Raw genomic sequence first — 57,671 nt, forward strand, 5'->3', positions numbered from 1 at the left:
TTCGTGCGGGACCCGGGACGCCGCGCTGTGCGCATGAGGAGCGCGGTGGCAAGTACAACAGCGACGGCGGCAGCGGAAAGGTAGGCCGTTGCGGAGTCGGCGCGAACAAATGCGTAGGTCGCGACGGTGAACCACAATGCCAGGGGCACTCGTCGGGTCGTTCGAGCGGCGAAGATGAGGGCGAAAACGATCATTGCCGTCAGCGCCACGCTCGCGAGGAGGTTCGCGTTTCCGAAGATTCCCTGGATGCGTCCGCCATCGAAGAGGTTGTTCCGTGACCAGTAGACGATCGGGTCCATTTTCGTTGTGGGAATCACGAAGCCGGGTAAAAGCGGGCCATCTATGAAGACCGAGACTGCCAATTCAAAGAGCAGCGACAGGGCGATGACCCACTTCAGTGCCGCAGCCATGGCTCGGATGAGTTCTTTCCACCCCAGCATGCTTGCGACCATGAGGCCCTGCAACGTGGTGATAGCAAGAAGAAGCCACGTGAACGCCGTCGTCGACTGCCACGACGACCAGAAGATCGACGTCAGTGCCCATGCGACATATCCGAGGGGGAACCACGGCAGACGCCGCCAGTTCACCGGTGGCCGGATGCTGATCCACAGCGCCGCGGAAACCATCCCGGACACGACGGCGATAGTTCCCGCCACAACATCGCCGAATGCGTTGACCCATGCGACTCCCGCGAATGCTTGGAGCAGCACGAAGGCACACCACGCCCGGAGCATGAGGTGCCGAGTCTTCTCTCTCGGGGGAGCCGCGGGCGGTGCTGCGATCGGGTGCTTCGTGTGGACGGCCATCGTGTATTCAGGGTACCGGGCGCACCGCTCTGCCCGTAGGTGCTCAGTAGGCTGGGCTCATGCTGGTGAGGATATCCAATGAGCCCCGTGATTACGCGTGGGGCTCGACTTCTCTGATTGCTCGGCTGCAAGGTCGCGTGCCCTCGGGTGCCGCTGAAGCGGAAGTCTGGTTCGGGGATCACCCCGGCTCGCCCGCGATCGTCGAGGATGGGACCGCCCGCACTGTCGACAGATGGCTAGCGGAAGAGACCGGCAGCGGTTCCAGGCTTCCCTTTCTGCTGAAGCTGCTTGCCGCGGGGTCGCCCCTCTCAATTCAGGTTCACCCTTCGAAGAACCAAGCTGAAGAAGGCTTCGAGCGCGAAGATGCCGCCGGAATTCCACGGGATGCTGCGCACCGCAATTACCGTGATGACAACCACAAACCCGAACTGATCGTGGCGCTGAGCGACGAGTTCGAAGCGCTCGCGGGCCTCCGCGCGCTTGCCGATACACGCCGCCTGGTCGCTGCACTCGGCGACAGCGCTGGTGTTCGAGCACTGTCAGAGCGCCTGCGCGTCGATGATGAGAGGGGGGCGCTCGCCGATGTCATCGGCTGGGTTCTTTCGGGTGAAGCCGGATCTTACGTTGACGACATCATCAACGCGGTTGTGGCGATGGAGCTTGACGCGAGCGACGAATTTGCGCGTGAAGTAAGGCTGATCGGTCGTCTTCAGGATGCGTATCCAGGAGACGCGGGGATCGTTGTCGCGATGCTCATGAACTACGTCACCCTTGCTCCCGGGGAGGCGATTTTTGTCGGCGCAGGTGTGCTCCACGCGTACGTCGCGGGTCTCGGGGTTGAACTGATGGCCGCCAGTGACAACGTGTTGCGTGGCGGGTTGACGCCGAAATACATCGACACCGAAGAGCTCTCGCGCATCCTCGACACCACACCCATCGCCCCGCCGCTGCTGCTTCCCACCTCGAAAGACGACTACGTCGACGTCTTCGATGCAGGAATTGAAGATTTTGCACTCACGCGTGTTCGAGTGGCGAACACACCGGTGGCGGTGCCCGTGTCGGCGCCCGCGATCGTTCTCGTGGTCGACGGTACCGTGGAAGTCTCAGGGGCCGACGAGGCACACGCGATTGCGCTTTCGCCCGGAACGGCGCTGATCGCGAGTGCCGATGAGCAGGTCTTGCGCTTCCGAACTGATCACGGCGGCGTTGCTTTCATCGCGACGCCAGGGCGTTGAGTCAAACGTTTTTGCATCGAAACACGCCGACGGCGCGTCGTAAAGATTCAATCCACACTTGAGGGTTTACGATCCGCGACTTGACCGCAGCGAATGACACCGGTGTAATTATGTGTAGGCACCATTCGGGTGTCGGGGTCTAAACGCTAGGAGAACGATATGGCGGCTGCGAATTACCGCTCGGGCGTTCCCGAAGATTGGTTTGTTGATCCGGTAAATCTCGGCGTGCCGGGAGTCCGGCGCACGGTCGAGGCCGAGGAAGAGAGTCTCCTCTCCTGGCAGACCGACGCCCTGTGCTCACAAACCGATCCCGAAGCATTCTTCCCAGAAAAAGGTGGATCGACTCGGGACGCCAAGCGCATCTGCACATCGTGCGATGTGCGGTCTCAATGCCTCGAATACGCGCTTCAAAATGATGAGCGTTTCGGCATTTGGGGCGGTCTCAGCGAGCGCGAGCGCCGCAAGCTGAAACGTCGCGCAAGCTGACTGAGATTGGCGCTCGCGGCGCGTTCGCGCGATTGCGACGCTGTTGCCGCCTAGGCTGACCTGGCCATGCCCGCTCGAGTACATGCCTTTCTCGTCGTGCGCCCTGAAGGGCGGACGGCCGCTGCCCTTCACCTGAAGCGCACGTTGGCCGCGCTCGACGCGCAGACCCGTCAGCCCGACACGCTCACGATCGTGATGTGCGGCGGAGATAAAGCCGTTGCCGATGTCGCTGGGTCCTCGCGGGCTGAAGGCGTCATTACCGCTGCTGCTTCCACGAGTTACGCACAGGCCCTCAGCCTCGCGACATCGCGGATGACGGGCGATGCGGTGTGGCTTCTCGCGCAAGACACCGCACCCGAACCCGAGGCGCTGGCAAGGCTCGCCGGGGCTCTTGAGCTGTCTCCGTCGATCTCAGTCGCGGCCCCAAAACTTGTTGACGGCGAAAATCGCGCGCAGATCGTCTCTCTCGGCGTGAGTATGACGCGCTTTGGGCGCACTGTTGAAATTGTCGAGGATGAGCTCGACCAGGGTCAACACGACGTCAAGGCAGATGCGCTGGCGGCGGACGTTCGCGGCCTGTTGGTGCGAGCTGACGCGTGGCGCCATCTCGGGGGGCTCGACACGGCTCTTGCGGGAGCCGATGAAGGGCTCGACCTGGGCGTGCGCGCGCGGCTTGCCGGAGGACGCGTGGAGCTGGTTCCGCGAGCAATCGTGGCGGTTAGTGGCGACGGTGTCGCTGCTCTTCCCCTGCCGCAGGGCGGAAAACGCATCCGTCGCAGGGTGTTTGCAACCCGCACAGCGCAGTTGCATCGGCGGATGGTTTATGCGCCAGCGCCGAGCGTGACTCTGCACTGGCTCTCGATTTTGCCGTTGGCTTTGTGGCGCACAATCCTGCAGCTTCTCGCGAAGGAGCCGGCAAGTGTTCTCCCGGAGTGGGCGGCAGCAGTCGTGGTCCTGGTGCGATGGGGATCGATTGCGCGTTCCCGGAGCGGAATTCGGCGCAGTCGGAGATCGTCTTGGGCGCTCATTGCCCCGCTGCGTGTCGGGCGAGACACACTGCGTGAACGGCTCGACATCGACCCCGACGAGACCGGTGAAGCTCCACGGCGCCCCGAGCTAGCCCTTTTCAGTGGCGGTGGCGCGTGGGTCGTTCTTGCAGCTCTTCTGCTCTCAGCAGCGGTATTTCCCGCTCTCCTAGCGTGGCGAGTGCTCGGTGGCGGCGCTATCGCGCCGATGCGTGACACCCTCATCGGCCTCTGGTCGGATGCTGGCTACGGCATCCGTTCGACTGGTTTGGACGTTGTCGGCCCGGCCGACCCGTTCGCGGCCGTCATCGCGGTGCTCGGGTCGTTGTGGCCGGGCGACCCGTCGCGCGCAGTCGTGCTGTTGTGGCTACTTGCGCTGCCGCTCGCGGTTCTCGGCGGCTGGTTTGCGGCAACCCGCATCACCGAGCGTTCGCTTCTGCGCATAACGGCGGGCGTCGCGTGGGCTCTGGCGCCGACATTCTGGACCGCTCTCATCGATGGGCGTCCGACGGGCGTGATTGTTCACCTCCTCCTGCCGTGGCTGTTTTATGCGGGTTCGGTCGTGCACCGATCCTGGACAGCGGCCGGAGCTGTGTCGCTACTCATGGCGGGGGTCATGGCGTCGGCACCGTCTCTCGCCCCGGCGCTCATCGTCGTCTGGCTCGGCGCGATTATCCTGACGATCATCATGCGTGCCGGTCGCGGCGCGGGGCGGATCGTGTGGACGATGGCACCTGCCGCGGTGCTCTCAGCGCCTCTCGTGTGGACGCAGTTACATCTCCAGAACCCCTGGGGATTGCTTGCAGATCCCGGCGTTGTGTGGGCAGGCCCCACCGCATCCGCTGATACCGCGGGCCGTGCGCTGCTCGCCGCTGGCTTTCCTTCCGGCGATCTCGGCGGTTGGGTCGCGATCCTGCAAAGCATCGCACCCGGTGTTCCGGTGTGGTCGGTTGTCTTCCTGGTTGTGCCGATAGTGGTTCTCGCGCTGTTGGCTCCAATGACTCCTCGTTGGCTCCCAGGCTTCGTTCTCGTCGTCGTCGCGGCGCTCGGCATCGGAACTGCGATTCTCCAGGTGGGCATCGCCGTATCGTTTGATAACGCGGAAGCGGTGTCAATCTGGCCTGGGACCGGACTCAGCTTTGCTTGGATGGGCATCGTCGGAGCGACCGTCGTAACACTTGAGGCGGGGCTTGTGCCGCGCCAGAACGTCGCGCGAGCGGTGGCCGCGACTGTCGTCATGACAACTCTTGGTCTGCTCGCGATTCCCTCCCTCACCGCTGTTAGTCGTGACGAGTCAGTGCTGGCGAATGGTCCGACTTCGACGTTGCCCGCGTACGTCGCGGCGCAAGGCCGAGATGACGCTTCGGTGGGCACTATCGTGCTCACCCCGCTGGATGACGGCGCGATAGTGGCTGAAATTATTTGGGGCGGCAGCGAGACGATCGGTGGGCAATCCACCTTTCTAAATACTCGTATCACGGCGACAGACGCCGACAACGAGACTGCAGCGCTCACAGCGGCTCTTGTGAGCGCGACATCGGCGGATGCGGTGACTCAGCTCGCAGACGAGGGCATCGGGTTCGTCCTCCTTGCACCTTCACCCGGTACCGAATCGGATGAGGCGCGCACAGTCCGTCTTTCCGCGCAGACAGCGCTCGATCAGCGCGAAAATCTCGATGCCGTGGGAGACACCGCAAAGGGGCTTCTTTGGCGAGTGACTGATGACGTTGCCCCGAGGGCCGAGGCATCCGTATTCGTTCGAGAAACGGGACGACTTATTGCAATCGTGCAGCTCATCGTGTTTGGTGCGGCCGTGTTGCTGGCTGTTCCTACCTCAGCGTCACGTCGCGCCGCGCGTCGCACGCCGAGAATCGTGGGCCCGCACGCGCAGGAGGTGCGATGAGTAACCGACGAATTCGCCGTTGGGCGCTGACAAGTGCGCGCGTTTTGGTGGGAGCAGCGATTGCCGCAGCCACCGTTCTCGGGATTGTTGTCGCAGCAGCGGCGCCTTGGCCGAGCTATACGGCCGCACCGGTCGAGGTGGAGGCGGCCCCGGCCCTCTCGAACTCCGTCCTCGCGTGCACCGGACCGCTCCTTGCCTCAGCGCGCGATTCATCACAGGCCAGCCTTCTGAGCGTTGCCGGTGAGCAGCAATTGACGACAGGTTCTGATGCCGCTGGAGCGTCTGTGGAAGTCGATGGCCTCGATGCAGTATCTGTCGCCGGGGGCGCGACCGTCGCGCGATTGACGGCCCCACCGCAGGATGGCGTGGCATCCGACATTTCTGGTGCCGGTTCCGCCCAAGTTGAAGCCGATGACCTTCGTGGGTTCGCGGCTTCTGCTTGCCAGCCCGCTTTGATGGATTCCTGGCTCGTTGCGGGAGCTGCAACGACCGGTGCTGCTGACTTGATCGTGTTGTCGAACCCGGGTGTTGTGCCCGCGACAGTTCAGCTGACGATTTACGGTGCGACCGGCGCCATCACGCCCGATGGTGGAACAGACGTGGTGATACCCGCCGGTAGCCAGCGGGTATTGCCGCTCGCGGGCCTCGCGCTGAACGAAGCGACACCAGTTATCCGTGTCACGGCTTCCGGCGCTCCGGTCGTGGCTTCTTTGCAGTCGAGCGTGACGAGAACCCTCGTACCGGGTGGCGTTGACCAGGTGGGAGCGATACCTCTGGCGACCGCGACCCAGGTCATCCCTGGCGTCACAATTGCGAAGGCCGCTCGCAGCGGAACTGTCACAACCGTGTTGCGAGTGCTTTCCGCAGGCGTCGACGCGACAGCATCCGTCACTGTCGAAGACGAAGACGGAGTCGTGCTCACTCAGGAAGTTCCCCTGGCGGCCGATATGCCAGTCGAGGTAGACCTGTCGGAAGTCGACCCGGGCGACTATACGGTTTTTGTCAGCGCTGATGCCGCCGTCGTCGGCGCTGTCTGGCACACCACGGGACTGGGTGAGGGATCAGACATCGCGTGGTTCAGTTCGGCACCTGAGGTGAGTCTGCCGAGCACGTTTTCAGTTGCTTCGGGCCCATCACCCACACTGACGCTGGCGAACACGAGCGAAGCAGACACCACGGTCACCCTTGAAGCGATCGGGTCACGCGGAAAAGACCTCGAGATTGATGTACCCGCGGGGGGAACCGTGACGACTCCCGTTGTCTCGCGCGCTGTGTATGCGATGAATCCCGAAGCTGCTGTGCACGCGTCGATCACGTATTCCGCAGACGGCCAGCTTTCTGGGTACCCGGTCTGGCCAGCGGATGCCGCGGCGTCAACCGTGACGGTCTTTCCCTAGCGGTTAAACCCGAATCGCCCCGCCCAAGAATTCGGACGTTAGAAGAAGCGGAAGCGGTCGGGTCCGAGATCCCAAGGGTCTCGCCCCAAAAAGTCGGCAGCCGCACGAAAGACGCAGCTTTCAATCATCATGCGCCGGTGCAGGTCATCGTTTCGGTGCAGGTGGCTGAGACGCTCAATCGGCAATCGGAACATCACGATGCGTTTGTCGTCAGGGAATGCTTGCCACCGAGGGATGCCGTTCTCATCGGTCTTCAGCGGCATATCGGCGATTTCGAATCGCACGTCGCGTAGCTCAGGCCATGATGATCGTAAGAACTCGGCGGCGGCGCCGACTGCCAGATCGAATCTCTCGATGCGGGTATCGATCGGGGGAAGCGGCGGCCGCACTACTGGGCTTCGACCCTCGCGCCCATGGCGTCCATGCCGGGTGGGTCGGCCCCGTTCGGGAGTCTGCTTTGCCCGACGCCGCATCATGGACCCATTCTAGATGCGGCGCGGCATCCTGGCGGCGTCGCTTCTCGCGACTATCGTCGGTTCAATGCGCGAGAGACAGTGCTCGAAAGTGGGTTGCACGAGAGAAGCCGTGACGACCTTGACCTACGATTACGGCGATCAGATGGCCGCCGTTGGTCCGCTGGGACGCGTGAATGACCCGCACGCGCATGATCTTTGCGCCATCCACACTGATCGTCTTTCGGTACCGAAGGGCTGGACTGTCATACGTCACGAGACGCTTCGCACCTGAAATTGATCCGCGTATAGCGCCTTTGGTCGGCGTGGAGCGCCGTTCTTACCGGCTGGGAAAGCCCGAAGGCGGCGCGGTGGCCCCAGATGCAAGCATCTCCACCCGTGAGCGCTGTGATTCGATTGCGCCACGCTCTCGCAGTCTTCGCACCGCGACGATTCCGTAGACGGCGCTCACCGCATCGCCCTCTGGCATCGGCGACACGTGCGTTGACAGCTCTTCGGCGAGAGCGGATGCCACGCGCACCCGAGAAGCCGGATCCAGAGTGCCAGAACCCGCGATGAACTGTGCACACCGGCGCGCTAGACGATCGGGTAGACGGGTTACATCGGCGGTCTGTGCCCATGGGATCAACTGTGGGGGGACGGAGAGCTCCGCCGAGGGCGGCATGGCGGCGCGGGTTCGTTCGCCATAGGTTCCGGCCACGAGGTCACCCAGTCGTTGTGCGCGGGGAGTGAATGCGCCGACGAGTGCTGCTATCGCCCCCAACGTAATCCAGATTTCAAGCACTCCGAGCAGTGCACGGATGAAGGCGTGGCGAAAACCCACGCTGCCACCATCGACTCTCACCACTCGACCACCGACAGCCAACTTGCCAAGGCTCCGGCCTCGCGTCACAGTTTCCACGACCGTGGGGAGAACGACGAGCGCTACGACGACCGACGCAATCATCAAAATGGGCGCTGCGCTTTCGGGCAGAGCTCCCGTCGAGGTCAACCAAAACGAAACCAGCACCATGACAACGACGAGCGCGATCCCGAGAATGGCGTCGATGAGAGCGCCGAGTCCACGGAGAAAGAAACCGACGGGTTGAACGTCGAGCGCGACGGCTTCGCCGGTGAGGATTTCATCGGGTGAGATGTCGATGGCAATGATTTCGACGTGAGCGGATGCGGGGTCGACCGGCATGGGTACAGTAAATCAAATGGATCTCCATGCTCTTGCCGCGGCTCGTCGAGACGAGTGGCAACGTTTGGACGAACTCAGCCGCGTTCGGCGTCTGTCTGGTGCTGAAACCGACGAGCTGGTCACGCGATATCGCGCTGCGTCGGCGGACCTTGCCGATTTGAAGACGTCGGCTGGGCGCTCCCCGCAGGGCGACTACCTTTCGTCTGTCCTTGCGAGAGCCAGACTTCACCTCACCGGTGCGCGCGAAAACGTGTTGGCTCAGATCCCACGTTTCTTCGCTCTTCAGTTGCCCGCCGCGTTGTATCGCGTGAGGTGGACGACGCTTGTAATCGCGGTCGGGTTTACCGTGATTGCCGCTCTCGTGACGCTGTGGATCTCCGCCGATCCGCGCGCCGTGGCTGCCCTTGGCGACCGCGCGGACCTGCAGCAATACGCCGAGGGCGACTTCACGGACTACTACAGCGAGAACCCCGCAGCAGTCTTTGCCGGGACTGTGTGGACAAACAACGCGTGGATCGCGGCACAGTGCGTACTTTTCGGAGTCACGGGTCTGTGGCCCGTCATGGTGGTCATCCAGAACGCAGTGGGCCTCGGGCAGTCAGCTGCCGTCATGGTCGAGTTCGACAGACTCGATGTCTTCTTCAGCTTCATCCTTCCGCACGGCCTCCTCGAACTCACCTCCGTGTTCGTGGCCGCCGCCGCCGGTCTTCATATTTTTTGGGCCTGGGTCGCTCCTGGGCGGCGCAGCCGCGCGGATGCGCTCGCCGCTGAGGGGCGCTCTCTCGCGACTGTCGCGATCGGCCTTGTGTTCGCTCTTGCGCTTTCCGGGGTCGTCGAGGGGTTTGTCACAGGGCAGCCATGGCCGGTATGGCTCAAAATCAGCCTGGGCGCCGCAGCGCTCGGGGTGTTCCTTTTTTACATGCTCTTCGTGGGTGCGCGAGCTGTGCGCACCGGTGAGAGCGGTGACCTCACCGAATACGAAGCGGGGACGCCTCGACTCGTCGCGGGCTAAGGGCGCCGGCAGCATCCGCTCAGCGTGACGTTCTTTTGAGTTAATCAAAAGAACGATAGACTTATTTGGATGTCAAAAACCGATCCCGACCCCGGTACTGATGGGGTCATCCGTGCCGCGGGTCTCCGCGCAACGGCGCCGCGTCGCGCGGTGTTCGATGCTCTTCAAGGGATGCCGCACTCGCGCGCTGACGAGATCTTCTCTCGAGTGCAGAGCGACACGGATGGCACGAGCTTGCAGTCCGTCTACAACGTGCTCGGCGACTTCGTCGACGCGGGTCTTGTGCGCCGTATCGAGCCCGCCGGAAGCCCCGGCCTTTTCGAGGTCCGCATCGACGACAACCACCACCATCTCGTATGCACCTCGTGCGGGCGTGTGGAAGACGTTGCGTGTTCGGTCGGTGCTGCGCCGTGCCTGCACCCCGTCGAGACGCACGGCTACCAAATTCATACCGCTGAGGTGACGTACTGGGGACTGTGCTCCTCGTGCGCCGCCGACGCGAACCCCTCGGCTTCACAGCGAACACTCTGAATCAATAGCGAAAGCCCTGAGATTCCCAGACGAAAGGAACGTCATGTCCGACATCAACGGATGCCCGATCCCTCACGATGGCGCGGATGAAACCCGCCTTCCCGTTGGCCCCTCTCCCACCAACGCCGAGCCAGAGGGCGTATTGCCGCACCCGACAAGCGGCTCGGCGAACCGGGTGTGGTGGCCCGAAAAGTTGAATCTCAAGATTCTTGCCAAGAACCCTGATGTCTCGAACCCGCTCGACGCCGATTTCGACTACGCGGCTGCGTTTGAAGCGCTCGACGTCGACAGTCTCAAGAAAGACATTCTTGAGACATTGACTGTCTCGCAGGACTGGTGGCCGGCCGACTTCGGCCACTACGGTCCGTTGATGATCCGTATGGCGTGGCACAGCGCTGGTACCTACCGAATCACAGATGGTCGTGGCGGCGGTGGCGCGGGTCAGCAGCGATTCGCACCTCTCAACAGCTGGCCCGACAACGTTAATCTCGACAAGGCGCGCCGGCTCCTCTGGCCTGTGAAGAAGAAGTACGGGCAGTCGATCTCCTGGGCTGACCTCATGATCCTCGCCGGAAACGTCGCGCTGGAGTCGATGGGATTCAAGACCTTCGGCTTTGCCGGTGGACGCAAGGACGTGTTCGAGCCTGACGACGACGTCTACTGGGGTCCGGAAACGACTTGGCTGGGTGACGAGCGCTACACGGGTGAGCGCGACTTGGAGAAGCCGCTGGCAGCCGTTCAGATGGGCCTCATCTACGTGAACCCCGAAGGCCCGAACGGTGAGCCCGACCCACTGAAGTCCGCTCACGACATTCGCGAGACGTTCGCGCGCATGGCGATGAACGACGAAGAGACTGTCGCCTTGATCGCCGGTGGCCACACCTTCGGTAAGACACACGGAGCGGCGCCAGACTCAAGCGTCGGAGACGACCCAGAAGCTGCCGATCTCGACGAGCAGGGTCTCGGGTGGAAGAACGCTCACGGTACTGGGCGGGGCGATGACACCATCACGAGCGGCCTCGAGGTCACGTGGACGTATCACCCGACCCGCTGGGACAATGAGTTCCTGCACATTCTGTACGCGTACGACTGGGAGGTCTTCGACAGCCCCGCCGGTGCTAAGCAGTGGCGTCCGAAGGGCGGCGCGGGTTCGGACATGGTGCCCCTCGCCCATGATTCCTCGACACGCCGCGAGCCCCGCATGCTCACGAGTGACCTCGCCCTCCGTTTCGACCCGGAGTACGCCAAGATCACGAAGCGGTTCCTTGAAGACCCCGATGCTTTCGCTGATGCGTTCGCTCGAGCGTGGTTCAAGCTCACTCACCGTGACATGGGCCCGAAGGCGCGCTACCTGGGTTCAAACGTCCCGTCCGAAGACCTCATCTGGCAGGACCCGCTTCCCGCGGTCGATCACGCGCTGATCGATTCCGCAGATGCTGCCTCACTGAAGCAGCAGATTCTCGATTCTGGTCTGACGGTCGGCGAACTCGTTCAGACCACGTGGGCTGCGGCATCCACATTCCGTGGCAGCGACAAGCGCGGTGGCGTCAATGGTGCACGCGTGCGGCTCGCGCCGCAGAAGGACTGGGAGGTCAACAACCCCGCCCAGCTGCAGAAGGTGCTCACGGTGCTCGAGGGCATCCAGGCATCATTCAATGACGCCACGGCTGACGGCAAGAAGGTATCGCTCGCTGACCTCATCGTGCTGGCGGGTAACGCCGGTGTCGAAAAAGCCGCAAAGGATGCCGGAGTCGACGCTGAGGTGACATTCCACCCGGGACGTACCGATGCGACCGCAGAGCAGACCGATGTCGAATCGTTCGCGCCTCTCGAACCTGCCGCCGACGGATTCCGCAACTACACGAAGGGTCGCCCGACCCTCCCGGCGGAGTATCTGCTCGTCGATAAGGCCAACCTCCTCACGCTGAGTGCACCGGAGATGACTGTGCTCGTTGGTGGGTTGCGTGTACTCGGTGCTAACTGGGATGCCTCGAACTACGGTGTGTTGACCGAGCGTACGGGCGTTCTCACGAACGACTTCTTCGTCAACCTGCTCGACCTCGGCACCACGTGGAAGCCCCTCGACCCGGGCAAGCACGCGTTCCAGGCAACCTCGGATGCCTCGGGTGAAACGCTGTGGACCGGAACCCGCGCCGACCTCGTGTTCGGCTCGAACTCGGAGCTTCGTGCTGTCGCTGAGGTCTATGCGAGCGACGACGCCACCGAAAAGTTCGTGCGCGACTTCGTTGCTGCGTGGGGCAAGGTCACGGAGCTTGACCGCTTCGACCTCGTCTAGCCAGCGCAGTCTCACCGAATCCGCATAACCGGCGGCCCGCTCCTCATCGAGTGGGCCGCCGGTTTCGGCTTTTCACCCATGCCGAGGGGTCGCAACACGCCGCATCATCCTCCGCCAGCCGGAGGCATAACGGCGTGTTGCGACCCCTCGGCGCGAGAAGCTCGAGAGTGTCGGACTAGAGGAGGCCAGCGGCTTTCATCGCGATGTAGCGATCAGCCACTCGAGGTGGCAAGCTTTCGGAGCTCGCGACCACTGTCTCGGCGCCGGCCCGCGAAACGGCAGCGCCGACGGCGGCAGCGTCGCGAAGCGAGCGCTCGGCGGCGGCCGCACGATAGACAGCAGCGGCATCTCCGCGTGCGCGCGTTGCGTCAGCGACCGAATCATCGGTTGCTGATGCAACGATCACTCGGGTGCGATAAGACAGCGCGGGGAGCGATCCTAAAAACCCACGGGATGCCTCAATCTCGTCCTGTGCTGTCAGTAACACCACGAGCGAAGGTCGATTCGTCAATCGCCGCGCCTGGGCGAACGCGGCGTCCCAGTCGGTATCGATCAGACGTGCCTCAACGGGGGCCATCGCTTCGACGAGAGTCGGGAGTAACGCAGACCCGTTCACGCCGCTGACTCGGGCTCGGGTGACCCGGTCGAACATCACGAGGTGCACGTGGTCGCCCGCGCGTACGGCGAGGGCCGACAAGAGCAGGGCCGTCTCCATCGCGGCATCAAGGCGCACTCCATCGCCGACGCGCGCGGCAGCTGTGCGGCCGGAGTCGATCACGATCACGATGTGCCGGTCTCGCTCGGGTCGCCACGTTCGGAGTATCGTGTTGCCTGCTCTCGCCGTCGCGCGCCAATCGATCGAGCGCACGTCGTCACCGCGCACATACTCGCGGAGGCTGTCGAACTCGGTGCCCTGCCCGCGTACCTGCACGCTCGTGTTGCCATCGAGCTCGCGCAAGCGCGCAATTCGAGACGGGAGATGACGCTGCGAATGAAAGGGCGGAAGCGCCACGACAGACACTTCCGAATCCAGTCGTCGCTGGCGGCCGGCGAAACCGAGGACGCCCGACGCGCGGACGACGATGAAATCAGACGCGATGCGCCCACGTCGCCGGGGGAGTAGCGGCACGATAACGGTGCGAGTGCTGTCGGGGGCAATATCGACACGGATACGTTCGAGGGCTACGCCGGCCGTTGGTTGCCAGGCGTCCCGGATGAGACCACGCAGAGTACGCCTGCCCGTGTTGGTGAGGATGAGCTCGGTCTCGACCTGAACGTCACGGCGTACACGCGCGGGCGCACTTCGTTGGACTCGCACAGCACGAACGTCGGCAGCGCTCAGAACGTCGCACACGACGACGAGAAAGCACAGCAAGAGCCAAATGCCCGTCGCGGCCCAGGCATTGATTCCCACGGCCGTCCCCACAACGACCACAGGAATGCCCGCGACGATGGCGACGACGATTCGTCCAGAAAGGTACACGGCGCCCTTAGATCGGAACTCGGGTTTGCTGCAAAATCGCGCTCAGCACAGCATCAACTGAAACGCCTTCCAGCTCCGCATCGGGTCGCAGCCTGATGCGATGGCGCCACGTCGGAACGAGCATTGTCTGTACGTGGTCCGGAGTGATGGCCGAGTACCCGCTCAGCCATGCCCATGCCTTGGCCGCTGAGAGGAGAGCTGTCGTGGCGCGTGGGCTCACCCCGAGTTGCACCGAAGGCGACTCGCGAGTGGCCCGCGCGAGATCAACGATGTAGCTGAGCACATCATCAGTGACGGCGACACCTTCGACAGCAGTTTGTGCCTGCCGAAGTTTATCCGGGCCGAGCACCGCTTCGACGCCCGCAGCCTCGAGGCTGCCGGCGCGGAAACCTTCGGCATGACGACGAAGAACATCGATTTCGGCATCACGGCCGGGAACTTCCACGATGAGTTTCAACAGGAAGCGGTCCAGCTGCGCTTCGGGGAGCCCGTAGGTGCCCTCGTGTTCGACCGGGTTCTGTGTCGCCGCGACGAGAAACGGGTCCGGCAGTGCGCGCGTAACGCCGTCAGCCGAAACCTGGCGTTCCTCCATAGCTTCGAGGAGTGCTGACTGTGTCTTTGGGGGTGTGCGGTTGATCTCATCTGCGAGCAAGATGTGCGTGAAGACGGGCCCCTCCCGAAATTCGAACTCCGCAGAGCGTGAATCGTAAATGAGAGAGCCAGAAACATCGCCCGGCATGAGATCTGGCGTGAACTGGATGCGTTTGGTACCGAGCCCCACTGTGCGACTGAACGTGCGCACGAGAAGTGTTTTCGCGACCCCCGGCACACCCTCGAGAAGAACGTGCCCACGCACGAGGAGCGCGATCAATAGTCCCGTAATCGCGCCATCTTGGCCCACGACGGCCTTGCCGATCTCCTGGCGCACACGATGCATTGCATCGCGAAGTTCGCTTTCGGAGAGAAGATTGGCAGTCATTGCGAGTTCCTTTCCGGGCGCGAGGCGGCCGCGACAGCGGCCTCCACGGCATCGAGCTGAGAAACGAGCTCAACGAGCTCGCGATCGGTATGAGGGACGGTTTCGAACAGGATGCCGCGAACGCTGTGAGCATTCATTCCCGCACGGGTGGCGGCAGCATCCGAAATCGCTTGCACTGTCGCGCCGGCGCCAAGGGAGAGTTGCCGACGAAGGCGGTCGAGGACGCCCAACCGAAGCTGATCCGCGGCGTGGCTCGCGTCGCCCGCCCGGGCATACAGATGAACACGCCCTTCTGTCGTCTCATTGGCCCGCACCGAGACCGGAAGACGCTCAGCTACGAGCGGGCCGAATCTTCTGCCGCGCCACACTGCGGCGGCAATCGTGGCGATGATCAAGAGAGTCATTGCGGGAGTAACCCAGGGCGGGGTGAGTTCCCCGAGTTCAGGCGCCGCGGTGCCACGCTGGTCGCTAGCCGACGGAACATACCAAACGACCGTTGCCCGCGAGCCGAGCAGTTGCAGCCCGAGAGATGCATTGCCGTTTTCGGCAAGGTGTGCGTTGGTAAAAAGCTCGGTGCCATCGACGGCTGATATGCCATCGGCGAGGATGAGACCAAATCCATCGTGCGAGGGATAGCAACCTTCGGCATCCGTCGGGAGCGAAAATTCAGCGCCGACGACCACGGGGCCAGCCCGCGTTGCGATCTCGCTCTCGCAGGAGGCGGCGACCGGTGCGAGGTCGCCGTAGCCCACGGACTCTGCGCCCGGAAAAAGTATGCGCAAACCACGCGAACCGATGTCTGGCACGACAACGCGATCAGCTCTAACCGCAAGCTCCAGGAGGTCTTCGTCCTCAAGCAGAGGACTATCTGGCAGCACGAGAGTCACCGGCTCGTCACTGACTGCCGCGAGCGCATCGTCATACGTGCGAACGACTTCGACGCGAACGCCCTGATCGCGCAAGATCTCGGCGATAGCGAGAGTGCCGTATGGGCCCGCCGACTCCGGGTCGAACGCGCCACGAGAGTTCCAGCCGGTGTTTGCTGTGAGTGCGGTGCCAACGAGAGCTGCGAGCACAAGCGCGACTGCGATCGCGCCCCATCCGAGAATCCGTCGTCGACGTGTCGGTGCAGCAGCGGGGCGGGCGGTGTCTGTCACGCGGTGACCTGCACGGCTGTGCTCGCCAAGGTGCTGGTGGCTGTGCCGAGCGACTCATCGATCTTGACGATCTGTGTGTATTGCGGCTCCTGGCCACTTCGACGTAAGTAGCGGATCTCATCGAAGACAGTCGCGGCGTGAAACAGGTCTTCTTCGTGCGATGGGATGGCTGCCGCCGCTTGCCGTGCGAAACCTTGCGCGGTCGTTCCCGGCGGAGTCTCAACGACTCCGCGCTCGGTCAGCGCGAGGGCGAGAGCTCGAAAACGCACGATGATCGCCTCGTCCCACTTCTGCTCCAGAGCCAGCTGCTCAGCAACAGTTCGAAGTTCTCCGGCTGAGCGTGTTTCACGGAGCCCGAAAAGATCGGCGGTCTGCGGCTGTGTGCGAACCCGTGATCGCGGTCGCCCCCACACGAGAAATCCGACGACAACCAAAGCGATGACGATAACAAGGGCGATGACGGCAAGGCTTCGACCCCATCCGCCCGAGACATCAGAGGTGAAGATTTCCTCGATAGCGCGCACGACGGCGCCTACAGCGCGGTCGAATGCGGTGGGAGTTGCGACCTCGTAGGTGTTTCGACTGAGTTCTTCTTCCGCCAAACGGCGAGCTTCGTCACCGTCGGGAATGACGGGAACTACCGCCAGTGACCCTGTCATGCCTCGGGAGGTCCGTCTTTTGGAGGGGAAGCTGCGCCCGGAGCTGTCCACGAGGACGGCGCGGGAGCGGATGGCGTCGGAGCGGATGGCGCCGGCGGAACATATGGCGGCGGAGGCATCGCGGGGGTGGCAAACGCGGCGGGTGCTGAAGCACGAGGAAGCTCACGCCCCACGTTCTGGCGGAATGGATCCGGGAGTCCAGTTTCGCCGTTGTCGCGTCGTTCGGTGTAAGCCAGCAGATCGAGATCTAACCCTTCACGGCGCATACGCACGTCGAGGTAGATCAAGGACGCGGCCGTCGACTGCACGACGAGAGCAACCGACTGAATCAGCAGCGCAACCACCTGCGCGAGCACCGATGAAATCACGATGGCGATGATCGCAGAGGGCTCCGGATCGCCCGTCGGCGTAAGGATTGTCGAAATCGCGAACTGCACAATCGAAAACGGCGCGCTAGCGACCTGCGCAAGCACTGAAAACATCAGTGAAATGAGCACTATGACGCCGAGTGCGGCCCAGAATCGCCCGCGAATGAGACGCCAGGACCGAGCGATTGCGCCGCGCACAGTGGCGTTCTCAAGGATGATCGCCGCTGGCACGATCACGAGTTTCGTGCTGAGCCATAACCACAGTGGAATTGAGGCCAGTACGAGAACGACGCCAAGTGCAATAGACAGCGGAAGCGCGAGGAAACCGAGTGCGACGATGCCTGCGGCGAGAACGACGAAGACCACGATCAACGCGGCGAGAACGAGCGCAGAATATCCGATCAGACGCCAGAAGACGGGCTTGATCTGAGCCCACAACACGCGCAAGGTGCGCTTTTCAGCGACCGCCGCGTACGCGACCTCAGCAACGACGACAGCCTGCACGATCACGCTGAGCGCACCCGCGGCCAAGCCCAGCACGATGCCCGCCGCAGCGGTAATGACGATGGAACCTAAAAACACCGCGTCGTAGTCCTCGCCGAACGGCATCGTGTCGAGGCGTGAGAAGGATGCGATAGCGATGGCACCAACGATGATTGTCACCACGACGTAGGCAGCGATTTGCACGCACAGCGCAAAGCCCAACAGCACTCGTGGGTTGTGCCGCAGAGCGACGAATGATTTGCCGAGAATCGTGCCGAAAGACAGGGGATGCAGTGGAACAATTCCTGGGCGTGAGGCCGGAGTCCATGCGGGGTATGCGTTCCCAGACGGAGATGTCACGGTGTCAGTTCCCCTCAAGCATTGCAACTGGATTCCTATCGTGTCATACGAATCCGGCTTGGTTCCCGCAGGTTTGCAGAGTCTCGACTACGCTAGCCGGAGCGCACGACCAGGTGGCATAGCGCTGCCGTCGAGCCCGACTCAAAGGACGAACGCGTTCTCATGACCTCACGCATCCTCGTCGTCGATGACGACACCGCGCTTGCCGAGATGATCGGCATTGTGCTGCGTACCGAAGGCTTCGACACAGCCTTCTGCGCAGACGGAGCGAAAGCCCTCGACACGTGGCGGGAGGAACGGCCCGATCTCATCCTGCTCGATCTCATGCTTCCGGGCATGGATGGCATCGAGATATGCACTGAAATTCGTGCTGAGTCGGGCGTTCCCATCATCATGTTGACCGCTCGCACCGACACAGCCGATGTCGTCAAAGGCCTGGAATCCGGAGCCGATGACTACATTGTTAAGCCGTTCAATCCGAAAGAGCTCGTCGCGCGAATCCGTACCAGGCTCCGCCCCGCATCGGAAGAGCCGGCCGAGACGCTTCGCATCGGAGATGTAACGGTTGACGTGGCCGCTCACGAAGTCCGTCGAGGATCTGACGCGATCGCACTCACTCCACTCGAGTTCGAGCTTCTTGTGGCTCTGGCATCGAAGCCTCAGCAGGTTTTTTCGAGAGAAATGCTGCTTGAGCAAGTGTGGGGCTATCACTACAAAGCAGACACGCGGCTCGTGAATGTGCACGTGCAGCGTCTGCGGGCGAAGGTTGAGCTCGACCCTGACAATCCCAAGATTGTAACGACGGTCCGTGGCGTGGGCTACCGCGCTGGCGCCGTGGTGTGAGTACGAAGTGAGCACCCAACGCGCCGGATCATCCCGAGCTCGGTGGGTGTTCGGACTACAAGATGCACGCACATGGCCTGAGACGCTATCGCGGGTGTGGCGGCGGTCGTTGCGATTTCGCACGCTCGTCATCACTATCGCCCTGACTGCCATTGCGATTCTCGTGGCGTGCGTGTGGATGGCGCTCGCCATTCAAGACGATCTTTTTGCTTCGCGTCGCGATCAGGCGCTCGAAGACGCGCAGCGTGCGACGCTGTCGGCACAGACGACGCTCAACGCCGTCGAAGCCGAGGGCGACAGCGCAAAGGTAAGCAACGTGATGAGCAACGTCCGGACGATCCTTGCGCGGCAAGCAGGAACCGGCATGATCGCTGTGCTGCGCACGGACACAGCGCCTTCCTCTCTCGCTCCGCAGTCGTTCACGTCTGGCGGACTGCTGGATACCGATATTTCGCCGGAGATGAGGGCGCGGGTCCAAAGCAACGCGGAGCTGCAGTGGTGGCAATCGATTCCTGTCTTGCAGAGCAATGGCGACGAGACTGCCGGTATCGTGGTCGGGCAACAGCTGGATCTGCCTGGAGTCGGTGCATACGAGCTTTACCTCGCATACGACTTCAGCGCAGCGGAGAATACCTTGGGTTTCGTTCAAGGCATCCTGTGGCTCGTTGGAACGGTTCTCGTTGTGCTTATCGCCGGGATTTCCTGGTTCGTCTTGCGCTCTGTGACGATCCCGATTGGTGAGGCGGCACAGACGAGCGCAAAACTTGCTGCTGGCGACCTTAAGGTGCGCATCGACGTTCACGGTGAAGACGAACTCGCAACTCTCGGTCGCTCATTCAACGCGATGGCCGACAGCATAGAATCGCAGATCAAAGAACTCGCCGAGCTTTCTCTCGTGCAGCAGCGCTTCGTTTCCGACGTCTCTCACGAATTGCGCACTCCGTTGACGACGATTCGTTTGGCGGCCGACATGCTCAACGATCGTCGTTCTGAGTTCGACGCAGCGACTTCGCGCGCCGCCGAGCTGATGCATGCGCAGGTTGAGCGCTTTGAAGTGCTTTTGACTGACCTGTTGGAGATCAGTCGATACGACGCGGGGTCTGTTCAGCTAGAGCTAGAGCCGACCGCGCTCGCGCACCTGGCGGAAGACGTGGTTGAGTCGATGCATCAACTCGCGGAGCAGCACGGGAGTGACATTCGAGTCGTCGCCCCCGGGGGATATTCTCCTGTCGACATGGATCCGCGTCGCGTGCGGAGGGTCGTGCGCAATCTGCTCGGAAATGCCATCGAACACGGCGAGGGTAGACCCATTGTGCTGACGATCGACAGCAACGCGGATGCCGTCGCTCTGAGTGTGCGTGACTACGGGCTCGGAATGTCGCCCGAGGAAGTCGAGCGAGTCTTCGACCGGTTTTGGCGCGCTGACCCGTCCCGCACCCGCACGATCGGAGGAACGGGGCTCGGGCTTTCGATTGCGCTCGGGGACGCGCATCTACACGGCGGCGCGCTCGCTGTCTGGTCCCAACTCGGGCGCGGTGCCAACTTTGTGCTCACACTGCCCCGCCATGGCCACCATGTGGGGGGTACGTCCCCAATTCCAGCTGACCCGGGCGACGAGGGAATCTCGCTTGACGACCTTGGACTTACCCAGCCGATCTCACTTTCTGCACTGACAGGTGACGCAAAATGAGCCGTTTCCGGTTGCTGGCCGCGGCAACACTGAGCATCTGCGCCCTCGTATTGACCGCGTGCGCCGGGCTCCCGACCAACGGAACGGTCAACCCGGGGCTTCCAGTATCTGACGAAGAAACCGTTCCCGACTTCTCATTCGTTGTCGACCCGCCACAGCCTGGGGCTACTGCACAGCAGATCGTGGACGGCTTTATTCGCGCCGGTTCGGGGCCACGCCAGAATTGGGCGACAGCGCGGCAGTATTTGGCACAGGACGTGCAAAACGACTGGCAGCCGGATGCGGGAGTGACGGTGGACGTGCTCAGCGACCGTGAGTACGCCGAGGTGGCTGATGACGAGCTGACGCTGACCGTGCGAACTGCGGCCACAGTCGACGAGAGTGGCGCATATCAAGCGACTGATGGTGGAACAACAATTTTGCCGTTCACTCTCGCGAAAGAAGACGGAGAATGGCGAATCACGGAGGCGCCAAACGGCCTCGTGCTAGACGAGGATCAGTTCTCCAGCGTTTTTCATTCCTACTCCCTCATGTACTTTGATCCGCTTTGGCAATTCCTCGTACCGGACGTCCGCTGGTTCCCAATACTCAACGCATCGACGAGGATCACTGACGCGCTCATCGACGGTTCCCCAACGCCGTGGCTGGCAGCATCCGTCGTTTCAGCGTTTCCGGAGAACGTCGAGGCGCTTCCTTCGGTTCCTGAAGTGGACGGCATCGCTCAGGTAGAGCTCACAGAGACCGCCCTCGCAGTTCCCACTGACAGCCTGGCACGAATGCAAACGCAGTTGTCGGAAAGCCTCGCGACCGCCGGCGTGACGGGCGTGCAGATGCTTGTGAGCGGGTCACCGCTGACGGTTGAGCCAGCCGAATACCGATCAACGAGGGTGGATGCGCGTCCGCTTGTGCAAACCGAGTCAGGCTTCGGATTCCTCGCGGGCGATGAGATTACGACGATAGATGGCCTCTCCGAGGCAATGGCGGATGTCGATCCCGTCGCAATCGAATCGTCGGCCGATCAACAAAGCGCCGCGGTACTCACGGCGGATGGGTCTGTCGTGCGCGTTGTCGCGGGCGTCGGGACGGAGGACGTCGATGAACGAGACGGCATCATCGAACCGACGATTGACCCTGAGGGGTATATCTGGTCGGTTCCGCGCGAAGAACCGGGCAGCGTTGTCGCGGTAGGCGTTGACGGAAGCTCCGTCGAGGTCGCGACTTCATGGCCGGAGGCGACCGAGATCAAGGCGATGCAGATATCGCGCGACGGAACGCGAATGGCTGCACTTGTTTCTGAGAGCGGCCGCTGGTCAGTGTGGGTTGTGGGTGTTGTGAGGGCATCAGACGGGACGCCAGAACGACTCGGCGACGAAGCTCTCTCGGTGACGACGCTCGATCAGGCCGGAATTGATGTGGGATGGCTCGACAGCTCAACCCTGGGTGTACTAAGCGGAGATGCAGACAACGTGCTTTTCACCGAACAGCCGGTGGGCGGAATCGCCACAACGACGAGCGCACCGCCAGGTGTTGTTGCTCTCGCCGGGGCGAATCAACCCGGGCTGGTGAGGTTGCTGGGAGCGGATGGTGAGTTGTACGTGCGTCGAACAACCTGGGTGGCTTCGGCGTCAGGCGTGACCGTGCTGGCTACCCAGCAGGGCCTCCCCTCCTAGCGCTCCCCAATCACGAGAATCGCCCGCGGATGCACTGAACGTGTGCGAACATCCGCGCAGATAACGCTGGCAGCGACGATAGCCACCATGGCTATTTTCGAGATACCCAGCTACGTCAGTCGATCCCTCGCGGATGCTCTCACTCTTTTTCTTCCGGTCGAGTGTGCCGGGTGCGGCCTACACGATGTAGCGCTATGCCAACAGTGCCGCGATGCACTTCATCCGCACCCCATCTTTCAAGAGACGCTTGGCGGGCTCCGAGTATGTAGCGGGCTTGCCTTCTCAGGCGTGAGTGCCGACGTCATCCGTGCAGTCAAAGAAGAGGGAAAGACGTCAACTCTTGCGGCTGCTCTCGCGCCGGCGCTCCGGAGAGCGGTAGAGGAGGTATGCGCGCTCTCGGGGGACTTGCCAATCACTAGTTTGATCGTTGTGCCGATTCCTACCTCTCGCGCCGCGATGCGTCGTCGGGGGTTTCGTGTGGTCGAAGTGATCGCAAAGCGCGCAGGTCTTTCATCCCAGAGGCTTCTTTGGTCGACGCGAACAACAGCAGATCAACGTGATCTTGGTCGACACGAGAGACAGCGCAATGTCACTGACAGTATGCGAGCGCGCTCCTTCGCAGCCGCTCGCGTGCTCCTCATCGACGACGTGGTCACGAGCGGCGCGACGCTCGACGAAGCAGCCCGCGCGATTCGCGCTGCTGGCGGGATCCCCGTGGGGGCCGCGACGGTTGCCGCCACGCCGCGATGGGCCGACGCGGAACACACAAAGACACTTGGTAGGTGACACGGGACACAGACGGGGTTACGGTGTGAAGACAAGGCGACTGACGGTCTGCCCTTGACCGGGCAGACCGGAACAAGGAGGTCAAAGATGGATACCAACATCGTCGGCGTGGGAGTGGGAATTACAGATCGCTTCCGCTCAGTTGTTGAGGAAAAGACCGCCCGAATAGAGACCCTCGCACCTCGAGCGCAGTTGCTCGAGGTCAAGGTAACCCACCGTGCCTATCATCAGGGCCGGATGGAAGACTCGACGGTTGAGATGACACTCACGGGAAAAGGCCCTGTCGTGCGCGCAGAGGCAGTGGACGGCGACAAGTTCACGGCTCTCGACATGGCCGTAGATAAGCTCGCGGAACAGCTACGTCGTGCCAAAGACAAGCGAGTTGACGCTCGCAATCATCCCCGCGGCGCGCACTTCGAAAAGGGGAGTGGCCAGCTCGAGGGCATCGATGTCGAACCGGCATCAGCTGACGTTCTCCATGCCGTCGCGACCGGCGAAGTTCCGCTCCAGCAGAGGGAAGTCGAGGAGGAGTACACCCCTGTCGTCATTCGAACGAAAGATTTTGATGCTGAGTGGATGACCGTCGAAGAAGCCGTAGACCGGATGGAACTCGTCGGTCACGATTTCTTCCTCTTCATAAATGCGAGAACTGATCATCCAAGCGTCGTGTACCGCCGGAAGGGCTGGGACTACGGTGTGATCTCGCTGCTGGCCCAGGCTCCTCCCGCAGATCTGAGCGAGCTCGCTTCTTAGCTAGCGAAACGACGATGCCGAGTCCTCAAGAAATTGGAGGGCTCGGCATCGTCGTTCGCGCTGTCGAGTGCGGCGGTCCGACGCTCTCTGGCGCGGTCAGTCGAACATGTCACCCAGCAGGCCGCCCAAAAGCGCTCCGCCGATGAGGCCGCCCATGATGTCGCCGCCACCCATTCCGCCACGACCGCCAGAGCCGCGCCCGTTCCATCCGCCCGGGTCCTGCGGGCGTGACGAATCGATGTCGCGCTGTGCGAGGGCGAGAGCTTCGCTCGCGAGCGAGCTGGCACGTCGTGCGTAATGGAGCGCGGGCTCGCGTGACTCTTCGTCGGCTGGAAGCAGGTTGATTTCCCCGCGCACTCGTTCAGCTTCAGCAAAGCGAGTACGTGCATCAGCGCCGATCCATCCACGGTGTCCAGATATTACCGAGCGCGTTACGGCGATCTGGTGATCTGCGTCGTCGACGGCATGGCGAACCTGTTCGGGAGACGGCAGCGGTTTCTCGGCGCGTCTGACTGCCGCAGCTACGGCCGCATCGAGGGCTGAGTTGGCGTCTCGAAGTCGTGAAAGTTCGGCAAATGGATCGGCCAGAGCGCCGGCAGGCGGCAGAGCGGCCAGAGCGGCTTCAAGTGCCGCAGCGGAAGAAACGACTGCGGCGTTGGACGGCACACGGGTTGTTGCCATCAGATCGCTTCGAGAGTCGGCGATGACATCAGTGAGGGTTGATTCTGCTCGAAGCGCTTCGATCTCGAAGTCTTCTACTCCGTCGAGCAGCGTGGCAGCTCGACGAACTGACTCCGTGGCTGTGTCGAGTGCGAGAGAGGCCTCTTCGCCGCGACCGCTCTCGCGACGGCGACTCGATACGTCTGCGCTGTGCTCAGCGAAATCAAGCAGGTGAGAGGCTTCGCGTGCACTGTTTTCGACCTGCCGAAGTGCGCTGCTTGCGTATCGCGTCGCGAGGCGGTCGATCACCGCCTGTGCGTGCGGGACGCGCGCGCGGAGTTGCGCCGCATCGGCGTGCACTTGGGCCAGGACCTCTGGCGCCCGGCGAACGCGATCAATGTCTTCAGCCAGTGCTGACGTTCGGTCGTTCAGTACTTCCTCGGCCCATTCGCAGAGTTGAATGATTCGAGCGTTCCGCGTGCGTAGTTCTTCGTCGGTGTCGGGTATCTCGTCGTGATTGAGCTGGTGTAGCTGAAATGCCTCACCGAGGTGGGTGCGGACGGCATCCAACGCTTCGCGAAGGTCGGAGGTCGCACGAGTGCCGAGCTCGGCTTCGGCGAAAGCTAGCTCGTCGGTTGCGGTTCGTACCCTCTCGTCGGCGGAGACGAGAGATTTTTGCGCGTTGCGCGCAAGCTCGGCGTCGCGCACCGCAAGTTCAGCTTGCTGTTCGCGTTTTTTCTTGCCCCAGAACCCGGCCATTGTGTAATTCTACGGCGCCGCGACATGCCCGTGTCCTGTACGTCAGATACGAAATTTCAGCGGCGTAGCACCTCGAAATCCGCGGAATTTCGAGACTGTGCGCCATTCACGGCGAACGCAGGGTGGGCTCATCTGCTGTACCCAGTGCGCTCTAAGGTCACGGGCGGTTAACATAGCCGGGTATGCCTGGGTGCTGAGTGCCCGGGATGCGGCGCGCCAAACGCCAAACCCGATAGATGGAGATGCTCCGTGGCCAACCCTCTCGAGAAACTGCTCCGAGCCGGCGAAGGACGCCTGCTGAGACGCCTGCAGCAGGTGGCTAAGGCTGTCAATGCGCTCGAAGAGGAATACACCCATCTCACTGACGACGAGCTGCGAAACGAAACAGCTGAGCTCCGTGAGCGCTATGCAGCGGGAGAGACTCTCGACAAGCTCATGCCGGAGGCTTTCGCGGCGGTACGTGAGGCCTCGAAGCGCACGCTCGGCCAGCGCCATTACGACGTGCAGATCATGGGTGGCGCTGCCCTTCACCTCGGCAATATCGCAGAGATGCGCACCGGTGAAGGTAAGACTCTTGTCGCTACACTTCCCGCGTACTTGAACGCCATCGCTGGTGAAGGCGTGCACGTCATCACCGTGAATGACTTCCTCGCGAGCTACCAGGCAGATCTGATGGGCCGCGTGTACCGCGCGCTAGGGATGACCACCGGCACAATCGTTTCGGGGCAAACCCCCGATGTCCGTCGTCAGCAGTACGAAGCCGACATTACGTACGGGACGAACAACGAGTTCGGCTTCGACTACCTCCGAGACAACATGGCGTGGCGAAAAGAGGACCTCACTCAGCGAGGTCACTTCTACGCGATCGTTGACGAGGTCGACTCGATCCTCATCGATGAGGCACGAACGCCGCTCATCATCTCCGGGCCGTCCTCAGGCGAGGCGAACCGCTGGTTCACCGAGTTTGCGAGAATCGCCCGCACCCTCGAGCCCGGAGTTGACTTCGAGGTCGACGAGAAGAAGCGCACCATCGGTGTACTCGAACCCGGAATCGAAAAGGTCGAGGACTACCTAGGCATCGACAACCTTTACGAGTCCGCCAACACGCCGCTCATCTCATTCCTCAACAACTCGATCAAGGCGCTTGCGCTGTTCAAGCGCGACAGCGACTACGTCGTAATCAACGATGAAGTGATGATCGTTGACGAGCACACCGGGCGTATCCTCGCCGGTCGCCGATACAACGAGGGCATTCACCAGGCCATCGAGGCAAAAGAGGGGGTTCCCGTGAAGGCGGAGAACCAGACCCTCGCAACAGTGACCCTGCAGAACTACTTCCGCCTCTACTCGAAGCTTTCGGGTATGACAGGTACTGCTGAGACCGAGGCTGCAGAGTTCATGTCGACGTACGACCTCGGTGTCGTCACGATCCCCACGAACAAGCCAATGGTCCGTAAAGACCAAGCCGATCTCGTGTACAAGAACGAACAGGCGAAGTTCACGCAGGTCGTCGAAGACATCGCTGAGCGCCACGCGACGGGGCAGCCTGTTCTCGTCGGCACTGTAAGCGTCGAAAAGAGCGAGTATCTTTCGCGCGCTCTCGCAAAAAAGGGCATCAAGCACGAGGTGCTCAACGCGAAGAACCACGCGCGAGAAGCCGAGATCGTTGCCCGCGCCGGCCGGCTTGGTGCTGTCACTGTTGCAACCAACATGGCGGGTCGCGGTACTGACATCATGCTTGGCGGTAACGCTGAATTCATCGCGGTACAAGAGATGAAGGCAAAGGGCCTCGACCCCGTCGAAACTCCGGAGCAGTACGAAGCCGAGTGGGATGCAGTGTATGAAGCTGCTCGAGAAATCGCTGCGACCGAAGCCGCCAAAGTCGTCGACGCTGGCGGTCTCTACGTACTCGGTACCGAGCGCCACGAGTCCCGGCGCATCGACAACCAGCTGCGCGGTCGTTCCGGCCGTCAGGGAGACCCGGGGGAGAGCCGGTTCTATCTTTCGCTGACAGATGATCTCATGCGTCTGTTCCAATCGGGTGCGGCTGAGGCGATTCTTGCCCGGACCAACTTCCCCGACGACGTCGCGATCGAATCTGGCATGGTGAGTCGCGCAATCCGAAGCGCACAGACTCAGGTCGAGTCACGCAACGCGGAGGTGCGTAAGAACGTCCTCAAATACGACGACGTCCTCAACCGTCAGCGTGAAGCTATCTACACCGACCGGCGCCACATGTTGCAGGGCGACGACATCGCCGACCGTGTGCAGCACTTCATCGAAGATGCCATCTCCGGAATCGTCGACGATCACACCGGACGCGGACACACCGAGAGCTGGGACTTCGACGCACTGTGGACAGAGCTGAAGACCGTCTACCCAGTGAGTGTGACGATCGATGAGGTTATCTCCGAGTCCGGCTCGAAGGGTCGAGTCACCCCGGACGGCCTCAAGAAAGAGCTGAAGTCCGACGCCAAGATCGCCTACCAGAGGCGTGAGGAGACACTCGGCGAGGCCGCAGTTCGCGAGCTTGAGCGACGCGTTGTGTTGCAGGTTTTGGACCGCCGCTGGCGTGACCACCTCTACGAGATGGACTACCTCAAAGACGGAATCGGCCTGCGCGCAATGGCCCAGCGCGACCCACTGATCGAGTACCAGCGCGAGGGCTTCCAGATGTTCCAAGCGATGATGGGACAGATCAAGGAAGAGTCTGTCGGCTTCCTCTACAACCTTGAGGTCGAGGTGCGCCGTCCCGACGGCGAACACACCGAAGTTGAGGCGAAGGGTCTTGCGGTTCCTCCCGTTGAAACGCAGCGACTCGAGTACTCGGCGGCCAATGATGCCGGTGAGGTTGAGGTGCGCAACGACCGTGGGCAGGTTCAGAAGGCGGCGACCAACCGTGCGCGCCAGCAGCAGGCCGCAGCATCCGTTTCTCCTGCGGCACCAGCGGCTCCAGAGGCCGTTCGCGGTGCGTTTGGTCAGCCGACGGATGCGCCCTCTGCTACGCCGACAGCTCAGAATCGCGCACAGCGTCGGGCATCTGACAAAAAGAAGAAGTAGCCACGCACTGTCGATTGGCTGGGTTGAAGCGGGGATATCCTGATCGGATGACCCCGCTTCGCACCCTCGATCAATCGAGCAAACTGAAGGACGTCCTCTACGAAATTCGAGGACAAGCACTCGTTGAGGCTGACCGGCTTGAAGCGGCCGGCCACAACATCCTTAAGCTCAACACCGGCAACCCGGCAACTTTTGGGTTCGAGGCGCCTTTTCAAATCGTGCGCGACATGATCGAGGCCGTGCCAGGTGCGCACGGGTATAGCGATAGCCGTGGCATCCTGTCTGCTCGTCGTGCGGTGATGTACCGGTATGAGCAGGATGCCTCATTCCCACCGTTCGGCCCCGACGATGTTTACCTCGGCAACGGTGTCTCCGAACTGATCACGATGGTGATGCAAGCCCTTTTGGATGAGGGCGATGAGGTTTTGATCCCCGCACCCGATTACCCGCTGTGGACGGCGATGACAAGCCTCGGCGGCGGTACCCCCGTGCATTACCTGTGCGATGAGGAGAACGGCTGGCAGCCGGATCTTGAAGATATTCGTGCGAAGGTCACGCCGCGCACGAAAGCCATCGTCATCATCAATCCGAACAACCCGACCGGCGCTGTCTATACGCGAGAAATCTTGGAAGGTATCGCGCAGATTGCGCGCGAGAATTCTCTTCTGGTGCTGTCGGATGAGATTTACGATCGGATTCTCTTCGACGGTGCGGTTCACATTCCGATGGCAAGCGTTGCCCCAGATCTTCTCTGCTTGACGTTTAACGGTCTTTCGAAGACATACCGCGTTGCTGGGTATCGATCTGGGTGGCTCGTCGTCACGGGTCCGAAAGGCCACGCGGCAGGATTCCTTGAGGGAATCACGCTCTTGGCGTCAACGAGACTTTGCCCGAACGTTCCGGCGCAGCATGCGGTACAGGCCGCGCTCTCGGGCGTGCAGTCGATTGATGCGCTCATAGCTCCAACAGGACGCCTGCATGAGCAGCGGGATGCCGCGTGGGAAGCGCTTGAGAAGATTCCCGGTGTCTCATGCGTAAAGCCGCAGGGGGCGTTGTACGCGTTTCCACGCCTAGACCCCAACGTCCATGAGATTCACGATGACGCCAAGTTCGTCTACGACCTCCTCGTAGCCGAACACGTGCTCCTTGTTCAAGGCTCGGGCTTCAACTGGCCGACACCCGATCACCTGCGAATCGTGACCCTTCCGGAGACGCGCGTGTTGACCGACGCTATCGAGCGAATGGGTAACTTCTTGTCGTCATACCGTCAGTAGGGCTCACAAGAGCGCTAGTGATGTGGCCCGCCACCGGTGGTCCATGCCCTCGAGCCTGATTGCGATCGCACGCGTACGCGCAGGGCCCGCGACGATGACTACCGACTCGACCACGCCATCGGCCGGAGCCGTGTGGCGGATTCTGAGCACTGTGTGAATAGGTCGAACAGCGGGGATTCCGCGAGCGCTCCGAGCTCTGGTTGACAGGTTTGCCCGCACGAGGAGCGCCCGGTAGGCATCTTCGCTCATCCAACGCGCCAACTGTTCGCTCTCTCTCACGCCTGCCAATACCTCCAGCACGCCGAACGCAAGATTGCGAACGATCGGTTCTGGGTCGGGCAGATCCTCCGTGGCTGTTGGCTGCGGAGCGAAGAACTCGGCGTTGCGAATGCTTTGGTGCGCCAAGGATGCCTGACGCACGGGACTGTTCGATCTCATTTCGGCCTCACAAGTTATTTGGGGATCCGCGAGTGAACCCAGTAGAGCACGCAGGCACAATCCCGCGAATGAGAATGTCCTCATGTGTGAATAACGTTGGCGGCTCCCTTTTGAGATGTCGTAGTGTCCAGCCGTGCAGTGGGACAGGTTCTTTGACGACGTCGAGCAGCAATTTGCGGGCGAACAAGCAGCCGAGCGGGCGGCGCTCGAGAGCGAATCAACACGACTGCGGCTTGCCGCCGTCACGTTTCGAGAGAGACTTTTGAGCTTCGCAGTCGGAGCTGCGTTCATTCGTCTGTCGACAGAGGGCGGTGATGTCTCGGGCGTGCTCTCAGCGGTGGGAGTTGACTGGGTTGCCCTTGACGGCGCGGCAGCTGGGGCAATGGTTGTGCCGCTCGGCGCGTTGCTATCCGTCGGTGTAGAGCGCACGATGGCGGTGAGCGTTGAGCGGTCATCTGAACCACGTCGTCGTGCACTGGAAGACACGATGACATGGGGATTCATCATGCGCGACTTTATGCGCCGCCGAATACCTGTGACTTTGATTCTTATCGATGGAAAACAGCTATCGGGAACCATTGATCGAGCCGGCGCTGATCATCTTGACCTCGCTCTTCACGACCGCGGGGTCGCGCGACGCGAAAGCGAAGTCACCGGACTTCGACTAGTGCCGTTTGGTGCGATAGCGTCACTGCGTCTCGACACCGCTAGCTCGCGTATCTGACGACCTCAGTCGGGTTTGCTGACGTGACCACGGCCCCAGAGTTCGGGAAAGCTCGCGGCGTTCGACTGTCGCCACAACGCCATTCGGCGCGCTTCTTCGGCCTGCTCGTCGAGATAGTCGACAACGCTTTCTGCCTCGATACGCCACTGCCCGGGAGTTCCGACTTTCGACCCACGCAAGCGGGCCTCGAGAACAAGCGAAATCACGTCATCGATCGAAAGCGTGAGCATTTCCGCGACCTGCGCGGGCGCGAGCATGCGCGCGCCGGGCACGGGAGATTCGGGCATGTTCCTCATTATCCGTGCCCCGGCGGACATCGACGGCTGTACGCGCGGTGCTGTGGATAACGGTGGGCGCAATCGGGAAAGCTCGGTCACTATTGGGCCATGACTTCGCGTACACAACCCCTGGTGCGCCCCCGTCGTGTCTGGGGTGACGTGCGATTTCTTTTAGGCATCGGCTTGATCGTGCTCTCGATCGCCGGCGTTTGGGCAGTCGTCGCGGCTGCCCAAACAACGGTGCCAGTGCTCGCAGCATCCCGCACGATTGTGCCCGGCGAGAAGATCGAGACATCAGACCTTCGGGTCGTGGATGTCGCGCTGGGCCAGATTGATGCGTATCTCTCGCCCGACTCGCTGCCCGTTGATTCCGTCGCGCTCAGAACGATTGAAAGCGGTGAGCTTGTTCCCTCGAGTGCTCTCGGGACCGCATCGATGGCACTCACCACCACAATTGCGCTAACAAGCAGTATTGCGATTCCCGACGCCGTCACTGCCGGCTCCGCGGTGGAGATCTGGTCGACCCCGCTGGATACCGACGGCACATATGGCGCACCAAGAATCCTCATCGGCGATGCGACGGTGGCGCTGATTGATCAAGACGATGCTGTTATCGGCCAAAACGGCACTCAGGTAGAGCTGGTGATTCCTCGAGCGGACGTTGCCGATGTGCTTGACGCCATCGCGCAGGAAGCACGAATATCGGTGGTACCGACGGGAGGCACCGCACCGTGAGGGTGATCATTGCCGCTGACGCCCGTCGCGCAACGCATCTCGCCGACGAGCTTGCTCGATTTGGCATCGAAGTCGCCGAGGTGACTCGCGCCGGAGCGATCGATACAGCAGCAGGATCCGAAGGGGCCCGCCCTCCCACCGATATCGATTGGGTAGTACTACAGGCGTCTCCGAGCACGCTGACACATGCGTGCGTCAGCTGGTGCGATAGGGCGGGGGCTCGCATCTTGGCGCTGTGTGCAGATCCGGCAGATCGCCGTCTGGTTGCTGCTTTTGGGCTCAGCGATGCGCTCGATCTTGGTACAGACGCGACCAGCATTGTTGCCGCGCTAAACGCGCCGCTCGCTCTTTCTCAGGCGTCGCCGGGTCGCGTGCGTTTGCCTGGCATCGTCGCGGTGTGGGGCGCGCACGGTGCCCCGGGGCGTTCAATGCTCGCTACCGAGCTCGCGCTGGAGCTTTCCCGCGGGGGACGACATATCGCGCTCGTCGACGCTGACACGCACGCGCCGTCGCTGGCGCTGGCGCTGGGGCTCTCCGACGAAGCACCAGGGCTTGCGGCAGCATGCCGCCAGGCTGAATTCGGCGGCCTCGACATCGCCGAACTCGAGCGAGTGAGCACGAGCGTAGGCGGAAGCGATGGCCGTCTCGACGTGCTCACCGGAATCAATCGCCCATCTCGCTGGCCAGAAATAAGTGCGAGTCGGCTATCTCAGGTGCTCCAGGCATCCCGCTTTTGGGCCGATCACACCGTGATCGATGTTGCCGCATCTTTAGAGCGAGATGAGGAGATCGTGAGTGATCTTCACGAAGGGCCGCGGCGAAATGCCGCCACACTCACATCGCTCGCGGCTGCGGATCTTGTGGTTGCTGTACTCTCCGCCGACCCGTCTGGCGTAGCTCGATTCTTGCGGGCCTACTCGGAACTGCGCGCGACGATTGGTACCACGCGCGTGTTGGTGATCGCGAACCGGCTGCGGCCTGGCGCACTGGGCGTTGATGCGCGGGGCCAAATCCGACGCACGCTCCAGAGGTTTGCTGGCATCGATGAAGTCTGGTTTGTTCCAGAAGATGCTCGGGCCGCAGATGCGGCCATGCTCGCCTCTCGTGCAATTGGCGATCTTTCACCGCGTTCAGCGATAACGCTTGCACTTCGTCGCTTTACCGGTGAAGCGGTGCTGACCAACTCGCTACCGGTCGCCGCGCCGTCGCGGAGCGCGCAGCGGCGAGTAAGTAGACGAGCTGTAGCCGCGCGCGGATGAGATTCACTCCGGGCACGTAGGCTGGTGACGTGTCGACCCTTAGCGATCTCGTTTCTGCCCAGGGCTTCTCCGATGACGCTGACATCGAGTGGCTACACCGCCTCGCAGGAGACGGCCAACTCCTCGCTGACCTCGCGTTCGCTGACATCGTCGTCTGGGTTCCAACGGCAGATGATTCGTTTGTCGCGGTCGCGCACACGCGGCCAAGCGGGGCGGCTACGCTCTTCTACCGCGACATCGTGGGCGACCAGGTGCGTCCCCAGTGGCGTACTCAAGTTCGTGACGCCTTCCGTACCGGCCAGATCGTGGATTCCGCATCTCCTGACTGGTTTGAAGAAACGCCCACGCGCGTGAGGGCGGTGCCGATTCTCCGGACCAGGCCTCGAAACGGCGAAAATGTAGCCGCAATCGGTGTGCTGACGCGTCACACCAACCTCGGCGAGACCCGCACACCTTCTCGTCAGCAAATTACATTCAACGATTGTGCCGACGAACTTTTCGGCATGATCGCCGCGTCAGACTTTCCTGACATGTCGGCTCCCACAGCCCCACGACGTGGCGCGCCTCGTGCTTCTGATGGTCTTATCCGCCTCGACGTCGATGGCACCACGACGTTTGCGAGCCCCAATGCGCTCTCGGCGTTCAATCGCATGGGCTTCGACGATGAGCTCGAGGGTGAATCTCTCGTCGAGGTCATCACCGAAATATTGCCTGACAAACGTCAGTTCGATGAATCGCTCCCGGTCGTTGCTACCGGCCGCGCGCCATGGCGGAGCGACATCGAAGCACGCGGCGTTACCGTCTCGCTTCGCGCTATTCCCCTGCGTGATCACGGCACCCGAATCGGCGCGATCGTGCTATGCCGCGATGTCACCGAACTGCGACACCGCGACCAAGAGCTGATCACAAAAGACGCAACGATTCGTGAGATACATCACCGCGTAAAGAACAATCTGCAGACCGTCGCGTCGTTGTTGCGGATCCAGGCGCGACGCACACACTCGGACGAAGCGCGAGACGCATTGACGCAAGCCATGCGGCGAGTTTCAGCTATCGCAGTGGTACACGACACCCTGTCGGAGGGGCTCGCTCAGAACGTCGACTTTGACGATGTGTTCGCACGCGTCATGAAACTTGTCGCGGAGGTAGCGGCCTCCCCGACGACGCGCGCACGCACTCGTACGACGGGGGAGTTCGGCATCCTGCCCAGCGAGTACGCCACCCCGCTGTCACTGGCGCTCACCGAGCTTGTGACGAATGCCGTCGAGCACGGGCTCGCAGGCCGCGAAGGCGACGTGGAAATCAGCGCCGATCGAAACGAAACGCGTCTGGAAGTTCGCGTACGCGACACCGGTTCAGGTCTACCGGAAGGTCAGGTCGGCCGGGGTCTCGGAACACAGATCGTGCGGACCCTGATTCAAGGCGAACTTGGCGGCACGATCGACTGGCACACGATCATGGGCAGCGGCACCGAAGTGACGATCGATATTCCGCTTCGCTACATCGCTGGCGACAAGTCGTAAGCCAGCGCACGAATAAAGCCACCCACTGCTCACAGGAGCGGTGGGTGGCTTTAAAGTTACTGCGGTTGTTTGTCAGCTTGCGCGACGGTGCTGTTGGTCAGCTTGCGCGACGGGCACGGGCAGCCCGACGCTTGAGCGCGCGACGCTCGTCCTCGGAAAGACCACCCCACACACCCGAGTCTTGTCCAGACTCGAGTGCGTACTGCAGGCAAATTTCAGTGACGGTGCAACTAGAGCACACGGCCTTGGCTTTCTCGATCTGATCGACAGCGGGCCCGGTGTTTCCTACTGGAAAAAACAATTCGGGGTCGACAGTGAGACAAGCGGCTTTGTCACGCCAATCCATAGTGGTGCTCCTTGGGGCAGACGACGATTTAACGGGCGATTTCAGGGTCGGAACAGTGTCCGATATCCTTTTTGTGGTGCGCGAGACTCTTGCTCGCCCCACGCCGCTGTGGGAGCACACGACGTCTCCCATCGTCCCACAGCCATGAAGGTGAATCAAGGGTTAACTCTTGTTTCGTGTGGGTTTCGCGCGAAGATTTTGCCAGCGGCATCACGCAAACCACCGAGAGGCCAGCACTTGCACAAAGACGGCGTTACGAGAACGTCCGCAACGCTCCTGGCTCTCGAAGCATTCGGGCTTGCGATGCTCACGGCATGGCAAGTGATGGCCATGCTTGACGGTGACACCGGGGCGATAGCAACGGCCCTCGCTTTGGCTGTGCTGACGGTGATCGGTGCAGTTGCCCTCGCCTCATTCGCTGTGGCGGTCTTACGTGGAGGCTCGTGGGGCCGCTCGGGCGGCATCGTCGCTCAGCTTCTCATCCTCGCGGTAGCACTGGGAGCCGCCACAGGGGAGTTCGCACACCCGCTGGTCGCCGTTGGCATCGGCCTGCCCGCGCTCGTCACCTTCATTGCGTTGGTGCTGGTCGCATGGCGTGCTGGCCGCGGCGGTGACGCGCCGTCTGAGTAAGTCGCAGCTATGCGCCGACGCCGAGCATCGTGCGTAAGCGAGCCACGTGACCCGTCGCTTTCACGTTGATGAGCGCGTGCTCAATGAGGCCGTTCTCGTCGATCACAAAAGTCGACCGCACAACCCCGACGACAGTCTTGCCGTAGTTCTTCTTCTCGCCCCACGCGCCATACGCCTCGTGAACAGCGTGGTCGGGGTCGCTCAGTAGATCGAAGGTAATACCGTCGCGCTCACGAAAAGCTCGGAGCTTTTCAGTTGAGTCGCGTGAAACTCCCAGCACTGTGTAGCCGGCCGCCTGGAGGGGTGCCAGGCTGTCGCGGAAGTCGCAGGCTTGCGTTGTGCAGCCTGGTGTCATCGCTGCGGGGTAGAAATAGAGAATAACGCGCTCGCCGCGGAGGGCCGCGAGTGAGACGACGGCGTCGTCTTGATTGACCATAGAGAAGTCGGGTGCAGGGGTGCCTTCTTGAAGATTCGTCACACCACAAGCCTAATCTGGGTAACGCTGCTACTCATCGCGCGCCAAGCGGCCATGGCGGACGACTTGTTCTTAGGGTGTCGCGAAGGTCGTGAGTAGGCGCTGAAGCGAATCTAGGCGCGCGGCGCCGGTCGGTCCAAGCCGCCCGTCGGCGACGGCCTCTTGAAGAGCGCAGTCGGGGGCATCCGGCAGATGAGTACACCCGCGTGGGCAGTCTTGGGCGATGAGGGCGAGTTCAGTGAACGCATCGATGATGTGGGTCGGATCGACGTGTCCCAGTCCAAACGAGCGGACTCCGGGAGTGTCGATGACCCAGCCGTTGCCCTCCGGCCCCCGGTAACGCAGAGACACCGTCGACGACGACGTGTGACGTCCGCGGCCAGTGACGTCATTGACGTGGCCAGTGGCGCGTTGCGCCGAGGGAACAAGCGCGTTCACCAGCGTCGACTTTCCTACCCCAGAATGTCCGACGAAAACCGTCGAGTGTCCTGTGATCGCTGCCCCGATTCGCTCAAGCGGCATCTCGCCTTTGGCGCTTGTGAATACGTCAAGATCGACGCCCTCAAAATGGGACAAGAACGCGGCCGGGTCGGCAAGATCTGTTTTCGTCACAACGAGCAATGGACGGATGCCGGCATCCAGTGCTGCGACAAGATACCTGTCGACGAGGCGCGCGCGCGGCTCGGGGTCCGCGGCAGCGACAACGACAAGCATTTGGTCGGCATTGGCGACGACGACTCGTTCGACCTGGTCGGTGTCGTCGGCGCTACGCCTGAGCAGAGTTTTTCGATCTTCGATACCGATGATTCGCGAGAGCGTGCCTTGTTCGCCGGTTGTGTCTCCAACGACTCGAGCGATGTCACCGGTAACGATCGGCCTCTTGCGCAGCTCGCGCGCGCGCACAGCAAGGACTTCGTGCTCTTCCGGGGTGTCTTCTGCGACTAATACCGTATATCTACCCCGACCAACGCCGAGGACGCGAGCACTCTGCGCATCAGCATGAGCCGGGCGGCGCTTCGTGCGGGGACGGTTTGCTTTGGGGTTTGGCCGCATACGAATGGATGACTCGTCGAAAGCCGCATCATCGTCGTCGTCGTCATTGAGCCAACTCACGCGGTGCCCATCTCAATGCTTCCAAGAAGCTGCTGCCACAAATCTGGAAACTCCGGCATCGTCTTCGCGGTGGTGCCGATGTCGTCGACGTGAACGCCTGGAACTGCCAACCCGATGAGCGCGCCAGTCGTCGCCATGCGGTGATCATGATGTGCGTGCCACGTCCCGCCATTCAGCGATCGTGGGACGACGCGGATGCCCTCGGCGAGTTCCTCGGCTTCGCCACCGAGACCGCGGATTTCGGTGACGAGTGCGGCAAGTCGATCGGTTTCATGGCCGCGAAGATGGCCGATTCCTGTGAACGTCGATGGCCCATCTGCCAAGGTCGCAAGACCTACGAGCGTGGGGGCAAGCTCTCCGGCGGCTGACAGGTCAAGGTCGACCCCGTTGATCTGGCCTGTGCCGGTGATCGTCAATGCGCCCGCACGACGCGACGCTCGACCACCCATTCTCGTCAGCAGGTCACTCAGCAAAATTCCCGGCTGTGTCGAGTGCGCGGGCCAGCCGGTTATCGTCACGCTCCCGGCCGTGACGAGCGCAGCAGCTAGAAATGGCGCTGCGTTTGAAAGATCGGGCTCTATCGACACGTCTTTCGCCCGCGGCGGCATGGGGGGAACAATCCATTCGGTGGGAGTGGGGCGCTCGACATGCACGCCTCTGTGTGCCAGCGTCTCAACAGTCATATCGATGTGGGGCATGCTCGGCAGACGGCTTCCGCTGTGAATGAGATGAAGACCGACATCGAAGCGGGGCGCCGCGAGCAGAAGCCCGGATACGAACTGACTCGACGCGCTGGCATCCATGGTTACTTCGCCGCCGCGTACTTGCCCGTGTCCACGCACGGTAAACGGCAGTGACCAGGAACCACCGTCGTCGATATCGAGGCCCACGCTACGAAGCGCTTTAATCATCTCGCCCATCGGGCGATGGAGCGCGCTCTCATGCGCGGTGAGAGTGACGTCACCTTCGGCGAAACCCGCTACCGCTGCGACAAATCGCATTACAGTCCCAGCCTGGCCGCAATCCACTACTCCGCCGCCGCTCAACGGCCAGCGGGGGGTTATCGCGAGATCGGGCCCGAACAGGCCATGACCGGCGTGCTCAGTAACCTCCACCCCAAGAGCGCGAAGAGCGTCGACCATTCGCGCCGAATCATCGGAGTGAAGGGGAGCGCGAACGAGGCTCGGGCCGTCAGCGATGGCAGCCAGAATGAGCTCTCGGTTGGTGAGCGACTTTGATGCGGGAACGCTCATCGTCGCGCCCAGCGGCCCGGTCGCGGTTGGTGCGTGCCAGGCGTTCTGCAGGGGGACCTTGGAATCGGGGGAATACCCGTGAGTGCTCATCGCGTTCTACCCTACTGAACCACCGAACGGAGGAACGCTATGATCGCAACGCTCGAGCGCCCGATGCTCTTGCATCACGTCGCCGACGTAGACTGGCCGGTGATGGATGACGAGCGCGAGACCTCTGCAGATCCGCGGACACAGTTCGAGGATCAAGCTCTGCCGTACATGGATCAGTTGTACGCAGCGGCAATGCGTATGACGCGCAATCCAGCAGATGCTGCTGACCTTGTGCAAGAAACGTTCGTGAAGGCGTTCTCGTCGTGGAATAGGTTCACGCAGGGAACGAATCTAAAGGCTTGGCTCTACCGCATCCTGACGAACACTTACATCAACACGTACCGAAAGAAGCAGCGGGAACCCTTCCAGGGAACCATCGATGAACTCGAAGATTGGCAGTTGGGTGGCGCTGAGTCCACGACTGCGTCAAGCTCCCGGTCCGCAGAAGCCGAGGCAATCGATCGGATGCCATCCTCCGCTGTGAAGGATGCTCTGCAATCCATTCCGGAAGATTTTCGTCTTGCTGTGTACTTCGCAGACGTCGAAGGATTCGCGTATCAAGAGATCGCGGAGATTATGAAAACACCTATCGGCACGGTCATGAGTCGCCTGCATCGCGGCAGGCGAATGCTACGTGACCTTCTTGCCGAATACGCCACTGAGCGGGGAATTGTTCCCGCGTCTTCTGGGAGTTGAAAGATGACCGATTGCGGTTGTGAAAAAGCGAGGAAAGACCTCGAAGAGTATTTGCGCAACGAGATGTGCAGCACTCAGCACGCAGACATTCAAGAACACCTTGAGCACTGCGCAGCCTGTCGCGATGAGGCGCTTGTCGCAACGACTCTGACCGACGTTCTTGCTCGGGCGTGCCGAGAGTCTGCTCCGGAAACATTGCGCGACCAGGTCATGGCCACGTTGCGCGCTGCGCAGGCCAGCCACCACTAGACGTATACAAAGACGCCCCTGGCTGCTGAATTTTCATTCTGCAGTCAGGGGCGTCTTGTTTGTCTCAGAGCGAGAGCGCCTGCTCCATGAGAGCCGCATGCTGTATCGCGTGCACCTTTGGAGAGCCGGTTGCCGGCGACGCGGCTGCCTCGCGGGTTATGCCGCGAATTGTCCGACCCTTCAGGTGCTTTGAGACCTCGAGAGCCATGAAGGGCCACGCGCCCTGGTTCTCGGGCTCATCTTGCACCCATACAAGTTCCGCATTCGGGTATTCGTCGACGATCGCGTTGAGGTCAGCAATCGGCGCCGGGTAGTACTGCTCCAGGCGAACGAGAGCGACCTCTTCATTCGGGTGCTTGTCGAGCTCGCCACGGAGATCCCAGTGAATCTTTCCCGAGTGCAAGAGCACCCGCTTGACCGACGCCTTGTTGAGGGTGCGCGTGTCATCAAGCACGGGCTGGAACTTTCCCGAGGTGAAGTCTTCGACGGGGCTCGTCGCCCCGCGAAGGCGAAGCATCGCCTTGGGAGTGAATACGATCAGCGGCCGCCGCGGGCGGGCATAAGCCTGACGTCTCAGCAGGTGGAAGTACGACGCGGGAGTCGAGGGACGAGCCACGGTCATGTTGTCTTGCGCACACATCTGCAGATAACGCTCTATGCGTGCAGACGAGTGGTCGGGGCCTTGTCCTTCGTAGCCGTGGGGGAGGAGAAGCACCACGCTCGACTGCTGGTCCCATTTCTGGTCCGCTGAAGAGATGAACTCGTCGATGATCGACTGGGCACCGTTGGCGAAGTCGCCGAACTGGCCCTCCCACAGGACGAGCGCGTCTGGCCGCTCTACGGAGTATCCGTATTCGAATCCCATCGTGGCGTACTCGCTCAGGAGAGAGTCGTACACCCAGAAGCGTCCCTGGTTTTCGCCGAGGTTGGTGAGCGGAATCCACTCTTGGCCATTTGCCCGATCGTGCAAAACCGAGTGGCGCTGCACGAAAGTGCCGCGGCGCGAGTCTTGGCCCGCGAGGCGGACATGGGTGCCTTCGACAAGAAGTGATCCGAAGGCGAGGAGCTCTCCGAATGCCCAGTCAACGTTGCCTTTTCGGCTCATGTCGAGGCGCTTGTCGAGAAGCTGCTGCAGCTTCGGGTGCACAGTGAAGTTCTCGGGCTTGTTAACGAACGTGTCACCGATGAGCTGAACGACCTCGGTCGACACTCCGGTGGTCTCAGGTTCGCCAGCAAGAGTATCTTCGGGTTCTGGCTCTGCAACAACGGTGGACGTACCCGTTTGTGCTTCGTGGGTTTCGGCGAATGCTATCTCCAAGCGTTGCTGGAAGTCACGCTTGGCCTGGTCGTACTCTTCCTCGGTGATGTCACCGCGGCCGACGAGCGATTCGGTGTAGAGGCGTCGAACTGAGCGCTTGGCCTCGATGAGGTTCGTCATGAGGGGCTGAGTCATCGAGGGGTCATCGCCCTCGTTGTGTCCGCGACGTCGATAGCAGACGAGGTCGATGACGATATCGCGATGGAACTCCTGGCGATACATGAACGCGAGCTCAGCCACACGCACGACAGCTTCGGGGTCATCGCCGTTGACGTGAAGAATCGGAGCCTGGATTGTTTTCGCGACGTCGGTTGCGTACACCGAGGTGCGACCGTCCTGCGGCAGAGTCGTGAAGCCAACTTGGTTGTTTACCACGACGTGGATCGTGCCACCGGTACGGTAGCCCCGTAGCTGCGACATCTGGAGGGTTTCTACCACAACACCTTGGCCGGCGAATGCAGCGTCGCCGTGCACCAGAATCGGCAGCCAAGAGAAGCTTCCGAGTGGACCGCGATCCTGACGTGCCCGAACGATTCCTTCGAGTACGCCGTCGACTGTCTCGAGGTGAGACGGGTTCGCAGCAAGGTACACCGGCATTTCGTCGCCGGAGTCGGAAACGAAAGTTCCTTCGGTACCGAGGTGGTACTTCACATCTCCCGAGCCGTGCTTATTGCCCGGTTGGCTGGTTCCTTCGAACTCGCGGAAAACCTGGCCATATGTCTTGCCAGCGATATTTGTCAGCGCATTCAGGCGACCGCGGTGAGCCATGCCGATAGCGGCGCCCTGCAAGCCTTCGGTAGCGGCACCCTGCAGAATCTCGTCGATAAGGGGGATCAAGGACTCGCTGCCCTCGAGCGAGAACCGCTTCTGGCCTACGTACTTCGTCTGCAGGAAGGTCTCGAAAGCCTCAGCCTCATTGAGCTTCGACAGTACTCGCAGCTGGTCGTCGTGACCCGGCTTCTGATACTTGACCTCGACGTTGTCCTGGAACCACCTGCGCTGCACAGGGTCTTGAATGTGCATGTACTCGATGCCCATCGTGCGGCAGTACGAGTCCCGGAGAACGCCCAGGATGTCGCGAAGCTTCATCAGGCGTTTGCCGCCGAAGCCGCCCGTGACGAAGTAGCGGTCGAGGTCCCAGAACGTGAGCCCGTGGTTCTCGATTTCAAGGTCAGGGTGTGTCCGCTGTGCGTACTCCAGCGGATCGATGTCGGCCATCAAGTGACCGCGTACGCGGTACGAGTTGATGATTTCTTGCACGCGTGAGGTCTTGTCGACGCGCTCGGCGATGTCGACGTTGATGTCGCTTGCCCATTGGATGGGCGAGTAGGGAATTCGCAAAGAGGCGAAGATGTCGTCGTAGAAACCGCGCTGCCCGATGAGCAGCTCGTGAACCTTTTTCAAGAACTCGCCGGATCCTGCGCCCTGGATCACGCGGTGGTCGTACGTGCTCGTAAGCGTGATTGTCTTGCCGATGCCAAGCTCGGTGAGAGTTTTCTCACTCGAACCCTGGAACTCCGCCGGATACTCGAGGGCGCCGGCGCCGATGATGCAGCCCTGCCCTTTCATAAGGCGAGGCACCGAGTGGACGGTGCCGATGCCGCCAGGGTTCGTCAACGAAAGGGTTGTGCCCTGGAAATCGGCACCTGTGAGCTTGTTGTTGCGCGCGCGCTTGATGAGGTCTTCGTACGCGGAGAGGTACTCATCGAAGGTGAGGGTGTCAGCGCGTTTGATGCTCGGCACCATGAGCGCGCGGGAGCCGTCTGGCTTTGGAATATCGACGGCGATACCGAGGCCGACGTGGGCGGGGGAGACAACCGACGGTTTGCCGTCGATTTCGGAATAGAACACGTTCTGGCTTGGGAACTCTTTCAAGACCTGAATGAGTGCCCAACCGATGAGATGAGTGAAACTCACCTTGCCGCCACGGGTGCGCGACATGTGGTTGTTGATGACAATTCGATTGTCGATCATGAGCTTGGCGGGCACAGTGCGGACGCTCGTGGCGGTCGGAACTGTGAGTGACTCGTCCATGTTCGCGGCAAGGGCCTTTGTCATGCCCTTGAGAACTGTGACGGAGTCTTCGCGCTCGGATGTTGCTTCGCTTGCCTTCGCCTGCACATTTGGCGCCTGTGCGGGAATCGGTTGTGGTGCAGCCGGTTTCGCCGTGGTGCGGGCAACCGGAGGAGCACCGATCACAGGAATCGGTGCGGTGACTGGCTTTGGCTCACCAGCGCTGGCTTGGGAGCTCCCGGGGTCTACGGGATGGTAAGACTCGAGTACCGGCCACCAGGCCTTATCTACCGAATTCTTATCAACTTTGAACTGCTCGTAAAGTTCGTCCACGAGCCATTCGTTGGCCCCGAACTCCCCTTCGCTCGACACCCCGACGCCCGTCACTTGGCTCGACACGTTCGATCGCCCGCTTTCATAGATGGAGAGACGTGCTCGGCCACCCTCGGTCGGCACGCACTTCGTCAAGCGTAACGCAGACTGAAGGCTCGATCCTGGGCATACGGCAACTCGGCCCGGCACGTGTTCGTAACGTTCTCTTCAGCACTGCGACTGGCTACCCTTGGGCCTCATGGACTTCTCCGGTGAACGCCCTCAGGTAGATCTCACGTACTCGGACGTGTTTCTGGTTCCGCGCAGATCTAGCGTGACGAGTCGCCTCAATGTCGACCTGTCGCCGCTCGACGGGACAGCTGCCACGATTCCGCTGGTTTCAGCGAATATGAACTCGGTCACGGGCCCCCGTTTGGCCGCGACTCTCGCGCGTCGCGGTGGCCTTGGAATCCTGCCGCAAGATCTTCCCCTGCAAGAGCTCGATGCGGCAATTCGATCGGTCAAGTCGCAGCCTGTGCGGTGGGACACACCCCTCGTGTTGTCCCCGTCGGTGACAGTCGCTGAGGCATCCCGCGTTCTTCCGGCGAGCGAGGGCTACGCGATTGTTGTCGCAGACCCAACGATCTCGCCGCTCTCCATCGATGACGTGCTCGGAGTGGTGAGCGCACCGCGGCTAGGCACTGCTCTCCCTGACGCGCGATTGGGAGACCTCACGCGCGGTCGCCCTCCGGCTGTCGACGCCGACGACGTGGTCGATGCGCGTGCGGCTTTCGACCTCATCGTTGCGGCCGAAGCCGACACAGTCTGTGTTTTGCATCACGGCTACGTCGTGGGCACGCTTTCCCAGCGCAGCGCACTCAGATCAACCCTGTACCGGCCTGCGGTCGACAGCAATAATCGCCTAATCGTCGGTGCCGCCATCGGGATCAATGGCGAGGCAGCCGAGAAGGCGACGGCGCTCGCCGCCGCCGGCGCCGATGTGCTGGTCGTCGACACGGCACACGGGCACCAAGAAGGAATGCTCACGGCACTTCGCTCGGTCGCGGACCTGAACCTTGGTATTCCACTGGTTGCCGGAAACATTGTGACAGCTGAAGGCGTGAACGATCTTGTCGACGCTGGCGCCAATATTCTCAAAGTGGGTGTTGGTCCGGGCGCGATGTGTACAACCCGAATGATGACGGCGGTGGGGCGCCCGCAGTTCTCTGCCGTCCTCGAAACCGCTGAGGCTGCGCGCGCCCTTGGTGCGCATGTCTGGGCGGACGGTGGAGTCAGGTATCCCCGCGACGTAGCACTAGCCCTTGCCGCAGGAGCGGCATCCGTGATGATCGGCTCGTGGTTCGCAGGCACCGTGGAATCTCCCGGAGACGTGCTCTTTGATGCCGATGGGCGAGCGTACAAAGAATCGTGGGGGATGGCATCAACCAAAGCTGTCCAAGCCAGGTTCGGAAGGCTCGATGCGTACGAGCGTGCGAGGAAGGAACTCTTCGCGGAGGGAATCTCGTCGTCGAAGATCTACCTCGACCCGTTGCGGCCGGGGCTCGAAGACCTGCTTGACATGATCACATCCGGAGTGAGGTCGTCGTTTAGCTACGCCGGTGCTGGGAGCATCGCAGAGTTTCACGCCCGCGCGCGCGTCGGGTTGCAATCGGCCGCGGGCTACGAAGAGGGCAAGGCTCTTCCCGTCAGCTGGTGACGGGAAAAGAAGATTTCGCCGTGGAAGAAAGGATGCCGAAGCCCAGCTTGTGCGAAGGAAGAGTGGCATAGAATTACCCGCACAATGGACGACCCTCCTTCTTGCAGACTCTCGCCCCACCGACCACCCTCCCACTTGGGAGGTGATGCGTGATGGAATACGTCATGCTCGGCGTGGGGCTTCTCTTGACAATCGGCACCGGGTTGTTCGTCGCGAGCGAGTTTGCCCTCGTGAACCTCGATCGGGCCGACCTCGAAGCGCGTCAGACTGCGGGTGAATCTCGTCTCGCGCTCACCATCAGTGCGTTGCGCATCACTTCGACGCACCTCTCGAGCGCGCAGCTGGGGATTACGCTGACGACGCTCCTCACCGGTTACACGATGGAACCGGCGATTTCGAGCCTGTTACGGCCGCTGTTTACCGCCTGGGGACTTCCGGATGCTGTCACAACTCCGGTCGCGGCCACCATCGGTATTACTATCGCAACGATTTTCTCAATGATCCTCGGCGAACTTGTGCCGAAGAACTTCGCGCTCGCGATTCCGCTCACCACGGCAAAACTCGTGATGCCTTTTCAAGTTGCTTTCACGACAGTGTTCCGTCCTGCGGTGCGGCTGCTGAACGGCAGCGCCAACGCGATATTGCGGTCATTTGGGGTGGAGCCGAAAGAAGAACTCTCCGGAGCCCGAACTGCCGAAGAGCTATCAAGCTTGGTGCGACGTTCTGCGAGTGCCGGTGTGTTGGAAAAGGACACGGCCTCCTTGCTGGATCGCAGCCTGAACTTTGCACGATTGAGCGCGGATGACGTCATGACACCGCGCCCGCGAGTGCATGCCGTCGCCGCCGGAGACACCGCCGACGACGTGATTGCGATCGCGCGGCGGACCGGGCACAGTCGATTCCCGGTCTACGACGAGTCGATGGATGACATCGTCGGAATTGTGCACCTGAAGGCTGCGATCAGCGTGCCGCGCGATCGACGTCGCGATGTGCCGGCGGCCGCTCTTGCCACCGAACCGTTGCGCGTTCCTGAAACTGTGCACCTGGATGCTCTCGTTTCAGAGTTGCGTGCACGCGGCTATCAGATGGCCATCGTCGTCGACGAGTACGGCGGCACTGCCGGCGTGGTGACACTGGAGGATCTGGTCGAGGAAATCGTTGGGGAGGTGCTCGACGAGCATGACCGCCGGCGCGCGGACGTCGTGCATAGCTCCGACTCGGTCGCGTTCCCCGCGAGTCTCCGCCCGGATGAACTGCGCGATCGCAGCGGGATCAGGGTTCCGGCGGGTGACGTGTACGACACCGTCGGCGGATTCATTATGAGTGAGCTGGAACGGATTCCTCTCGTCGGCGACGAGATCGAGATTGACGACGGGACGCTCACTGTTTCGCGTATGGACGGAAGGCGTGTTGACCGCGTGAAGTTTGTCCCGCGACCTGTACCCGTTGACCCTGACGGCAACGAAAGCAGTGAAGAGGGTGAGCGCAATGAGTGATTGGGCAGGATTAGCCTGGCTCGTCGTGCTGCTTGCGGCCAACGCGTTCTTTGTTGGTGCCGAGTTCGCTGTTATCTCAGCACGCCGCTCGCAGATTGAACCCCGTGCTGAGCAGGGATCTCGATCGGCGAAGACTGCGCTGTGGGCGATGGAACACGCGACCCTCATGCTGGCGACGTGCCAGCTGGGCATCACAATCTGTTCGCTTCTTATTTTGAACGTGTCAGAGCCGGCGATTCACCACCTGTTGGCTGGTCCGCTGGGGTTGACCGGTTTGAGTGAGGGTGCTGTCGACACGATCGCCTTCATCATTGCTCTCGTAATCGTTTCTTACTTGCACGTGGTGTTCGGCGAAATGGTGCCGAAGAACCTTGCATTCTCACTTCCGGATCGTGCCGTGCTTATGCTCGCACCGCCGCTGGTATGGCTTTCAAAGGTGTTCCACCCGATCATCGTGACCCTCAACTGGATCGCGAACCACATCGTGCGGTTGTTCCGCGTTGAGCCGAAAGATGAAGCAGCCTCGACCTTCACTCTCGAAGAAGTCGCCACTATCGTCAACCAATCCCGCATTGAGGGTGTGCTCGACGACAGTGCCGGTACTGTCGCCGCCGTCGTTGAATTCACCGACAAGAAGGCAAAGGATGTCGCGGTGCCCCTTGCCGACCTCGTGACGCTGCCGGCATCAACGACAGCCGATGAGATCGAGCGAGCTGTTGCCCAGCACGGATTCTCGCGCTACGTGATTGTGGATGATGACGGCGTGCCTACCGGGTACGTGCACTTGAAGGATGTTTTGCGTGTGACGGGAGGAAAAGATCCCGACGCAAGTGTGGTGAAGCCCATTCCCCCCAAGCGCATCCACCACATGGTGCCAGTCCTCGAGACAACCGACCTCGAGGACGCGCTCGCTCTCATGCGTCGTGCCGGTCGTCACCTCGCGCAGGTGCGCACCCGCGCCGGCGAAACAACGGCAGTGCTGTTTCTCGAAGACGTGATCGAAGAGCTCATCGGCGAGGTTCAGGACGCCACACGTCGGCGGCGGTGAGCGAGCGTAGCGGAGTAACGTGGCGCGCATGACTGCGCTTCGCTCTTGGACTCCCTCGGATGCAGCGAAGTGGATTCGGCGCCCGCTGTCTAGCGACGACAAGTATTCGCGGGGTGTTGTGGGAATCCGTACCGGATCAGCCGAGTACCCGGGAGCTGCAGTTCTCGGCGTTGAAGCCGCATGGCGAGCGGGAACCGGGATGGTGCGCTACATTGGCGCACCGCGCGCCGCTGACCTTGTCCTCGCGCGCCGCCCCGAGACGGTGACGGCGGCGGGTCGGGTGCAAGCGTGGGTCCTGGGCTCCGGAACGGATGCCGCATCCCGCAGCGACGACGAGACGGAAGCGCTGCGCGGCATCCTTTCGGGTGAAGTACCTGTCGTGGTGGATGCCGGAGCGATGGATCTTGCGGTGGGAGCGACCGCTCCGTTGATTGTGACCCCGCATGGCCGCGAACATGACCGGCTAAGGCAGCTTCTTGGCCTCGGCGCCGTGGCAGACCATCCCACCGGAGAACGCGTCAACGCCGTGCAAGAAACCGCGAAGACGTTGGGTGCCACAGTGCTGCTGAAAGGCTCCACGACCCTTGTCGCGGCCCCGGACGGAACCGTCATCGAGGTGGAAGCTGGGGTGCCCTGGCTTGCGACAGCAGGAACAGGTGATGTGCTTGCAGGAATCATGGGGGCACTCGTTGCTTCCCACAGCGACAACATGATGAACATGACAGATGCAGCCGAGATCGCTGCGGCAGCCGCCTGGGTGCACGGGCGGGCGGGAGACATGGCATCCGCGCGCTTCGGCGCTTTCGGTGGGCCGATCACCGCGCTTGACGTGGCGGATGCGACGCCTGCCGCCATCGGAGAGCTACTCACCCGATAAGAATCTCATCGCTCGCCACGTAGGATGAGGGCGTGTCGAGGCGGGCGATCTTGTGGGTGGTGTTTGCGCTCGTCCACGTCACAGTTGCTCTGCTCGGTTTTATCTTGCCCAACCAGCCCATGGGTGATGTGTACCTCGTGTACGAACCCTGGTCGGGCTGCGCCTTGTTCGGCACGTCAGGCTACTGCGGTGCCGGCGGACACGAAATTGTTGGGCTCACTTCGCAGTGGGTGTACCCCCAACTAGCGCTCCTGCCGATGCTGGCAACATGGGCGTTCGCATGGATTGACGGGTACATCGTCGCGTGGGCGATCGTGGTCACACTCGTCGATGCCGCAGCGTTCGCTGTGTTGGTCGGGCGTGGCAGGTCGTCGGGCCGCCGCATGGCAGCCTGGTTCTGGCTCGCGTTCATTGCGCTCCTTGGCCCTGTCGGAATGTATCGGCTTGAGGGCATTTCGGTGCCCCTCGCGATCGTCGGCTCACTGTGGCTCGTGCGTCGCCCCTGGCTAGGCTCTGTGCTGCTATCGATTGCTACCTGGATCAAAGTGTGGCCGGCCGCGGTGATTGCTGCTGCTGTCATCGTGGTTCGCAGGCGCTTTGCAGTTATCGGCGGAGCGCTGATTGTTTCGGTGGTGACGCTGGGCGTTGTGTTCGCGTTCGGTGGGGGCAAGTATGCCTTCGGTTTCATCGGAGACCAGGCTGGTCGAGGCCTCCAGATCGAGGCACCGGTCAGTGCTCTGTATCTTTGGCGGGCAATCGCCGGCTCTCGCGATGCCTGGATTTACTACGACACAGACATGCTTACCTACCAGGCGACCGGCCCCAACGTCGACGCTGTTATCGCGGTCATGACACCGCTGATGGCCATAGCCGTTGCCGGTGTTGCACTGCTGGGCGCGTGGAAAGTACGCCGCGGCGCCGGCTTTGCGGCGGTCTTTCCGGCACTGTCGTTCGCTCTCGTGCTCGCGTTCATCGTCTTCAATAAAGTTGGGTCCCCCCAGTACATCGCGTGGATCGCGGCGCCCGTCATCGTGGGTCTTGTGCTGCGTCGAGAGCGATGGCTTGTTCCGGCGGTGGGTCTGCTGATCATCGCTGCTCTCACCCAGCTCGTATATCCGACTTTGTACAATCTCGTGTTGGCGCTCGACCCGGTGGCCGTTGGCCTGTTGACGCTCCGGAATGTACTGCTCATCGCCCTGTTTGTCTGGTCGGTAGTGGCTCTGGCCGGGGCCTCGACATGGTCGAAATCCCCCTCGGAGCGGGCTGAGGCATCCGGATTTATTCGTGCTGGTTGATTTTTCGAGGAGATTTTCTTGCTGATTGCTTTTTCTGTTGCCCCTAGTGGAACCGGCAGCGCCGATGCCTCGGTTCACGACGCTGTTGCTGCGGCCGTGAAGGTCGTACGCGACTCTGGGCTGCCGCACCGCACGACATCGATGTTCACCGAGGTCGAGGGCGAATGGGATGAAGTTTTTGCGGTCGTGAAAGCTGCGACGGATGCCGTGATGCCCTATGGATCGCGGGTTTCCCTGGTGCTGAAGGCCGACATTCGCCCCGGCTACTCCGGCGAGATCGACGCCAAGATCGACCGTCTCGAGGATGCGATCGAGCGCGGTGGAGAATCTTCGTCGGCAGATAGAACCGCCGCTTCGAATCGATTCGCTGAACGGAAGTCGGCGCCGCTAATATGACCGAGTGACCTCCTCGACTTTTTCGAAGAGGACGGCGATGTGGGCGCTCCTCTCCCTCGCCATCGGTAGCTTCGGTATCGGTATGACCGAGTTTGTCGTACTCGGACTATTGCCGAATATCGCTGCCGAGCTCCGCCCTGAACAGTGGGCGGCGAGTCAAGAAGAAACCATCGGCCAAGCCGGATGGCTTGTTTCGCTTTACGCGCTCGGAGTCGTTGTGGGAGCCCCGACCATCGCGGGTTCTGTTGCGCGATTCCCTCGGCGTGCCGTGATGATCGGGCTTGCGCTCTCTCTCACAGTGTTCAACGCTCTGACATTTCTTGCGCCCACCTTCGAGCTGGTCGCGGCTTCCAGGTTTTTGGCAGGCATTCCGCACGGTGCATATTTCGGCATCGGCGCTCTCGTTGCTGCTGACATGCTCGGTCCTGGAAAGCGTGCGAAGGGCGTCGCTTTTGTGTTGACCGGCCTGACAGTTGCAAACGTCGTGGGTGTTCCGTTCGGCACGTACCTGGGCCAGCAGTACGGATGGCGGACATCCTTTATCGTGGTGACGGCAATCTTCGCGCTCGCGACGATTGCGATCGCTGTTTTCGTGCCGTATCACCCAGGCCAACCAGGTCGCACTCTTCGCGCCGAACTCAGCGTGTTCCGTGTGGGTCAGGTCTGGTTTTCGCTCGGCATCGGAGCGGTTGGTTTCGGTGGTTTCTTCGCCGTCTACAGCTATATTGCGCCGATGGTCACGCATGTTGCGGGGATGACAGAGGGCTTCGTGCCGATCGTGCTCATCATCGTGGGCCTAGGGATGACAGTCGGAAACATCGTCGGCGGATACCTCGCGGATCGTGATCTCAAAGCGTGGCTTATTCGGGGTCTGATTGCGATGGCAATTGTGCAGAGCTTGCTCGCTCTTACCGCGGGATGGTTCGTTGCGCTCTGTCTGTTTGCTTTCGCGGTGGGATTCACCGGCGCGGCTCTCAGCCCGACAATTCAGACCCGCCTCATGGATGTGGCCGGCGACAACCAGTCGATTGCGGCGGCTCTCAATCACTCCGCGCTCAACATGGGTAACAGCCTCGGCGCATTCCTTGGCGGGCTCGTCATCGCGCTTGGCTGGGGATACGTTGCCCCCGCATGGGTGGGAGCGGCACTCGCTCTTGGCGGACTCGTTGTGACGGTCGTCGCTTTTCGAGTCGAGGCATCCCGCCGCACCGGCACCACAATTCCAACCGCCGCGTAACGCGCGCCCCGCGGGTTTGCCGCTCGCGAAGGGCCGCAACACGCCGTAGCCCCGCCGCCGAGCGCGCGCGGATGCGGCGTGTTGCGACCCCTCGGCGGAGTCAAACGGCAACAGCGGGGGACGAGCGTCGGGCGCCGGACGGGCGTGGGGCGCCGGACGGGCGTGGGGCGCCGGAGGGTGGATGCTGCGGCTCGGGGAGGCGCCGGAGGCGGATGCTACGACTCGAGGAGACGGCGGAGGTGCGCTGCGACGACCGGGGTCTCAATGAGGAAGCCGTCGTGACCGAAGTCGCTCGTGGTGACAGCTGCGCTGTCGCCGTCGATCGCGTGTGCGACACCACGAGCGATCGTGTGCTGCCCATCGATCGGGAAAAGGCGGTCACTGTCGACGCCGACGACAAGCGTCTTTGCCGTAATACGGGCCAGTGCATCGTTGATCCCGCCGCGATCACGACCGATATCGTGCGAATTCATGGCCTCAACAAGCGTGAGGTAGCTGTTTGCATCGAAGCGCCGAGTGAACTTGTTGCCATGGAAATCGAGATACGACTCCACCGCGAATTTGCCATCATGACCCAGCGGGCTCACGCCAGACTGCCATGAGCGTTGAAAACGTTGATTGAGCTCGGTCGGGCTCCGGTAGTTAAGGAGGGCCATGCGACGGGCAAGCGCGAGTCCACGGTGGGGTCCATCGCCGTCTCCGGAGTCGTAGTACTCGCCGCCAGCGAAACGCGGATCAATCCGGATTGCTTCGAGCTGCACCGAGTTTAGGGCGATCTGGTCGGCGGTCGTATGCGGGGGAGCAGCAAATACTGCGAGCCGTTCCACGCGCTCTGGGGCCATGATCGCCCATTCCAGCGCGTGCATTCCTCCCATTGAGCCGCCTACAACCGCGCCCCACTTATCGATACCGAGAGCATCAGCGAGCGGGAGCTGGGCTGCGACCTGATCGCGAATCGTCAAATACGGAAACCGCGATGCCCACTCATAGCCGTCGGGGCCGATGCTTGCCGGGCCGCTTGAGCCCTGGCATCCGCCCAGCATGTTGGGGGCCACGACGAACCAGCGGTCAGTGTCGATTGCTGCGCCCGGTCCGATGATGTCGTCCCACCAGCCGGCTGTCGCATGCCCGGGGGACGCGGCGCCGCGCACATGGCTATCCCCGGTCAACGAGTGCAGCACGAGCATAGCGTTGTCGCGTGCGGTATTTAGCTCGCCCCAGGTTTCGTAGGCAATGCGGTAGCTCGGCAGGTCGCGACCGCCCTCCGTGCGAAATCCACTGAATGCGGCGAACTGCCTGTCGCCTGCCGGATCACCATCTCGCCATGCCCCGGTCGCCGGGGGGCGTCCGAGCAGGAACCGAGCGTCGGCTTCGGTGACGGGTGCGCTCGGCACCGTGTCTTCGGAGGTCTGCCAGTCCATACCGCTATTGTCTCGCGCTCCAGAGCGATCGCGACGACTATTACGTCACAGCGATGACGTCACGCCGGAGTGGCAAAACGACGGATGCCTCGGCTCATAGCGTTGGTTGACGCATGAGCCGAGGCATCCAATCCCCCTGCACAGTGGGGTTTAGGCGCGCGCTGCCTCCGACACGCGACGAGCGGCGGAAAGAGCCTGCTCGAGGTCGGCTTTCAAGTCGGCGACGTTCTCGAGGCCGACCGACAAACGCACAAGTCCTGGAGTCACGCCGGATGTGAGCTGCTGCTCGGGCGTGAGCTGCGAGTGTGTGGTTGACGCGGGGTGGATGACGAGCGAGCGCACATCACCGATGTTGGCGAGGTGGCTGAACAGGTCGAGGCTGTTCACAAACTCGCGACCCGCTTCAACGCCACCCTTGAGTTCGAAGGACAGCACTGCGCCGACGCCCTTGGGCGCGTACTTGTTGGCTGCCGCGTACCAGGGCGACGTCGGAAGACCGGAGTAGTTGACGCTTGCGACATCGTCGAGGCTCTCAAGCCATTCGGCGATCTCTTGCGCGTTCTGCACATGGCGTTCGATGCGAAGCGACAGTGTCTCGAGCCCCTGGATGAGCAGCCATGCGCTGTTGGGGGAGATAGCAGCACCGAAGTCGCGGAGCAGCTGCACGCGCGCCTTGATGATGTAGGCAAGACCATCGCCCACCGCTGCGGTGTAGCTGGCGCCGTGGTAGGACGGGTCAGGCTCGGTGAGGCCGGGGAACTTCTCGACGTTCTTTGACCACTCGAACGAGCCACCATCGACGATGACTCCGCCGATCGTTGTGCCGTGGCCGCCGATGAATTTGGTTGCAGAGTGAACGACGATGTCGGCACCGTGCTCGAAGGGACGAATGAGGTAGGGCGTTGCGATCGTGTTGTCGACGATCAACGGAACACCGGACTCGTGGGCAACGCTTGCGACTCCCGCGATGTCGAGCACGTTGATCTGCGGGTTGCCGATCGTCTCGCCGAAGAACAACTTGGTGTTGGGGCGCACTGCGCGGCGCCACTCGTCGAGGTCGTCCTGGTTCTCAACGAAGGTGACCTCGATGCCAAGCTTGGCGAGCGTGTACTTGAAGAGGTTGTACGTGCCGCCGTAGATCGAGCTTGACGAGACGAAGTGATCGCCTGCTTCAGCGATGTTCAGCACCGCGAAAGTCTCCGCGGCCTGACCGGAAGCGACGAGGAGCGCGCCGGTACCGCCCTCGAGAGCCGCGAGACGTTGCTCTACGACGTCTTGCGTGGGGTTCTGAATGCGGGTGTAGATGTTGCCGAATTCGGCCAGTGCGAAGAGGTTCGCGGCGTGCTCGGTGTTGTCGAACACGTAAGAGGTGGTCTGGTAGATCGGCGTCGCGCGAGCTTTCGTGACGGGATCGGGCTGCGCGCCGGTGTGGATCTGTTTGGTTTCGAAGCGCCAGTTTTCGGGTGCGGACATGATCTGACTCCTGAAGTCTGTCGATCGGCACACGGCGGGCGTCGCGGCCAAAAACGACAATACGGATGCTTCGCCTTGTCAACAACGAAAGGGAAATGTTACGTAACACAGGAGGGGTAGCGTTGGTCCCATGGTGACGAAGCGTGCAGTTGTAACCGGAGCGAGCTCGGGAATTGGTCGTGCGAGCGCTGTTATTTTGCGCGAGCGTGGCTGGGACGTTGTGGCAGTTGCCCGGCGTGCGGATCGCCTTGCGGAATTGGAAAAAGAAACCGGGGCTGTTGCATTTGCTGCGGATCTCACCTCGCAGACGGACATCGATGCGCTCTCTGCGTGGCTTGCTGACACCGGGCCTGTGCACGCCCTCGTTCACGTCGCTGGTGGCGCGCGCGGCACGGATGTTGTCGCGGAAGGATCCGCGGACGACTGGCAGTGGATGTACGACGTCAACGTACTTTCGGCGCAGCGACTGGTGAAGACCCTGCTTCCGCAACTGCGAGAAGCTGCTGCATCCGATGGTCATGCTGATTTGATGTTCGTCACATCGACCGCAGCGCATGTGGCGTACCAGGGTGGCGGCGGATACAACGCGGCAAAGGCCGCTGAGAAGATGCTCGTCAACGCCCTTCGGCTAGAACTCAACGGTGAACCGCTGCGTGTCGTCGAAATTGCACCCGGAATGGTCTTCACCGAAGAATTCAGTCTCAACAGGCTTCGTGGAAACAGTGACGCTGCAGCGTCGGTCTATGACGGTGTCGAAAACCCGTTGACGGCACGCGATGTCGCCGACGTCATCGCTTACGCTGCGGATGCTCCGGGGCACGTGAACCTGGATCTCGTGATGCTCCGCCCCGTTGCGCAGTCCGCGCAGCACGTGCTCGCACGTGGCCCGCTGCAGGTGCGCGAAGAGAGCTAGTCGCGCTTAGACGTCGCCGTAGTCGTTGCTGGGGCTACCAATGCGCGCGACCACATCGTTCTCGATCACGAGCATGATGAAGTCGATTCCGGCTGCCCCATCATTTTCGAGTGAAGTGGTGCCGGGAGCCTCGGTGATGTCGAGACGCATGACATCGGTGAGCCCAGAGTCGGGAAACAGTGCACCGGCTGCCTGCGCTTCGGCGACGGTAGAGCCGACGTGTACGCCACCCGTCGTTTCGAGTGAGAGCCCGTCGGCGGTCTCAGCCCCGAACGAGACGGTCGCGGGCCCGTCATCCACAACGATGATGCTGACGTCACCCCAGGTATAGGTCGTCGTGGGGTAGCCCAACTCACTCTGCTCAGCTGTGGGCTCAGCGCCAAAGACACCGGTCAGGAAACCGAGCGTTCCGATGCCGTCGCTGAGCGGGGTGCTACTGCTGGTCGAACCGTCGTCTGCGTGTAGTTCGATATCGGTGAGCGACACAACGAGGGCTGCGGCAAACGGAGTGGAAGAGGGCTCTGAATGTGCCGCGGACGGCGTCGCGGCAGTCGTTTCGCTAGTAATCTGCGCTGCAGTCGACGCGCACCCCGAAAGCGCAAACGTGGCGGCAAGCAGCGCGAGTGCGAGTGTTCGTAGACGCATGTGAGGGAGTGTAGCGCGGGTGCTTTTTTTGGAAACGGCTAATTTGCCGCCGGTACCGTGGGCTGCGAGTCCGAAAATGCGACCTTCGGCACGAAGAACAAAAGTACTGCGGCGAGAAACCCGCCGGCGGCGCAGATGCTCCACACTGCAAGGTAACCGCCGAGGGATGCCGCTGTCTCGCTCACGAGGGTGCCGGCACCTGCTGCGAGCACAACGCCGAAGATCGCTGACGCAAATGTGCCACCGATCGTCTTTGTCGTGTTCGTAAGAGCGGAGGAGATTCCGGTTTGGCCACGCGGCGCGGCTGCCGCAGCAGCCGCAGGCAATGCCCCAACGAGCGCTCCGGAGCCGAGGCCAGCGATCGAGAGATTGAGCAGTACTTGCCATAGCTCGAGGTGAAACGGCAGAAAGAGTGCGTATCCGATGCCGACGAGCGCCGACGCGCCGATGAGGATCACCCGTGGATTTCCGCGCCGCGAGAGCACGGCAAAAATGATCGCGCCGACGATGAGCGAGACGAGGTAGACACCGATGATGTTCGACCGAGAAGTGGCATCCAAGCCCAGCCCGTAGCCGAGGGAGGTGTCGGTGCCCGCGTACGTTGACAGGGGCCCCTGCGCACCCAGGAGGCTGATTCCGATCAAAGCTGCCGTCGCCTGGACCGGCCACATCTCTGGCCGCTTGAGTACGCGGATATCGATCGCGGGATCGCTTTGCCGCAACTCGAACCGCACGAACCACCAGAATACGGCGACCCCGGCCGCGAGGAGGAGCCAGGTCCAGACGAAACCGGGTCCGTTGAGCCGCAGGAACGTAAGCGCGCTCGTGACGAGCAGCAGAGCGAAGGCCAGGATGACGAAGCCACCTGTGTCGAGACGTCGTCCGCGTACCGGCTCCGATTCGGGGACGCCGATCCAAATGACGATGGCAACGAGACTCACCGCGATGGCGGGCACGATGAGCGTAAGCGGCAGATTTTCATTCGTCGCGGCGAAGATGCGCCCGGCCGCGAGCGCGCCGATGATGGCTCCTGCCTGCAAACCGACGACGAGGAGACCCGCTGCGCGACGCGTCGTCGAGACTCCCCGGTTTTGGCGGCGTCCGCGCTCAAAGATCAGGGCTACTTCGAGGGGAAGCCACACGACATAGAAGCCTTGGAGCGCCCACGCGATGAGAAAACTCCAAAATGAGCCAGCGAAAGCGAGCCACCAGCTTGCCCCGGCGGTCAATATCGCGGCGATCAGAAGTATCTTCTTGTGCCCGTACATGTCGCCGAGCTTGGCGAGAATCGGCACAACCAGCGCGGAGAGCAGCAGCTGAGCCGCCTCGAACCAATTGACGTCCGAGTCGTGAACTCCTAAATGAGCGACGATGTCGCTGAACAGCGGCACGTAGTACCCCTGCAGGATTCCGCTCACGATTTCGACCAGCACGAACCAGCCGATCAGTGACGCGGTGATTCCGAGAGGCGACGTGAGTCGGGACGAGGGCACCGAGCGCGCGGACTGCATGCGGCGAGAGTACACCGACACCACACGCGCGCGCTCTAGGCTGGAACGTGCCGGCGGTGGTGTCGTGCACGAGAGGAACACACAATGGGCGAAGCAAACGGCGAGCGAGAGCATCTCACCTGGGACGGTTTTGGTAGTGCATCCCGGGATATCGCAAGAGATATTCTTGCCGACGGCTTCGTGCCTCAGGTTGTTGTTGCCATCGCGCGAGGGGGTCTTCTTCCCGCGGGGTCGATTTCTTACGGACTCGGCGTGAAAAACTGCGGCGCTATCAACGTCGAGTTCTATACCGGGATCGGAACCGTCCTCGACGCTCCCGCGCTCTTGCCACCTGAGCTCGATATGACGTATCTCAAGGGCCGGCGGGTGCTTCTCGTCGACGATGTCGCCGATAGCGGCCGCACGCTGGATCTTGCAGTTAGGTTGCTGTCCGAGCAAGGTGCTGACGTGCGCTCGGCCGTCATTTATACAAAGCCGACCTCGATCATTCAGCCTGACTACAGCTGGAAAAAAACCGACCTTTGGATCGACTTTCCATGGTCGTGGCAGGGGAGCGTTGTCGAAGAAGACGCTGGTCTCGCGGGTAGCGCCTGATCCTCGCCGATGCCAAAGACTCTCACTGAATTAGCGGCTGCCGGAAGCATCGACACCGGGTGGGCCACAGCGCTTGCTCCCGTCGCGGACGATATTGCGGCTCTCGGTGAGCGACTGCGCGCTGAGGCGCACGTGGGAAGGCCGTTTCTTCCCGCCGGAGACAACGTGTTGCGGGCATTTGCGCGCCCGCTCGACGCAGTAAAGGTGCTGATTCTCGGTCAGGATCCGTATCCCACGCCGGGGCATCCGATTGGGTTGTCTTTCG

Annotated in this window: 52 protein-coding genes (2 of these 52 only partly in view); 32 read left to right on the forward strand and 20 right to left on the reverse strand. The window is 61.8% G+C overall.

The window, feature by feature from the left end:
- Nucleotides 1–806, reverse strand: the 5' portion of a protein-coding gene (locus tag FHS06_RS06570) for an O-antigen ligase family protein (protein ID WP_167047018.1). 628 nt of this gene lie to the left of the window's left edge; only the first 806 of its 1,434 coding nucleotides appear in the window; it begins with the start codon at nt 804–806; its stop codon lies off the left edge, out of view.
- A 59-nt stretch (nt 807–865) separates the two neighbouring features.
- Between FHS06_RS06570 and manA the strand changes: the two genes are divergently transcribed.
- The 4 genes from manA to FHS06_RS06590 all read left to right on the forward strand — a co-directional run bounded on the left by manA (nt 866) and on the right by FHS06_RS06590 (nt 6,852).
- Nucleotides 866–2,041, forward strand: coding sequence for a mannose-6-phosphate isomerase, class I (gene manA / locus FHS06_RS06575; RefSeq protein ID WP_167047021.1), 1,176 nt, complete (start codon nt 866–868; stop codon nt 2,039–2,041).
- 159 nt (nt 2,042–2,200) lie between these two features.
- Nucleotides 2,201–2,527 carry a WhiB family transcriptional regulator gene (locus tag FHS06_RS06580; protein ID WP_167047023.1) on the forward strand — a complete coding sequence of 109 codons (327 nt, stop codon included), beginning with the start codon at nt 2,201–2,203 and terminating at the stop codon, nt 2,525–2,527.
- Nucleotides 2,528–2,593: 66 nt separating this feature from the next.
- Nucleotides 2,594–5,455, forward strand: a complete 2,862-nt coding sequence (locus FHS06_RS06585; RefSeq protein WP_167047025.1) for a glycosyltransferase family 2 protein — start codon at nt 2,594–2,596, stop codon at nt 5,453–5,455.
- Nucleotides 5,452–6,852, forward strand: a complete 1,401-nt coding sequence (locus FHS06_RS06590; protein WP_167047027.1) for a DUF5719 family protein — start codon at nt 5,452–5,454, stop codon at nt 6,850–6,852. Before FHS06_RS06585 ends, FHS06_RS06590 begins: the two co-directional genes overlap by 4 nt.
- A 38-nt stretch (nt 6,853–6,890) precedes the next feature.
- Here FHS06_RS06590 and FHS06_RS06595 read toward each other — a convergent pair whose 3' ends face one another.
- Entirely contained in the window at nt 6,891–7,325 is a 435-nt protein-coding gene (locus tag FHS06_RS06595; protein WP_182486520.1) for a metallopeptidase family protein, read from the reverse strand.
- Between the two features lie 67 nt (nt 7,326–7,392).
- Between FHS06_RS06595 and FHS06_RS06600 the strand changes: the two genes are divergently transcribed.
- Nucleotides 7,393–7,599, forward strand: coding sequence for a DUF3499 family protein (locus FHS06_RS06600; RefSeq protein ID WP_167047029.1), 207 nt, complete (start codon nt 7,393–7,395; stop codon nt 7,597–7,599).
- Between the two features lie 45 nt (nt 7,600–7,644).
- Here the strand turns inward: FHS06_RS06600 and FHS06_RS06605 are convergent, their stop codons facing one another.
- Nucleotides 7,645–8,508 carry an RDD family protein gene (locus FHS06_RS06605; RefSeq protein WP_167047031.1) on the reverse strand — a complete coding sequence of 288 codons (864 nt, stop codon included), beginning with the start codon at nt 8,506–8,508 and terminating at the stop codon, nt 7,645–7,647.
- Between the two features lie 16 nt (nt 8,509–8,524).
- Between FHS06_RS06605 and FHS06_RS06610 the strand changes: the two genes are divergently transcribed.
- The 3 genes from FHS06_RS06610 to katG all read left to right on the forward strand — a co-directional run bounded on the left by FHS06_RS06610 (nt 8,525) and on the right by katG (nt 12,347).
- Nucleotides 8,525–9,520 (forward strand): stage II sporulation protein M, encoded by a 996-nt coding sequence (locus FHS06_RS06610; RefSeq protein WP_167047033.1) that lies wholly within the window; start codon nt 8,525–8,527, stop codon nt 9,518–9,520.
- Nucleotides 9,521–9,589: 69 nt separating this feature from the next.
- A complete protein-coding gene (locus FHS06_RS06615) occupies nt 9,590–10,051 on the forward strand; it encodes a Fur family transcriptional regulator (protein ID WP_167047035.1) in 462 nt (153 codons plus the stop codon).
- 43 nt (nt 10,052–10,094) lie between these two features.
- The gene (gene katG / locus FHS06_RS06620; protein WP_167047038.1) at nt 10,095–12,347 is read left to right on the forward strand and encodes a catalase/peroxidase HPI; all 2,253 of its coding nucleotides are present in this window, start codon (nt 10,095–10,097) and stop codon (nt 12,345–12,347) included.
- Between the two features lie 175 nt (nt 12,348–12,522).
- On the opposite strand, the gene FHS06_RS06625 is transcribed toward katG, so the two are convergent.
- From FHS06_RS06625 to FHS06_RS06645, 5 genes are read right to left on the reverse strand one after another with little or no spacing between them, the layout of a single operon-like run.
- Entirely contained in the window at nt 12,523–13,830 is a 1,308-nt protein-coding gene (locus tag FHS06_RS06625) for a DUF58 domain-containing protein (RefSeq protein WP_167047040.1), read from the reverse strand.
- A 7-nt stretch (nt 13,831–13,837) separates the two neighbouring features.
- Entirely contained in the window at nt 13,838–14,809 is a 972-nt protein-coding gene (locus tag FHS06_RS06630) for an AAA family ATPase (RefSeq protein ID WP_167047044.1), read from the reverse strand.
- Nucleotides 14,806–15,966 carry a DUF4350 domain-containing protein gene (locus FHS06_RS06635; RefSeq protein WP_310734842.1) on the reverse strand — a complete coding sequence of 387 codons (1,161 nt, stop codon included), beginning with the start codon at nt 15,964–15,966 and terminating at the stop codon, nt 14,806–14,808. Before FHS06_RS06635 ends, FHS06_RS06630 begins: the two co-directional genes overlap by 4 nt.
- Nucleotides 15,963–16,625 carry a DUF4129 domain-containing protein gene (locus FHS06_RS06640; protein ID WP_167047047.1) on the reverse strand — a complete coding sequence of 221 codons (663 nt, stop codon included), beginning with the start codon at nt 16,623–16,625 and terminating at the stop codon, nt 15,963–15,965. The genes FHS06_RS06635 and FHS06_RS06640 overlap by 4 nt, the downstream gene beginning before the upstream one ends.
- Nucleotides 16,622–17,836: a glycerophosphoryl diester phosphodiesterase membrane domain-containing protein gene (locus tag FHS06_RS06645; RefSeq protein ID WP_167047050.1), complete on the reverse strand. Its 1,215-nt coding sequence runs from the start codon at nt 17,834–17,836 to the stop codon at nt 16,622–16,624. Before FHS06_RS06645 ends, FHS06_RS06640 begins: the two co-directional genes overlap by 4 nt.
- A gap of 162 nt (nt 17,837–17,998) precedes the next feature.
- Between FHS06_RS06645 and mtrA the strand changes: the two genes are divergently transcribed.
- From mtrA to hpf, 5 genes are all read left to right on the forward strand, one after another.
- Nucleotides 17,999–18,679, forward strand: a complete 681-nt coding sequence (gene mtrA / locus FHS06_RS06650; RefSeq protein ID WP_167047053.1) for an MtrAB system response regulator MtrA — start codon at nt 17,999–18,001, stop codon at nt 18,677–18,679.
- Between the two features lie 7 nt (nt 18,680–18,686).
- The gene (mtrB, locus tag FHS06_RS06655) at nt 18,687–20,369 is read left to right on the forward strand and encodes an MtrAB system histidine kinase MtrB (RefSeq protein WP_182486504.1); all 1,683 of its coding nucleotides are present in this window, start codon (nt 18,687–18,689) and stop codon (nt 20,367–20,369) included.
- Entirely contained in the window at nt 20,366–22,039 is a 1,674-nt protein-coding gene (locus FHS06_RS06660; RefSeq protein WP_167047055.1) for an LpqB family beta-propeller domain-containing protein, read from the forward strand. The genes mtrB and FHS06_RS06660 overlap by 4 nt, the downstream gene beginning before the upstream one ends.
- An 87-nt stretch (nt 22,040–22,126) precedes the next feature.
- On the forward strand, nt 22,127–22,825 hold the full coding sequence (locus FHS06_RS06665; protein ID WP_167047058.1) for a ComF family protein: 699 nt from the start codon (nt 22,127–22,129) through the stop codon (nt 22,823–22,825).
- Between the two features lie 87 nt (nt 22,826–22,912).
- A complete protein-coding gene (gene hpf, locus FHS06_RS06670) occupies nt 22,913–23,578 on the forward strand; it encodes a ribosome hibernation-promoting factor, HPF/YfiA family (protein WP_167047061.1) in 666 nt (221 codons plus the stop codon).
- Between the two features lie 96 nt (nt 23,579–23,674).
- On the opposite strand, the gene FHS06_RS06675 is transcribed toward hpf, so the two are convergent.
- Nucleotides 23,675–24,997, reverse strand: coding sequence for a coiled-coil domain-containing protein (locus FHS06_RS06675; RefSeq protein WP_167047064.1), 1,323 nt, complete (start codon nt 24,995–24,997; stop codon nt 23,675–23,677).
- A gap of 249 nt (nt 24,998–25,246) precedes the next feature.
- On the opposite strand from FHS06_RS06675, the gene secA reads away from it, so the two are divergent.
- The gene (gene secA, locus FHS06_RS06680) at nt 25,247–28,057 is read left to right on the forward strand and encodes a preprotein translocase subunit SecA (protein ID WP_167047067.1); all 2,811 of its coding nucleotides are present in this window, start codon (nt 25,247–25,249) and stop codon (nt 28,055–28,057) included.
- Between the two features lie 47 nt (nt 28,058–28,104).
- Nucleotides 28,105–29,331: a pyridoxal phosphate-dependent aminotransferase gene (locus tag FHS06_RS06685; RefSeq protein ID WP_167047070.1), complete on the forward strand. Its 1,227-nt coding sequence runs from the start codon at nt 28,105–28,107 to the stop codon at nt 29,329–29,331.
- Between the two features lie 3 nt (nt 29,332–29,334).
- On the opposite strand, the gene FHS06_RS06690 is transcribed toward FHS06_RS06685, so the two are convergent.
- Nucleotides 29,335–29,769 (reverse strand): Rv3235 family protein, encoded by a 435-nt coding sequence (locus FHS06_RS06690; RefSeq protein ID WP_167047073.1) that lies wholly within the window; start codon nt 29,767–29,769, stop codon nt 29,335–29,337.
- A 133-nt stretch (nt 29,770–29,902) separates the two neighbouring features.
- On the opposite strand from FHS06_RS06690, the gene FHS06_RS06695 reads away from it, so the two are divergent.
- Nucleotides 29,903–30,493, forward strand: coding sequence for a hypothetical protein (locus FHS06_RS06695; protein WP_167047076.1), 591 nt, complete (start codon nt 29,903–29,905; stop codon nt 30,491–30,493).
- A 5-nt stretch (nt 30,494–30,498) separates the two neighbouring features.
- Here FHS06_RS06695 and FHS06_RS06700 read toward each other — a convergent pair whose 3' ends face one another.
- Nucleotides 30,499–30,780, reverse strand: coding sequence for a helix-turn-helix domain-containing protein (locus FHS06_RS06700; protein ID WP_182486503.1), 282 nt, complete (start codon nt 30,778–30,780; stop codon nt 30,499–30,501).
- Between the two features lie 99 nt (nt 30,781–30,879).
- Here FHS06_RS06700 and FHS06_RS06705 point away from each other — a divergent pair, with 99 nt between their 5' ends.
- The 3 genes from FHS06_RS06705 to FHS06_RS06715 are packed head-to-tail and all read left to right on the forward strand — an operon-like array spanning nt 30,880 to nt 34,288.
- Nucleotides 30,880–31,506 carry an SAF domain-containing protein gene (locus FHS06_RS06705; protein WP_167047079.1) on the forward strand — a complete coding sequence of 209 codons (627 nt, stop codon included), beginning with the start codon at nt 30,880–30,882 and terminating at the stop codon, nt 31,504–31,506.
- On the forward strand, nt 31,503–32,765 hold the full coding sequence (locus FHS06_RS06710; protein ID WP_167047082.1) for a CpaE/TadZ family protein: 1,263 nt from the start codon (nt 31,503–31,505) through the stop codon (nt 32,763–32,765). Before FHS06_RS06705 ends, FHS06_RS06710 begins: the two co-directional genes overlap by 4 nt.
- 29 nt (nt 32,766–32,794) lie before the next feature.
- Nucleotides 32,795–34,288 (forward strand): sensor histidine kinase, encoded by a 1,494-nt coding sequence (locus FHS06_RS06715; protein ID WP_167047085.1) that lies wholly within the window; start codon nt 32,795–32,797, stop codon nt 34,286–34,288.
- Between the two features lie 97 nt (nt 34,289–34,385).
- Here the strand turns inward: FHS06_RS06715 and FHS06_RS06720 are convergent, their stop codons facing one another.
- On the reverse strand, nt 34,386–34,634 hold the full coding sequence (locus FHS06_RS06720) for a WhiB family transcriptional regulator (RefSeq protein WP_165139057.1): 249 nt from the start codon (nt 34,632–34,634) through the stop codon (nt 34,386–34,388).
- 237 nt (nt 34,635–34,871) lie between these two features.
- Between FHS06_RS06720 and FHS06_RS06725 the strand changes: the two genes are divergently transcribed.
- Nucleotides 34,872–35,264: a histidine kinase gene (locus FHS06_RS06725; RefSeq protein ID WP_167047088.1), complete on the forward strand. Its 393-nt coding sequence runs from the start codon at nt 34,872–34,874 to the stop codon at nt 35,262–35,264.
- Nucleotides 35,265–35,271: 7 nt separating this feature from the next.
- On the opposite strand, the gene bcp is transcribed toward FHS06_RS06725, so the two are convergent.
- The 3 genes from bcp to aroA form a co-directional block, all read right to left on the reverse strand.
- The gene (gene bcp, locus FHS06_RS06730) at nt 35,272–35,742 is read right to left on the reverse strand and encodes a thioredoxin-dependent thiol peroxidase (protein ID WP_167047091.1); all 471 of its coding nucleotides are present in this window, start codon (nt 35,740–35,742) and stop codon (nt 35,272–35,274) included.
- A gap of 69 nt (nt 35,743–35,811) precedes the next feature.
- Nucleotides 35,812–36,852 (reverse strand): ribosome small subunit-dependent GTPase A, encoded by a 1,041-nt coding sequence (rsgA, locus tag FHS06_RS06735; RefSeq protein ID WP_167047094.1) that lies wholly within the window; start codon nt 36,850–36,852, stop codon nt 35,812–35,814.
- The gene (aroA, locus tag FHS06_RS06740) at nt 36,849–38,195 is read right to left on the reverse strand and encodes a 3-phosphoshikimate 1-carboxyvinyltransferase (protein WP_167047097.1); all 1,347 of its coding nucleotides are present in this window, start codon (nt 38,193–38,195) and stop codon (nt 36,849–36,851) included. Before aroA ends, rsgA begins: the two co-directional genes overlap by 4 nt.
- 39 nt (nt 38,196–38,234) lie before the next feature.
- Between aroA and FHS06_RS06745 the strand changes: the two genes are divergently transcribed.
- Both FHS06_RS06745 and FHS06_RS06750 read left to right on the forward strand, forming a co-directional pair.
- Entirely contained in the window at nt 38,235–38,891 is a 657-nt protein-coding gene (locus FHS06_RS06745; RefSeq protein WP_167047100.1) for a sigma-70 family RNA polymerase sigma factor, read from the forward strand.
- 3 nt (nt 38,892–38,894) lie between these two features.
- Nucleotides 38,895–39,140 carry a zf-HC2 domain-containing protein gene (locus FHS06_RS06750; protein ID WP_167047103.1) on the forward strand — a complete coding sequence of 82 codons (246 nt, stop codon included), beginning with the start codon at nt 38,895–38,897 and terminating at the stop codon, nt 39,138–39,140.
- A 64-nt stretch (nt 39,141–39,204) separates the two neighbouring features.
- Here the strand turns inward: FHS06_RS06750 and FHS06_RS06755 are convergent, their stop codons facing one another.
- On the reverse strand, nt 39,205–42,870 hold the full coding sequence (locus tag FHS06_RS06755; RefSeq protein ID WP_167048066.1) for a multifunctional oxoglutarate decarboxylase/oxoglutarate dehydrogenase thiamine pyrophosphate-binding subunit/dihydrolipoyllysine-residue succinyltransferase subunit: 3,666 nt from the start codon (nt 42,868–42,870) through the stop codon (nt 39,205–39,207).
- 172 nt (nt 42,871–43,042) lie between these two features.
- On the opposite strand from FHS06_RS06755, the gene guaB1 reads away from it, so the two are divergent.
- From guaB1 to FHS06_RS06790, 7 genes are all read left to right on the forward strand, one after another.
- Nucleotides 43,043–44,500 carry a GMP reductase gene (gene guaB1 / locus FHS06_RS06760; protein ID WP_167047106.1) on the forward strand — a complete coding sequence of 486 codons (1,458 nt, stop codon included), beginning with the start codon at nt 43,043–43,045 and terminating at the stop codon, nt 44,498–44,500.
- Between the two features lie 152 nt (nt 44,501–44,652).
- Complete coding sequence (locus FHS06_RS06765) at nt 44,653–45,996, forward strand: hemolysin family protein (RefSeq protein WP_167048070.1); 1,344 nt, start codon at nt 44,653–44,655, stop codon at nt 45,994–45,996.
- The gene (locus FHS06_RS06770; protein ID WP_167047109.1) at nt 45,989–47,044 is read left to right on the forward strand and encodes a hemolysin family protein; all 1,056 of its coding nucleotides are present in this window, start codon (nt 45,989–45,991) and stop codon (nt 47,042–47,044) included. Before FHS06_RS06765 ends, FHS06_RS06770 begins: the two co-directional genes overlap by 8 nt.
- A gap of 28 nt (nt 47,045–47,072) precedes the next feature.
- Entirely contained in the window at nt 47,073–47,921 is an 849-nt protein-coding gene (locus FHS06_RS06775; RefSeq protein WP_182486502.1) for an ADP-dependent NAD(P)H-hydrate dehydratase, read from the forward strand.
- 32 nt (nt 47,922–47,953) lie between these two features.
- A complete protein-coding gene (locus FHS06_RS06780; RefSeq protein WP_167047115.1) occupies nt 47,954–49,216 on the forward strand; it encodes a glycosyltransferase 87 family protein in 1,263 nt (420 codons plus the stop codon).
- Between the two features lie 18 nt (nt 49,217–49,234).
- Nucleotides 49,235–49,612: a thiamine-binding protein gene (locus FHS06_RS06785; RefSeq protein WP_167047118.1), complete on the forward strand. Its 378-nt coding sequence runs from the start codon at nt 49,235–49,237 to the stop codon at nt 49,610–49,612.
- Between the two features lie 37 nt (nt 49,613–49,649).
- Nucleotides 49,650–50,849 carry an MFS transporter gene (locus FHS06_RS06790; RefSeq protein ID WP_182486519.1) on the forward strand — a complete coding sequence of 400 codons (1,200 nt, stop codon included), beginning with the start codon at nt 49,650–49,652 and terminating at the stop codon, nt 50,847–50,849.
- 215 nt (nt 50,850–51,064) lie between these two features.
- Here FHS06_RS06790 and metX read toward each other — a convergent pair whose 3' ends face one another.
- On the reverse strand, nt 51,065–52,270 hold the full coding sequence (gene metX / locus FHS06_RS06795) for a homoserine O-acetyltransferase MetX (RefSeq protein WP_167047124.1): 1,206 nt from the start codon (nt 52,268–52,270) through the stop codon (nt 51,065–51,067).
- A 150-nt stretch (nt 52,271–52,420) separates the two neighbouring features.
- Nucleotides 52,421–53,743, reverse strand: a complete 1,323-nt coding sequence (locus FHS06_RS06800) for a bifunctional o-acetylhomoserine/o-acetylserine sulfhydrylase (protein WP_167047127.1) — start codon at nt 53,741–53,743, stop codon at nt 52,421–52,423.
- 130 nt (nt 53,744–53,873) lie between these two features.
- Between FHS06_RS06800 and FHS06_RS06805 the strand changes: the two genes are divergently transcribed.
- Nucleotides 53,874–54,656 carry an SDR family oxidoreductase gene (locus tag FHS06_RS06805; RefSeq protein WP_167047130.1) on the forward strand — a complete coding sequence of 261 codons (783 nt, stop codon included), beginning with the start codon at nt 53,874–53,876 and terminating at the stop codon, nt 54,654–54,656.
- Nucleotides 54,657–54,662: 6 nt separating this feature from the next.
- Here FHS06_RS06805 and FHS06_RS06810 read toward each other — a convergent pair whose 3' ends face one another.
- Both FHS06_RS06810 and FHS06_RS06815 read right to left on the reverse strand, forming a co-directional pair.
- Nucleotides 54,663–55,301 carry a hypothetical protein gene (locus FHS06_RS06810; protein WP_167047133.1) on the reverse strand — a complete coding sequence of 213 codons (639 nt, stop codon included), beginning with the start codon at nt 55,299–55,301 and terminating at the stop codon, nt 54,663–54,665.
- 38 nt (nt 55,302–55,339) lie between these two features.
- A complete protein-coding gene (locus FHS06_RS06815; RefSeq protein WP_167047136.1) occupies nt 55,340–56,812 on the reverse strand; it encodes an MFS transporter in 1,473 nt (490 codons plus the stop codon).
- Between the two features lie 84 nt (nt 56,813–56,896).
- Here FHS06_RS06815 and FHS06_RS06820 point away from each other — a divergent pair, with 84 nt between their 5' ends.
- Together FHS06_RS06820 and FHS06_RS06825 are read left to right on the forward strand one after the other, a co-directional pair.
- Nucleotides 56,897–57,406 (forward strand): phosphoribosyltransferase, encoded by a 510-nt coding sequence (locus tag FHS06_RS06820; protein ID WP_167047139.1) that lies wholly within the window; start codon nt 56,897–56,899, stop codon nt 57,404–57,406.
- Between the two features lie 9 nt (nt 57,407–57,415).
- On the forward strand, nt 57,416–57,671 hold the 5' end (the start) of the coding sequence (locus tag FHS06_RS06825; protein WP_167047142.1) for a uracil-DNA glycosylase. The gene runs 437 nt beyond the window's last position; only the first 256 of its 693 coding nucleotides appear in the window; it begins with the start codon at nt 57,416–57,418; the stop codon falls past the right edge of the window.

Origin of the sequence: Microbacterium halimionae (assembly GCF_011761265.1) — a bacterium.
Lineage (GTDB): Bacteria > Actinomycetota > Actinomycetes > Actinomycetales > Microbacteriaceae > Microbacterium > Microbacterium halimionae.

Excerpts from the sequence above, each read along its gene's own strand:
- guaB1 (WP_167047106.1), top strand. The coding sequence starts at position 43,043 with ATGGACTTCTCCGGTGAACGCCCTCAGGTAGATCTCACGTACTCGGAC.
- FHS06_RS06630 (WP_167047044.1), bottom strand. The coding sequence starts at position 14,809 with ATGACTGCCAATCTTCTCTCCGAAAGCGAACTTCGCGATGCAATGCAT.
- mtrA (WP_167047053.1), top strand. The coding sequence starts at position 17,999 with ATGACCTCACGCATCCTCGTCGTCGATGACGACACCGCGCTTGCCGAG.
- FHS06_RS06685 (WP_167047070.1), top strand. The coding sequence starts at position 28,105 with ATGACCCCGCTTCGCACCCTCGATCAATCGAGCAAACTGAAGGACGTC.
- FHS06_RS06765 (WP_167048070.1), top strand. The coding sequence starts at position 44,653 with ATGGAATACGTCATGCTCGGCGTGGGGCTTCTCTTGACAATCGGCACC.
- manA (WP_167047021.1), top strand. The coding sequence starts at position 866 with ATGCTGGTGAGGATATCCAATGAGCCCCGTGATTACGCGTGGGGCTCG.
- aroA (WP_167047097.1), bottom strand. The coding sequence starts at position 38,195 with ATGAGCACTCACGGGTATTCCCCCGATTCCAAGGTCCCCCTGCAGAAC.
- FHS06_RS06615 (WP_167047035.1), top strand. The coding sequence starts at position 9,590 with ATGTCAAAAACCGATCCCGACCCCGGTACTGATGGGGTCATCCGTGCC.
- FHS06_RS06640 (WP_167047047.1), bottom strand. The coding sequence starts at position 16,625 with ATGACAGGGTCACTGGCGGTAGTTCCCGTCATTCCCGACGGTGACGAA.
- FHS06_RS06595 (WP_182486520.1), bottom strand. The coding sequence starts at position 7,325 with ATGCGGCGTCGGGCAAAGCAGACTCCCGAACGGGGCCGACCCACCCGG.
- FHS06_RS06720 (WP_165139057.1), bottom strand. The coding sequence starts at position 34,634 with ATGGATTGGCGTGACAAAGCCGCTTGTCTCACTGTCGACCCCGAATTG.
- FHS06_RS06590 (WP_167047027.1), top strand. The coding sequence starts at position 5,452 with ATGAGTAACCGACGAATTCGCCGTTGGGCGCTGACAAGTGCGCGCGTT.
- FHS06_RS06775 (WP_182486502.1), top strand. The coding sequence starts at position 47,073 with ATGACTGCGCTTCGCTCTTGGACTCCCTCGGATGCAGCGAAGTGGATT.
- FHS06_RS06790 (WP_182486519.1), top strand. The coding sequence starts at position 49,650 with ATGTGGGCGCTCCTCTCCCTCGCCATCGGTAGCTTCGGTATCGGTATG.
- hpf (WP_167047061.1), top strand. The coding sequence starts at position 22,913 with ATGGATACCAACATCGTCGGCGTGGGAGTGGGAATTACAGATCGCTTC.
- FHS06_RS06675 (WP_167047064.1), bottom strand. The coding sequence starts at position 24,997 with ATGGCCGGGTTCTGGGGCAAGAAAAAACGCGAACAGCAAGCTGAACTT.
- FHS06_RS06810 (WP_167047133.1), bottom strand. The coding sequence starts at position 55,301 with ATGCGTCTACGAACACTCGCACTCGCGCTGCTTGCCGCCACGTTTGCG.
- FHS06_RS06585 (WP_167047025.1), top strand. The coding sequence starts at position 2,594 with ATGCCCGCTCGAGTACATGCCTTTCTCGTCGTGCGCCCTGAAGGGCGG.
- FHS06_RS06690 (WP_167047073.1), bottom strand. The coding sequence starts at position 29,769 with ATGAGATCGAACAGTCCCGTGCGTCAGGCATCCTTGGCGCACCAAAGC.
- FHS06_RS06800 (WP_167047127.1), bottom strand. The coding sequence starts at position 53,743 with ATGTCCGCACCCGAAAACTGGCGCTTCGAAACCAAACAGATCCACACC.
- FHS06_RS06820 (WP_167047139.1), top strand. The coding sequence starts at position 56,897 with ATGGGCGAAGCAAACGGCGAGCGAGAGCATCTCACCTGGGACGGTTTT.
- FHS06_RS06600 (WP_167047029.1), top strand. The coding sequence starts at position 7,393 with ATGCGCGAGAGACAGTGCTCGAAAGTGGGTTGCACGAGAGAAGCCGTG.
- FHS06_RS06805 (WP_167047130.1), top strand. The coding sequence starts at position 53,874 with ATGGTGACGAAGCGTGCAGTTGTAACCGGAGCGAGCTCGGGAATTGGT.
- FHS06_RS06750 (WP_167047103.1), top strand. The coding sequence starts at position 38,895 with ATGACCGATTGCGGTTGTGAAAAAGCGAGGAAAGACCTCGAAGAGTAT.
- FHS06_RS06665 (WP_167047058.1), top strand. The coding sequence starts at position 22,127 with ATGGCTATTTTCGAGATACCCAGCTACGTCAGTCGATCCCTCGCGGAT.
- FHS06_RS06580 (WP_167047023.1), top strand. The coding sequence starts at position 2,201 with ATGGCGGCTGCGAATTACCGCTCGGGCGTTCCCGAAGATTGGTTTGTT.
- FHS06_RS06610 (WP_167047033.1), top strand. The coding sequence starts at position 8,525 with ATGGATCTCCATGCTCTTGCCGCGGCTCGTCGAGACGAGTGGCAACGT.
- FHS06_RS06700 (WP_182486503.1), bottom strand. The coding sequence starts at position 30,780 with ATGCCCGAATCTCCCGTGCCCGGCGCGCGCATGCTCGCGCCCGCGCAG.
- FHS06_RS06745 (WP_167047100.1), top strand. The coding sequence starts at position 38,235 with ATGATCGCAACGCTCGAGCGCCCGATGCTCTTGCATCACGTCGCCGAC.
- FHS06_RS06660 (WP_167047055.1), top strand. The coding sequence starts at position 20,366 with ATGAGCCGTTTCCGGTTGCTGGCCGCGGCAACACTGAGCATCTGCGCC.
- FHS06_RS06815 (WP_167047136.1), bottom strand. The coding sequence starts at position 56,812 with ATGCAGTCCGCGCGCTCGGTGCCCTCGTCCCGACTCACGTCGCCTCTC.
- FHS06_RS06705 (WP_167047079.1), top strand. The coding sequence starts at position 30,880 with ATGACTTCGCGTACACAACCCCTGGTGCGCCCCCGTCGTGTCTGGGGT.
- FHS06_RS06770 (WP_167047109.1), top strand. The coding sequence starts at position 45,989 with ATGAGTGATTGGGCAGGATTAGCCTGGCTCGTCGTGCTGCTTGCGGCC.
- FHS06_RS06605 (WP_167047031.1), bottom strand. The coding sequence starts at position 8,508 with ATGCCGGTCGACCCCGCATCCGCTCACGTCGAAATCATTGCCATCGAC.
- katG (WP_167047038.1), top strand. The coding sequence starts at position 10,095 with ATGTCCGACATCAACGGATGCCCGATCCCTCACGATGGCGCGGATGAA.
- metX (WP_167047124.1), bottom strand. The coding sequence starts at position 52,270 with ATGGACTGGCAGACCTCCGAAGACACGGTGCCGAGCGCACCCGTCACC.